This window comes from Sphingomonas sp. R86520 (assembly GCF_042466285.1).
GTDB lineage: Bacteria > Pseudomonadota > Alphaproteobacteria > Sphingomonadales > Sphingomonadaceae > Sphingomonas.
The window spans coordinates 2,558,687-2,615,569 of the sequence record NZ_JAXHBZ010000001.1; the positions used below are offsets into that span (position 1 = coordinate 2,558,687).

A 56,883-nucleotide genomic window follows, 5' to 3' on the forward strand; every position below is an offset into this window, starting at 1 on the left:
CCTGAACGCGACCGCTATTCCGAGGAACAGCAACACGATCAGCCCCCAAGGGCCAGTGCCGAACCAGCGGTCTATCAACCAGCCGATCAGCGCACTGCCGACGAGACTCCCGATAAGAGCGGAAATGACGCGATTGCCTTGCGAGTAACCCCGCTCGGCATCCGCCCCCTTCTGCCCCTTTTTCAGTGTTTCCCGAGCCTTGACCTCTCTCAATCGCTCATCGAGCGCGGAAAGTCGCGGATCTTCAACACCCTGGGGGTCCTGTCCGGGTTCGATCTCCGCCACGCACATTCCTCCACCTGATTTCGCATCGGGGAGGAAGCAAGCAGCGACGAGCGATCCCGCCAAGGCGCGGTCCGTTTAGAAAAGGGGGGGGTGCAAGTCAACCGGTGTGACAGGTCCGTCATCATGGACCTTGGGATGAGGCCGGATCATCGCGGCGGCGGGGCGACCTGACTCTGGATCGTCACCCGCCCCTCCATTCGTCACCCCAGCGAAAGCTGGGGTATCCCGGTAATGCAACGCGCGCCCGCCGCACGAGACCGCGGCTTTCGCTGAGGTGACGGGTAGAGCGCTGGAAATGCCCTGCCCTGCTCGTACCCCCGCCTAACATCCGTCACCCCAGCGGAAGCTGGGGTATCCCTGTAACGGAGCGTTCCCTTGCCGCGCGAGATCCCAGCTTTCGCTGGGATGAGGGGGAAGGGCCGGGTTGCCCGGGAAGGGCCGGGTTGCGCGGGCAGGGCCGGGTGACGTGGGAAGGATAGAAGACGGTGGAAGACTCAGACGCAGCGCGAATCGCGGTCCGGGGCGCCGCCGGTGCGGGTTTTCCAAACCCCATCCGGCGTCTTGTACTTCTCACCGGGATTGGTCTGCAGGATCAGGTTGCAGCCGCTGGTGAACGCCAGCTGCTCGACCGTCGCGCCGCTCGCCTGCGCCTTCTGCGTGTACGCCGACTTGCGCTGGATATTGATGTTGTTGACCAGCGCGCGCAGGTCGCCGCTTGCCGCACCAACGAGGCCGAGATAGCCGTCGGGCTGTTCGCCGACCTCGCCGCCCGCACGCGCCGCGGCGTACGCTGGATCACGCTGTGCCGACGCCGCCACCGAAAGGCCGCCGAGAACCGCGGCTGCGGCAATCATGACAATGACCTTCTTCATTTTAGAATATCCCCGGATTCTGCTGGATCAACGATTTCGCCTCGCCATCGAGACGATAGACCACTTCCTGCGTGACGTTGATGTTGAGGTTGATCTCGATCGGCTTGTCGGGCGCCGACACGTTGATGCAGCCCGGCAAGGCCGCCGTCAGCCCGATTAGTGCGATCGTCCTCGTCATCATCTGCAAGATCGGCCTTTGCTCCAGCTTCTTCAATCCTGTTTCGGTCATGGCACGATCCTGCTTGCGGGAGGCTGAATGGTTGGGGGTTTCGGAGGAGGCGGCGCCGACTGCTGCTGGAGCAGCGCCGGCAGGTTGCGCTGGATCAGCCGTTTCGGATCATAGAAGCTCTGCGCCGAATCGAGCAGCCCGCGGAACGGCGCCTTGATCCGGATATTGAAGATGAACGGCAGTTTCTGGAGCCGCCGGACGATGAAGTTCGACTTCGCCCCCTCGCCCTGGCTGATCCCGGCGAACCGCACGTCGGTGACCATCTCACCCGCCAGCGGCCCGTTCATGCCGACCCGCAACGACTGATACCGCAGCGACTTCAGCGCCTGGAACGCGATGTTGGCCCAGATGCCGAGGTCCTTCTGGCTGAGATCGCCGACATAGGCGAGCGTGCCGCCCCCCGGCCGCACGCGCAGATCGCCACCCTCGATTCGCCCGCCGGTTTCGTCGAAGATCATCGGCAGCACGCCATCGAAGATTCCGGTTGCGTCGAGATTCTTGAAATCGAACTGCTGGAGGAACTGGTCGGCTGCCATGTTGGCGACGTGGAACGTCATCCGCCGCTCCTTGGGTGCCGAGAAGTCGAGCAGCGTGGGGTCGAGCGCTAGCGATCCGCCCGCGAACGGCCACGCGCCGCCTTCGACCTGAACGCGCGCGCCCGGGAGAGTCTGATAGCGGATCGTGCCGTCGCTGACCGGAATGCCGGGGTTGAGCGTGCGGATCGTCGCCACCTGCCCCGGCGCGCTCTGGAGATTGAGCAGGTCGGTGAAGCGGATCTCGGTGGCGATGCCGGTGACGGGCCCGAATGCGGCGGCGAGATCGGTGCCGGCGGTGCGGAACACGCCCGTGCTCGTCACGCCGGCTACGTTCCAGGCGATATGCCCCTCGCCGCTGACCGATCCGTTGACGTCGGCGATCACGCCAAACGTCAATGGGGTGAGCGCATCGGGTTGCAGTCTGTCCTTGGCGAACGCGATCGCGGGGACGTTGAGGTCCGCCTTCCCGGCGCCCGCGCCGAGTGCGTGGGTCAGCGTGACGTCGGCGACCCTTGTGTTCGTGGTCGGCTCGAACAGCGTGCCCGCGGCCGTGATCGTGCCGTTCACGAGCGCCAGCGTCATCGCGCGCGCGGCGAGCGGCTTGAAGCGCGGGCTCGGCGCGGCATCGGACACGTCCATCGTGCCGGTGAGGTTGAGCGCCCCGCCGACCAGCGTCCAGTCGCCGGCCGCATTGCCGAGCAACAGCGGAACGTTGGCGATCTGGCCCGAGCCGCCGGTGAACGCGCCCGCCACGCCCTGCCCGGTCATGCGACCGGTGACGGTGCCGAAATCGAGTCGCGTGACGCGCTCGGGCGCGCCGATGCGGGTCTGCACCCCGTCGATCGCGAAGCCGCGCTCCGCTAGCCGCAAGGTCGATCCGGCGGCGGCCAGGCTGATTGGCGTGGTACCGAGCCGGCCCTTCAGCATTGCCGCAGCGATCGTCGCGCCGCCGCCGATCCGCGCGCCCTCCACGCGGACGAGCGCACCGTCGACGGGACACAAGGTCAGCCGCGCCGGATCGAGCACCAGTCCGGATACCGCAAGGCGCTGCACGGCGAGCGGCGCACACCCGGTATTGACGACCAACCGCCCCCGCCCGTCCCAAAGCGCCGCGACCGGCATCGACAGGCCGTCCACTCGCCCGTTCGCGACCGGTCCGTCGAGCGTGACCCGCGTCGTGATCGACGTCGCGCCGCCGGGCGTCGCGCTGAACGTCACGGGAGTCAGTGCCAGGCGCGCATCCCCTGCCGCATAAGGCGCGATCCGCGCGACGCCGCGAATCGCCGCGCCGGGTTTCGCCTGCGCCAGCGCCACGCGCGCATCCGGCAGGCCGCCGCCTTGTAGTGCCAGGGTCGTGTCGAGCCGCACGCCACCATTCGGCCAACCGAACGCGATCCCGCTCCCGCCGCCGAGCGCGACACGCGCGCCGCTCGCCGAGGCCAGTGCCAGCTTGGACAGGACCGCCCTGCCACGCGCGCCATCGATCCGCGCCGACAGGGTGCCGTCGGCGAGGAAACCACGGCCGGCGCGCTCGACGGCTTGTGCGACGGCCGCGGCCAGCGGCGCGACCGGCGTCCCAGCCGCCGCAGCACTGATTCCGGCGAGCCCCGCAAGTCGCCGTTTGGCCACGGCCGCACCACGCGCCTGTACGCGCCCGTCGAACGCGATCTGCGAGCCGATCCGGTATGCCCCCGTGATCAACACCCGGCGCGCGTCGCCTTCGACGGTATGGACGGTGTCGGCCGTGATGGCGGCACTACCGCCGGTCGCCGCGGTGCTTCCGCTGAAGTCGACCGTTCCGCCAGCGCTAGCCAGTGTCGCGCCAGGCGTACGCGCCGCGCCCGTCTTGATTGTGGCTCGCCCCTGCCAGCGATCGAGCGCGGCAGAGAGCCCGACGTCGAGGTCCGCCGCGATCCGGTCCATGCGGGTCGTCCCGCACGCGAGACGCGACACGCGCACCGGTCCGGTGATCGTCGGCCTGGCCGCGTCGATCCGGAGCTTTACCGTCGCCGCCAGCCGGTCGATCACGCAGCCGCCAAGCTCCAGTCGCTCGCTGATCGCCGCCAGCGTGCCCCGGAAACCGTCGTCGAGCTTGCCCGACCCGGCCAGTTTCAACCCGACGATTCCCTGCGGCGTTTCCAGCCGCATCCGCCCATCGGCAACCGACAAGTCGAGCGCGGGCAACGCAAACGGCTTGCCCGAGGGCGTCGGCAGCAACCGATCGATCGCGCCGAGCGAGACCTTCCCGTCGACCAGCCGGCCACGCAGCCGCACCTTCCCCGCCCGCACGCCTTCCAGATACGGCCCGGACAGCCCGACGCCTGTCCGCGTCTCGACCCAATCGGCCACCAGATCGGGATGCGTCGGATCGCCCAGCACGACGTTGGTCAGGCGTTGCCCGCCCAGCGCGAGGTCGGCGATGTCGTAGCGCGCTGGCACGCCGGCCTTCGCCAGTTCGCGGTCGATGAAGCCCTCGGCGATCGGCTTCCGCACCAGCCACAATGCGACCAGCGCAGCGAGCAGAATCAGCGCAATCGCCAGGATCACGCGGCGGACGGTCGTCGGACGGCGCGGGCGGGCCCCGGGGTCGGCCCCCATCTCGCTCGTCTCGGTCACCCAGTCACTCCGCCACTCTCCGGTCCCCTGCATAGGCGGGAGAGCGGCCGTCATGCAATTGCACGCGGATGTGCTAGCATCGCGCCATGGCGGATGCAGACGACGAGATCGACGATCTGAAAGGCCATCGCGGACGCCTGCGCAAACGCCTGTTCGAAGGGGGTGGCGACGCACTGCTCGACCACGAACTGATCGAATATCTGCTCGCCATCGCCATTCCCCGTGTTGACACCAAGGCGCTCGCCAAGACGCTGATGCGCGAGTTCGGTGGGATCGGCGGGGTGCTTACCGCGGATGCCGAGGCGCTTGGCCGGGTAAAAGGCATGGGCGAAATCTCGACCGCCGCGATCAAGATCGCGCATGCCGCCGCAATCCGACTGCTACAATCGCAGGTCAGCGATCGCCCCGTGCTCGCCAACTGGCAGGCGTTGCTCGATTACCTCCGTGCCGACATGGCGCATCACGCGATCGAGCGTTTTCGCGTACTGCATCTCAATACAAAGAACATGCTGATCCGCGACGAGGTGATGAGCAAGGGTTCGATCGACCAGGCGGCCGTGTACGTCCGTGAAGTGATCCGGCGCGCGATCGACCTCGGCTCCGCGTCGATCATCCTGGTCCATAATCATCCGAGCGGAGACCCCTCCCCCAGCCGGGCCGACATCGAGATCACCCGAACCATCGCCGAGGCCGGCAAGCGGTTGGGCATCACCGTCCACGACCATATCGTGATGGGAACCGGCGGCCATGTCAGCCTGCGCGCTCAAGGGTTGATCTAGCGCAACGGGATAAGCCGATCTGCATCGATCAAACCATGCGCCCTTTCGCGCTCGGCTTCGTTATCGTCACGAAGGAGTGTTCGAGTTGGACAACAAGTTGCACGACGAAGCGTCAAACGTGACGGCTGAAGCCGGCCAGGTTCTGGTCGACGGACCCGACGGCGTGGCGGTCTCGCTGACCCCGGAGGCTGCCGCGGAAACATCCGATCGCCTTCTCGACAGCGCGGCCGAAGCGCAAGGCCAGATCCTAGCAGAAACCCGCGCCGCAAAAGACCGGGCAACGCGCAGAGACAATTGATCCACGGCAAGTCAGCGTCCCACGCGCCAGGGTACATCTTGGCTGGTAGGACGCTGGAATGCGACGCTCCAACTCTTTACATGCGGTCAAGCGCTGTCTGCGGGCACAAGGCCGTGTAGTCCGGACGATCGAGACGCCCCCCGCAGAACTCAGCCTTGCGACAGGAAGCTGGTCAGTTCGGCCTTTGACAGCGACTTGTTTTTGTCGGCGTCGGCTTGCGCGAACGCCGCGTCGACCCACTTCCGCGTGTCCGGCGCCGTGGCCTTGGTCGTCGGATCGGTCTTGCTCTTCAGCGCGACCATCCACGCGCCGAACTCGGCCGGGTTGAGCTTGCCGTCCGCGTTCTTGTCGTAATTCGGAAACTCTGCGTCGATGACCTGCGCCACCTGGCTACTGGTGGCGGGCTGCTCCCGCGCTGCCGGCTGCATCGGTACTGCGTCGGTCGGCGCACCTTGCTGCGTCGAAGCATCCGGTTGAGACGCTTGAGGAATTGCGCCGCTCTGCGAAGATGTCTGAGGAGCACCTGCGACAATACGCGCCTCCACCGGCACAGAAAACGTCGCCAGTCCGATCAACACGGTATATCTCAACATTACGCTTCTCCGGTACTGTTGTACGAGCACACTGAACACCACTACCATTTATAAGCATGAAGATGACCGGCAACGGGCAGCGTGCTGTATCTATACGGTAGATTCTGCGGTGTTAGAATGCCGCCCGGCTGATTTGAACCTTCTCCTGCGTCCTGCTACCGCGTTTTCGCACGCCGGGAGCGGCCCTCGAAACAGGGTACGCTCCCGCCCCATGTTCATGTTGCCCTTCACAAGCTCCGAGGAAACCCGATGGTCCCCCGCTATTCCCGCCCCGACATGGTCGCGATCTGGACGCCCGAAGCGCGCTTCAAGATCTGGTTCGAGATCGAGGCGCACGCCACCGACGCGCTCGCCGAGCTGGGCGTAGTTCCCAAGGAAGCCGCTGCCGCGATCTGGGAAAAGGGCGCGTTCGAAGTCGACCGGATCGACGAGATCGAGCGCGAGACCAAGCACGACGTCATCGCCTTCCTGACCAACGTCGCCGAGCATGTCGGCCCCGAAGCGCGCTTCATGCACCAGGGCATGACCTCGTCGGACGTGCTCGACACGTGCTTGGCCGTCCAGCTGGCGAAGGCTAGCGACATCCTGATCGCCGATCTCGATGCGCTGCTGGTGGTGCTCGAACGCCGTGCACGCGAGCACAAGATGACGCCGACGATCGGCCGCAGCCACGGCATCCACGCAGAACCCGTAACGTTCGGGCTGAAGCTCGCGCAGGCGCATGCCGAGTTCGCGCGCAACCGCGCGCGGCTGGTGGCGGCGCGCGACGACGTCGCGACCTGCGCGATCTCGGGCGCAGTGGGGACGTTCGCGAACATCGACCCGTTCGTCGAGGAATATGTCGCGGGCAAGCTGGGGCTGTCGGTCGAGCCGGTTTCGACGCAGGTCATCCCGCGCGACCGGCATGCGATGTTCTTCGCGACCTTGGGCGTCATCGCCAGCTCGATCGAGCGGCTCGCGACCGAGGTCCGCCACCTGCAGCGCACCGAAGTGCTGGAAGTCGAAGAGTTCTTCTCGCCCGGCCAGAAGGGCTCGTCGGCGATGCCGCACAAGCGCAACCCGGTGCTGACCGAGAACCTGACCGGCCTCGCGCGGATGGTCCGTGGCTACGTCACGCCGGCGATGGAGAACGTCGCATTGTGGCATGAGCGCGATATCTCGCACTCGTCGGTCGAGCGCTATATCGGACCCGACGCGACGATCACGCTCGACTTCGCACTCGGGCGGCTGACCGGCGTGATGGACAAGCTGGTCGTCTATCCCGAGCGCATGTTGAAGAACCTCAACAAGATGGGTGGCCTCGTCCATTCGCAGCGGGTGCTGCTGGCGTTGACGCAGGCCGGCGTGAGCCGCGAGGACGCGTATCGGCTGGTGCAGCGCAACGCGATGAAGGTTTGGGATTCGGACGGCGCGCTGTCGCTGCTGGAGTTGCTGAAGGCGGACCCGGAAGTCACGCTGAGCGATGCCGAACTCGAGGACAAGTTCGACCTCGGCTATCACCTGAAGCACGTCGACACGATCTTCGCGCGGGTCTTCGGCGCGGCCTGAGCCACCCTCCGTCCACCCCGGACTCGTTCCGGGGTGAACGGACTGACGAAGCGGTTATTAAAGCGCACCTGGCGCTACGTGTCCCATACTCGTTGCAAGTGCACGTAACGCAATTGCGATTACGTGTTACAAAATTGCGACAACGCGCAACTATACCTACATCGCCCTTGCCGGATATTGTTCCGGCATCGGAGACCTACCCATGCGCATGTTCGAAACCGTGACCAGCACCATGCTGGCGATCGCGGCCCAAGCGCTGGTGGTCGGGGTGGTTATTACCTCCTTCTGACCCATCGGCCCGCCCGCCCCTCCCACGAGGGGCGCGGCTAGGCCGGCAGTTTCAAGACGATCCGTGAGCGCGGATCACCGCACGCGTGGATAGCGCGCGGCAAACTCCTCGTCCGACATGACCAGATAGCGGATCATGTCGATAAAGGCCCAGGGCACGGTCAGTGCGAGGCCGATCACCGTGATGCTCAGCACCAGCATGATAATCCCCGACCCCGTACGCCCGAGATAGAAACGGTGAATGCCGAGCGTGCCGATCACGAACGCCAGCGTGGCCGCGACGTACTTGTTGCGATCGTTCACGGGAGCGGACGGCGCGGCGGAGTACGCGACCGGCGGTGCCGCTGCCGGCATCGGGAAGACACTCAGTGCGCGATCGTTGGCAGCCTCGAAATCGACCTCGACGCCGATAGCCGGCTCGCCGCGATGCGCCCAGTCCTCGCGCGCGAACCGGTAGCGCTGCCCGTCCTGACCCGCGACGACGCCTTCGCCCGTACGTGCATCGACCCCTAAAACCTGTCCGCGCATATAATCCCCCGGTATGCGTCGGCTATCTTGGCGGATGACACGGAACAGGCAAGTCCGAACTCGCGCGCGCAATCAGGCCGCAAGCTCGATCGCCCTTCGACGCGGGCTGCGGTTAGGCCAGAATATTGCGGAGACGTTTATCGGGGCGTTCCGGACGGCTGGATATTCAGGGAAAACAGCGCCGAGCGCGCGGCATCGTGATGCGTCATGACGCTATAGACTTCGCCGTGCGCCTTTGCCGTTGCGAAGGCGGCCCGGTCGAGGCCGGCGGGATCCCGCCACGTTCCATTCTTTCGTACCGCAAGGAAGGTCGCTGCGCCGGTGCCCTGAAATGCGGGCCGCATTCCCAGAGCAGCCGTCGTTGCCGTATCGATATCCGTCAGGTCGCCATCGGTTTCGATGCCGCATCCGACGAAGCGCTCGCCGGACACGTCGCTCTCGGTCACGCGCAAGGTCATGGCACCGGACGGATCATGGACGAGTTGGCCGTGCCCCGCGACGTCGGCGTCCGCGGACCAGCCATCGCGTCTTGCATGCGCCACGACGTCGGCCGGGGCACGGTCCGCGCCTGCGCACCTGAGTGAATAAGCGGCTTCCACCATCGACGTCGTCGCGTGAGACACCACCGGCGCGGCGGCATGGAGAACTGGAACAGTTGCCAACATTGCCCTGTCTTCCTTTCGACCGACTAAGTCCGCTGGCGACTATTTTACGCCAATCACTCGCCTGCGAACACACCCTTCAGCTTGGCGAAAAAGCCCTGGCTTGCCGGGCATTCGTCGCCAGTCTCGGTCTCGCGGAACATCTCGAGCAGTTCCTTCTGCCGATTGCTGAGACGCGTAGGCGTTTCGACGTCGATCTGGACGACGAGATCACCGTGGCCGCGGCCTTGCAGGACGGGCATGCCGGCGCCGCGCTGGCGGAGCTGCTTGCCCGACTGGATGCCCGCCGGGATCTTCACTTCGTGCGTGCGACCGTCGAGTCCGGGGATCGACAGCGATCCGCCGAGCGACGCGACCGTGAAGCTGATCGGCGCGCGCGCGAACAACGTCGTGCCTTCGCGTTCGAACAGATTGTGCTTGGTCACGTGGAGGAAGATGTAGAGGTCGCCGGACGGCGCGCCGCGTGCGCCCGCCTCGCCCTCGCCCGACATGCGGATCCGCGTGCCTTCGTCGACACCGGGGGGGACGTTGATCGACAGCGTCTTGGTCTTCTCGACGCGACCTTCGCCGCGGCAATCCGGGCATGGGTCGGCGATGACTTCGCCTGCGCCGTTACACACCGGGCAGGCACGCTCGACCACGAAGAAGCCCTGCTGCGCGCGGACTTTCCCGTGGCCGCCGCAATGCTGGCAGGTCTTCGCGCGCGTCCCGGCCTTGGCGCCCGACCCGTCGCAGGTATCGCAAAGCGCGGAGACGTCGATCGTGATCTCGGTCGTCTTGCCGTGGAAGGCTTCCTCCAGGGTGACTTCCATGTCGTAACGGAGGTCCGCGCCGCGCTGCGCCGCCGAGCGACCGCCGCCGCGCTGCGCGCCGCCCATGAATTCGCCGAAGACGCTTTCGAAGATATCGCTGAATCCGCCGAAATCCTGCGCACCGCCGCCGTTGCCGGGGCCGCCGTTCTGGAACGCGGCGTGACCGAAGCGGTCATAGGCCGCGCGCTTCTGCGGGTCCTTGAGGCACTCGTATGCCTCGCTGACCGCCTTGAACTGCGCCTCGGAATCCTTGCATCCCGAATTCTTGTCCGGGTGATATTTCATCGCGAGCTTGCGGTAGGACGACTTGATCGTCCCCGCATCCGCGGTCCGCTCGCATTCGAGCAGTTCGTAATAGTCGATCTGGGTACTCATACTTCGCCCCTCCGGCCCCGCCCGTCATGCCAGCGAAAGCTGGCATCTCGTTCCACCAGAGCGAACCCTCGTGGAAGGAGACCCCAGCTTTCGCTGGGGTGACGGAGGGCGGTCATGGTTTACGCCTTCGGGTTGTCGTCGACTTCCGAGAACTCGGCGTCGACGACATCGTCGTCCTTCTTCGCGCCGTCGCCATCAGCCGACGGCGATGCGTCCGCCTGGGCCTGCTTCTCGTAGATCGCCTGGCCGAGCTTCATCGCGACCTGGGCGAGCGCAGTGCTCTTCTCGGTCATCGCGTCCGCATCGCCACTCTCGACCGCAGCCTTGGTCGCGTCGATCGCAGCCTGGATCTCGGTCTTGAGCGATTCGTCGACCTTGTCGCCGTTATCCGCCAGCTGACGCTCGGTGGTGTGGACCAGCGACTCGGCGTTGTTCTTCGCCTCGGCGCCCGCACGACGCTTCTTGTCCTCCTCGGCGAAGGTCTCGGCATCGCGGACCATCTGGTCGATGTCGTTGTCCGAAAGACCACCCGATGCCTGGATGCGGATCTGCTGCTCCTTGCCGGTGCCCTTGTCCTTGGCCGAAACGCTGACGAGGCCGTTGGCATCGATGTCGAACGTAACCTCGATCTGCGGCACGCCGCGCGGTGCGGGCGGGATGCCGACGAGATCGAAATTGCCGAGCATCTTGTTGTCGGCCGCCATCTCGCGCTCGCCCTGGAACACGCGGATCGTCACCGCACCCTGGTTGTCGTCCGCGGTCGAATAGGTCTGCGACTTCTTGGTCGGGATCGTCGTGTTGCGATCGATCATCCGGGTGAACACGCCACCCAGCGTCTCGATGCCGAGCGACAGCGGCGTCACGTCGAGCAGCAGCACGTCCTTGACGTCGCCCTGCAGCACGCCGGCCTGGATCGCGGCGCCCATCGCGACGACCTCGTCCGGGTTGACGCCGGTGTGCGGCTCCTTGCCGAAGAACTGCTTCACGACTTCACGGACGCGCGGCATGCGCGTCATGCCGCCGACCAGCACGACTTCCGAAATGTCCTCGGGCTTCAGGCCGCCGTCTGCGAGCGCCTTGCGGCAAGGCTCGAGCGTCCGCTTGACCAGGTCCTCGACCATCCGCTCCAGGTCGGCGCGGGTGATCGACTTCACCAGATGCTTCGGGCCGTTCTGGTCCGCGGTGATGAAGGGCAGGTTGACCTCGGTCGTCTGTGCCGACGACAACTCGATCTTCGCCTTCTCGGCCGCTTCCTTCAGGCGCTGCAGCGCCAGCTTGTCCTTGGCGAGGTCGATACCCTCGGCCTTCTTGAACTCGTCGGCGAGATACTGGACGATCTTGTTGTCGAAATCCTCACCGCCGAGGAACGTGTCGCCGTTGGTGGCCTTCACCTCGAACACGCCGTCGCCGATTTCCAGCACCGAGATGTCGAACGTGCCGCCGCCGAGATCGTAGACCGCGATCGTCTTGCCGTCCTGCTTGTCGAGGCCGTAAGCCAGCGCCGCCGCGGTCGGCTCGTTGATGATGCGCAGCACTTCGAGGCCGGCGATCTGGCCGGCGTCCTTGGTCGCCTGGCGCTGCGCGTCGTTGAAGTAGGCCGGCACGGTGATGACCGCCTGCGTGACCGTCTCGCCGAGATACGACTCCGCGGTTTCCTTCATCTTCTGCAGCGTGAACGCCGAGATCTGCGACGGCGAGTAATCCTTGCCGCCCGCCGAGACCCATGCGTCGCCGTTCGGCCCGCGCGAGATCTTGTACGGGACCAGCTCGGTGTCCTTCTTGGTGATCGGGTCGTCGAAGCGACGGCCGATCAGGCGCTTCACCGCGAAGATGGTGTTGTCGCCGTTCGTCACTGCCTGGCGCTTGGCCGGCTGGCCGACCAGTCGCTCGCCGTCCTTGGCGAACGCGACGATCGACGGCGTGGTGCGCGCGCCCTCGGAATTCTCGATGACCTTGGGCTTGCCGCCTTCCATGACGGAAACGCAGCTGTTGGTCGTGCCGAGATCGATACCGATTACTTTAGCCATGAGTTCTGATTAGCCCCTCACTTGAAACGAAAATACGAAATCCGCTCCACCCCGTTTCGGGGGCGGAACCTTTCTGATGATGGGCGCGATATAGGTGGCCTCGCGCTTGCCGCAAGATTGTACCGGTCATAGGATGCGCAAGAGGCAGGGCCCGGGGAAAAGTAACCTATGCGTATCGTTTTCGGACTGGGTGTTGCCGCGATGGCACTGGCATCGTGCTCGCAGCCCAAGGAGCTGGCCGTGGACGGGGCCTGGGTGCGGCTTGGCGCGGTCACCGGACGGCCTGCGGCGGCGTATTTCAAGGTCCATGGGGGCCCTGCGCCGGCGACGCTGATTTCGGTCACCACCGACGTGGCGATCAAGGCGGAGATGCACGAGACGATGGACAAGGGCGGCATGTCGACGATGGCGCCGCTCGCGAAGGTCGAGATTCCGGCGAATACGGACGTGGCATTCGCGCCCGGTGGGCGGCACGTGATGCTGTTCGACATGAACTCGGGGATCAAGCCCGCTGATCGCGTGACGCTCACGTTCGCGTTTGCCGATGGGACGCGGATCATCAACAACGCGACCGTGGTCGCGGCGGGAACCCCGGTAGGGAAGTGACCGGAGCAGGCTCAAGGCGCGGGCTTACCGAGGGAGAGACGGCGCTCGCCGCATCGGTGTTCGGGGGCGCGATCGATTACTCTCGAGTGAGCCTGTCGCGCAGCAAATGGGCGTTCTTCCAGCCGCGTGATACGGTGATGGCACCCCGCGGGTGCATCCACTTTCACCCCAAGGGCGACCTGTGGTGCGACGACTTCGCGCACGCCAACCTGACGTTGCAGGGGCTGTTCGTCCACGAGATGACGCACATCTGGCAACACCAGCGCGGCGTGTTCCTGCCGCTGGCGCGGCATCCCTGGTGTCGGTACGACTATGCGTTCCGGCCGGGCGTGGCGCTGCATCGCTACGGCATCGAGCAGCAGGGCGAGATCGTGCGGCATGCCTTCCTGCTGCGTGCAGGCGCGAAAGTGGCGGGCGCACCCCCGCTCGCGCAATACGAGACGGTGCTGCCGTTCACGCCTTCAGCATCGGTCTGATGTCCACTGCGGAGCCCCATCCGCGCCCCCGCCGCCCGCCCCCGCCGTCATCCCAGCGAAAGCTGGGATCTCATGCAGCAAAGGCGCGCGCTATCACCGGGAGATCCCAGCTTTCCCCGGGATGACGGACGTTATGCGATGACCGGGTTAACCGGCGACGGCGGCGGCGTTACATCCAGCTACGCCCATCCGCCCCGGCACACCCATAAGGCGGCAACTGGCCTGGGAACCGCGCCTGCATCTCGTGGCAACCCCAGGTGCGCATCGGCCCCGGCGCATAGCCGTTCAGCGCGATGCCGACCTCGTCATAAGGGCTCTCGCCGCGCGCGACGTACATGTACCAACGCCCGCCGAACATCACGGCTGCCGCGATGAGCACGACGCAAACGACCTGAACGATTTTCTGCATTGAGGACCCTGTTCGTAAAGAAGGGCGCCCCGATGCAGACAACATGGATCAGTTTCAACCGCGGATCTGGTAGATCGCAGCCGGCAACATCGGCAGAAATCAGCCGTTTACAGCGCGTCAAAATCGATAGGTCGTGTTCTATCAAGCGCTTGCGGCGCCTCGGGCATCGGATATTTCAGTCCGGTGGCGCAGTTGAAAAGAACGACCTTGTCGTCCTCGTCGACCAACCCGGTGTTCAGCGCCTGATGATACGCCGCCAGCGTCGCACCGCCCTCGGGGCACAGCAGCAACCCGTCCTGCTTCGCCGCCGCATCGACCGCCTTCAGGATCGCCGGATCGCCGACCGCGAGCGCCTGCCCGCTGCTCTCGCGAACCGCGCGCAGGATCAGGAAGTCGCCGACCGCTTTCGGCACACGGATGCCCGCCGCGACGGTGCTGGCGTCATCCCAACGCTCGGCATGCTCCTCGCCGGCCTCGAACGCGCGTACGATCGGCGCACAGCCGCTCGCCTGCACCGCGAACATCTTCGGGCGCTCCGACCCGATCCAGCCAAGCTTCTCCAGTTCGTCGAACGCCTTCCACATCCCGATCAGCCCGGTGCCGCCACCGGTCGGGTAGAAGATCGCGTCCGGCAGTTTCCAGCCGAACTGCGCAGCGAGTTCGAGCCCCATCGTCTTCTTGCCCTCGATCCGGTAGGGCTCCTTCAACGTCGAGAAATCGAACCAGCGGCCCTCCGCGGCGCCTTTCCCCACGATCGCACCGCAATCGTCGATCAGGCCATTGACCCGCCAGACCCGCGCGCCCTGCATCGCGATCTCGCGGACGTTGATCTCGGGGGTATCGTCGGGGCAGAACACGATCGTCTCGATCCCGCAGCGCGTCGCATACGCCGCCAGTGCCGCGCCCGCATTGCCGTTGGTCGGCATCGCGATCTTGGTGACACCCAGTTCCTTCGCCATCGCGACGGCCATGACGAGCCCGCGCGCTTTGAACGAGCCGGTCGGAAGGCGGCCTTCGTCCTTCACGAGCACGTTGGGGCCGCCGGACTTGGTCAGCGGCACCAGCGGCGTCTCGATCTCGCCAAGGCTGACGATGTTGGATGTATGCCGCACGGGGAGCAGCTCACGCCACCGCCACAGGTCGGTCGGCCGCGCCTCGATCGTGTCGCGCGAAACCGTCGAACGCACCGCGTCGAGGTCGTAGCGGACGAGCAACGGACGCCCCGCACGCGACAGCCCATGAAGCTGGTCTGCCTCATACCGCTCGCCGGTAATCGAGCATTCGAGGTGCGTGACGAAGGTCTGGCGATCGGTCGTGAGGTTCTGGTTCAAGTCGTCATCCTACCAAGAAATCCCCGGTCACCCCGGACCTGTTCCGGGGTCCACCGTTCCGCAAACCAACCGGTCGCGAATATGCGGCACGGTGGATGCCGGAATGAGCCCGGCATGACGGGTGGGGTTAGCGGAACGCGAAAAAGAGGCCGATCAGCACCGCGACCACCGTCAGCCAGATGAAAAACTGCTTCCACGTATCGGGAATAGCGGCGCCCAGTCCCTCGATCAGCGCTCCGACCAGATCGTGCACGCCGTTTTCCCCATATCGTTAGCCAGCCTTGGCAACACCGACCATGGCCGGACGCAGCAGGCGGTCCTTGATCATGTAGCCCGCCTGCATTTCCTGGACGATCGTGCCTGGCGGCTGGTCGCTCGGCATTTCCAGCATCGCCTGGTGCTTGTTCGGATCGAGCATCTGGCCCTCGGCCGCGATCTTGGTGATGCCGTGGCGCTGGAACACGCTCTCCAGCTCGCGACCGGTCGCCTCGAGGCCAGTCACGAGCCCCTTCATCTTGTCGTCAGCCCGCAGGTCCGCCGGGATCGCCGACAGCCCACGCGAGAGGTTGTCGGCGACCGACAGCACGTCGCGCGCAAACGCCGTCGCGGCATAGGCACGCGCGTCCTGCGCTTCCTTCTCGGCGCGGCGGCGGACGTTCTGGATTTCGGCCTGCGCGTAGAGGACGTTCTGCTTGGCTTCGGCGAGCTGGTTCTCGAGCTCGGCGACGCGGTCGTTCGAGGCCACCTCAGGCGCGGCGTCGGCGGTCTCTTCGCGCAGGTCTGCAGGCGTGTTCTGGTCGATGTCGGACATGGTTTTCCCTATAAATTGGGCCGGCTCAACCCATCAACCGGGCGAGCGTTGCAGCCGTGAAATCCACCATGGGCACGACGCGCGCATAGTTCAACCGCGTCGGGCCTATGACACCGACCACGCCGACCACCCGGCCGTCCAATCCACGGAACGGTCGCGCAATCACCGAAGACCCTGACAACGCGAACAATTTGGTCTCCGCGCCGATGAAAATTCGCGTCGAATCACCGGCCCGCGCACTGTCCAGAAGCGATGCGACTTCCTGCTTTCCCTCGAGATCGTCGAGCAGGTCGCGGACCCGATCGAGATCGGCGGCGGCGGCGGCATCGATCAACCGCCCCTGCCCTCGCACGATCAGCACCGGGCGGCGATCCGCGTCCTCGCTCCACACCGCGATCCCGCGCTCGACCAAAGTCCGCGCCGCACCGTCGAGCGCCGCCTGCCCGTCCGCCAGCTCGCGCTCGATCCGGGTCCGCGCATCGGCGAGCGTCAGCCCGCCGAGCGTCGCCGACATGTAATTGCCCGCCTCGACCAGCGCGGACGGCGACATGCCCTTGGGCAGTGCGATCACCCGATTCTCGACCGAGCCATCCTCGCTGACCAGCACCGCCAGCGCCTGCTCGGGCGACAGCGCGACGAACGCGATCTGGCGCAGTTTCAGTTCGCGCTTGGGCACCATCACCAGCCCCGCGCAGGCCGACAGCCCGGACAGCGCGAGCGTGGTTGCGGCGAGCGCCTCCTCGACCGGACCGCCGACACCGGCACGCGCCTCGATCGTCTGGCGCTCCTCGAACGACGGCTCCATCGCCTGCATCATACCGTCGACGAACAGCCGCAGGCCGCGGTCGGTCGGCATCCGACCGGCGCTGGTATGCGGACTGGCGAGCAGGCCAAGGCCTTCGAGTTCGCCCATCACGCCGCGAATCGAGGCGGGCGAGAGGCTCAAGCCAGTCAGTTGCGCGATCGTCTTCGACCCGACCGGCACGCCGCTGGCCAGATAGCTGTCGACGACCGCACGAAAAATGTCGCGTGCGCGATCGGTCAGTTCGGTGACGGGGAGTGCGACCATATCCCTGATCTAGGCTGGCGAGCGACCAAACGAAAGGCTAGGCAGCGCACAACCACTCACTCCCGTTTTAGGAATACATCATGCGCCCATCCGGCCGCGCCCCAGACCAGATGCGTGCGATCACGATCGAGCCGCGCTTCACCAAGCATGCCGAGGGCTCCGTCCTGATCGGCTTCGGCGACACGAAAGTTCTCGTCACCGCCAGCGTCGAGGAGAAGGTGCCGCCGTTCATGCGCGGCAAGGGCGAAGGCTGGGTGACCGCCGAATACGGCATGCTCCCGCGCGCCACCAACACGCGCAACAACCGCGAGGCCGCCAAGGGCAAGCAGTCGGGCCGCACACAGGAAATCCAGCGGTTGATCGGCCGTAGCCTTCGCGCGGTGGTCGACCTGAAGCTGCTCGGCGAGCGCCAGATCGTGATCGACTGCGACGTGATCCAGGCGGATGGCGGCACGCGCACCGCGTCGATCTCGGGCGGCTGGGTCGCACTCCGGCTCGCGATCGACGGCTTGCTCGCGAGCGGCAAGCTGACCGCCGACCCGCTGACGCAGAAGGTCGCGGCGATCAGCTGCGGCATCTACCAGGGCAATCCGGTGCTCGACCTCGACTATATCGAGGATTCAGGCGCGGACGCGGATGCGAACTTCGTGCTGCTCGAAAACGGCAACATCGCCGAGGCACAGGCGACCGCCGAGGGCGCAACCTATGACGAGGAAGCGCTGCTCCGCCTGCTCCGTCTCGCGCGGATCGGCTGCACCGACATCTTCGCCGCGCAGGCGAAGGCCGTCGCCAAGTGAGCGGCGAAGGCAAGGAACCGCAGGCGATCCGCAAGCTCGCGCCGGGCAAGCTGGTCATCGCCAGCCACAACAAGGGCAAGGTGCGCGAGATCGCGGCATTGCTCGAAGGGCGGGGGCTCGAAGTGGTCTCCGCCGCCGACCTAGACCTGCCGAAGCCGATCGAGACGGGGACGACCTTCTTCGCAAACGCCGAACTGAAGGCCCGCTCGGCGGCCGACCTGTCGGGTTACCCCGCACTCGCGGACGATAGCGGACTGTGCGTCGATGCGCTGAACGGCGATCCGGGCGTCTACACCGCCGACTGGGCAGAAACGCCGACCGGCCGCGACTGGAACATGGCGATGCAGAAGGTCGAGGACGCGCTCAACGCCAAGGGTCCGGAAGCAACACGGGGCGCGCACTTCGTCAGCGTACTCGCGCTCGCCTGGCCCGATGGTCACGTCGAATGGTTCGAAGGCCGGGCGGAAGGGACGCTGACCTGGCCGCCGCGGGGCGCGGTCGGCTTCGGGTATGATCCTGTGTTCGTGCCGCTGGGCTACGACCAGACCTACGCCGAACTGCCGCACGAAACCAAGAACGCGATCAGCCACCGCAACGAGGCGTTCAAGCTCCTCGAAGCTGCGGTGTTCTGAGGGGGCGGTGTTCTGAGGCCGGCACCATACAAACTTCCGTCACCCCAGCGAAAGCTGGGGTATCCCGGTTGGGAAACACGCGGCTCGAACGGGGATACCCCAGCTCTCGCTGGGGTGACGAAGTTTGGCTGGGTGACGAATTTTGGCGCGATGTCGGACGCTGGTGACGGACGCTAGCGGGGTGACGAGGGCGAGGGAGATATGAAGGGGCTACCCGCCCGTTCGGTTCCCAATCAGACCGCAGTCAGAACGCCCGCTGCCCGATCACATTCCCCGGTGGCGAATAGCGGCACACCAGATAATCGTCGGTCTTGTTGCTCGCGATCGCACACCCGACCGCGGTCGAGTTCCGCCAGACGATCTGCGTATAATGGCCGACGTCCTCGAACTTGCCGGTGCGGCTGAAATTCGGCGTCACGCCGTTGATGAAATCACGCTTCTCCGCGACCCAGTGCCCGATCATCTCGGTATAGGTGTAGGCATAGCGCGTACCGGTCCACAGGTTCTCGCCCTCGCGCGTATTGTCCTGCGGCTGGCGCGCATGGGCGAACTTGCCCGTCCGTGCCATCTCGTCGGCATAAGCGCGCGCGGTCGTCGCCAGTGTATCGCTCCAGGCGATCCGCGGCACGCCGACCGCGGCGCGCGCAGCGTTGTGGCCCTGCAGCATCGCGGTCTTGAGCAGCGCGGCACCACGCGACGCGGGCGCCTCCGTCTCGCGACGCTCCACGACCCGTTCGGGACCCTGCGCACACCCCATCACAAACATAGCTGCGGCGACCGCCAAACCCAACCGAACCGTCATCGCACTTCCTTCTGCCGCGCCGTGCGACCATATGCGCCAGATAATGCTCGTCCCCAAAACACCAAGCGCTACTTCGGACCTCGCACTCTACGTCCATTGGCCGTTCTGCGTGTCGAAATGCCCGTATTGCGACTTCAACAGCCATGTCCGCGAGGAGGTTGATCAAGCCGCGTGGCGGTCCGCGCTGATCACCGACCTGGAGCATGAGGCACGCGTGCTGCCCGGGCGGAAATTGCAGTCGATCTTCTTCGGGGGCGGTACGCCTTCGCTGATGCCGCCGGCGACCGTCGCGGCGGTGCTGAATGCGGCCGAAAAGGCCTGGGGGTTCGCGGACGGCATCGAAATCACGCTGGAGGCCAACCCGTCCTCGGTCGAGGCAGCGCGGTTTGCCGACCTGGCCAGCGCGGGCGTGAACCGGGTGTCGCTCGGCCTGCAATCGCTCGACGACAAGGCTCTCAAATTCCTGGGTCGAGCGCATGACGTGAACGAGGGGCAAGCGGCGCTCGCGACAGCGCAGAGTGTGTTTCCCCGCGTCAGTTTCGACCTGATCTATGCGTTGCCCGGCCAGCGGCTCGAGGATTGGCGGGTGGAACTGGCGCGCGCGCTGAGCCTTGGGACGGAACATCTGTCTCTGTACCAGCTGACGATCGAAGCCGGCACGCGGTTCGCGACCGAGGCGCTGGCGGGGCGGATCGTGATCCCGGATGGCGACTCGGCGGCCGACCTGTTCGAGGCGACGCGCGCCGATACCGCCGCGGCGGGGCTGCCGGCGTACGAGACGTCGAACCACGCGCGGCCGGGATCGGAGAGCCGCCACAATCTCGCTTACTGGCGGTACCAGGATTATGCCGGGATCGGGCCGGGCGCGCATGGTCGTCGCGGTGGTCTGGCGACGGTGCGGCGGAAGAAGCCGGAGAACTGGCTCGCCGCGATCGAGCGCAATGGCCACGGCATGGAGGTCGAGGATCCACTGACGCCGTCGACGCGGGCGACCGAGGCTCTGCTGATGGGCTTGCGGCTGGCGGAAGGCGTGGACCTCGACCGGATCACCGCGTTGAACGCAGGCGTGGTGCCGGTCGATCTGGCGGCGGTGGCGCGGCTGGAGGCGTTGGGGCTGATCATACACTCGCCGGGCCGGCTGCGAGTTACCGAGGCAGGGGCGCTCCTGCTCGACGCGATCCTGCCGGAGATCGTGACGGCGTAAGGCGCGCCCACCCCGTCATTCCCGCGAAGGCGGGGACCCATACTGGCTAGCCGTGCGATTGAATCGCGACCGGCTGAGGATATGGGTCCCCGCCTCCGCGGGGATGACGGAAGGGGTTACAGCCTTACTTCCCGAAACCTGCCGGCGCCGGCGACACTACCGTCGTCGTGCCGCCGCGGATCTCCTTCACCTCCAGCGCGCGCTCGGCGACATTGTCGCGACCGAAGCGGAACGCACCATCGATTCCCGCAAACCCATCGCCATCACGCAGGCGAGCGACCGGAAACGGCACGCCGGGCTTCCAGTCGCGCGCGATGCGAACGGTCAACAGCACCGAATCATAGCCGAGGCTCGACAGGCGGTACGGGCCTGCGCCGAAACGGGCGCGGTATTTGGCGGCGAACTGGCGGTACAGCGTGTCCGAGACGCTCGCATACCAGGCGCCGTTGAGCGCCGGCTTGGCAGCGATCCCGGCGTCCGAATTCCAGAGTTCCGTGCCGAGGATCCGCGTCGACGCGCCGCCGCCACGCTTGACCAACGCCGCTGCCGAAGCCGCGTTCGCGCCGCCATCGGCGATCAGGACGGCGTCATAGGGCGCCTTGGCCGCAAGCCGCGTGACGGCGCCCGAAAGATTGCCGGGGCCGCGTGCATAGGTCTGGAGCGACACGACCTGCCCGCCTGCGCCTTCGACTGCGCGGAGGAACGCGGTCGAGGCGCGTTCGCCGTACAGGCCATTGGGCACCAGCCCGGCGAAATTGCTGACGCCGCGCTCCTTGGCGAAGTCGACGACGCGACCGACCGACTGGGTCGGCACATAGCCCATCAGGTAGGTGCCGTTGCCCGCCACGCCGAGATCGTTCGAGAAGCTCAGCACCGGGATATTCGCGGCGCGGGCGATCGGCGCGACCGCGCGGACGTCGTCGGCGAGCAGCGGCCCGAGGATCAGCTGCGCACCCTCCGCGATCGCACGCTGCGCGGCAGCCGCGGCCCCGGTCGCGGTGTCGTAGTTGGTGATCCGCACGCGCTGGTTCTGCGTGTCGAGCAAGGCCAGCATGGTCGCGTTGGCGATCGAGGTGCCGACACCGGCGTTGCTGCCCGACAATGGCACGAGCAGCGCGACGCGGTTGCGTTCGGCATCGCGCGGGATGCCGGTTTCCACGCCGATCGTCGGGCGTTCTACCGGTCGCGAGGTCGGGCGCTGCTGCGACGGCTCGACGGGACCACGCGGCACGATCGTCTGGCACGCGCCGAGCAGGCACGCTGCGGCAAGCGCGACCCACCGTCCGAATACGCGTGCCGGTTGCCGTGTCGTCGCTGCGTCTGCCATGACAATCCCCATGAACCCTGAACCTCTTCTCGATCCCGGCCTCTACATCGTCGCGACCCCGATCGGCAATCTCGGCGATCTGTCGCCACGCGCCGCCGACATCCTGCGCAGGGCCGACGTTATCGCGGTCGAGGACAGCCGCGTGACCGCCGGGTTGCTCCGCCATGTCGGCACCAAGACGCCGATGGTGCCCTATCACGATCACAGCGCCGAAGGAGTCAGGCCAGCGCTGATCGCCCGCATGGCGACGCAGGCGGTGGCGCTGGTATCGGACGCCGGAACGCCGCTCATTTCCGATCCCGGTTTCAAGCTGGTTCGCGACGCGCGGGCGGCGGGACATCTGGTGGTGACGATCCCGGGGCCATGCGCGGCGGTGGCGGCGCTGACGCTGGCCGGCCTGCCGACCGACCGCTTCCTGTTCGTCGGCTTCCTCCCCTCGAAGATGCACGCGCGCGCCGAGGCGATTGCGGAAGTGGCGACGATCCGCGCAACGCTCGTGATGTATGAATCGGGACCGCGCCTCGGCGCGTGCCTGGCGGCGCTGGCCGAGGGACTCGGCGACCGTGAGGCGGCGGTGACGCGCGAGATCAGCAAGAAGTTCGAGGAGGCGGTGACCGGCACGCTCTCTACGCTCGCCGCGCGCTATGCGGACGCGCCGCCGCGGGGGGAGATCGTGATCGTCGTCGCACCACCGGGTGAGGCACCGCCGGCCAGCCAGGAGGACGGCGACACCGCGCTGGCCGAGGCACTCACCCGGCTGTCCACCGGACAGGCGGCGAGCGAAGTCGCCAAGAAACTCGGCCTCGACCGCAAGGCGCTCTACGCGAGAGCGCTGGAATTGAAGCCGAAGCCCTGATCTCCCCTCCCGCTTGCGGGAGGGGTCGGGGGAGGGCATGCCAGGACCGTGCCGCCCCCACCCTCCCCTAGCCCTTCCCGCAAGCGGAACGGAAACACGCAGGACCGACAGGTCGCGGAGGCCACCGGCCGGCGCGGCGAGCGGCTGGCAGGGTGGTGGCTGCGGTTGAAGGGCTGGTCCATCCTCGACCGCCGCGTCCGCACGCCGGCCGGCGAAGTCGATCTCGTTGCTCGCAAAGGCAATCTGATCGCGTTCGTCGAGGTAAAGACGCGCGCCACCGCCGCCGAACTCGACTTCGCGATCGACGAACGCCGCCTCGCCCGCGTCGCGGCGGCGGCGGAATATCTGATGCCGCGCTATGCCGGGCCGGGCGACGATATCCGCGTCGACGTCATCCTGCTCGCACCCGGTACGCGACCTCGGCATATCGAGAATGCCTGGATCGGGTGAGTGGGTTGGATGACAAACTCCTTCAGCCGCCCTAATTGCCGATCCGAACCACCCCCCACCCGTCACCCCAGCGGAAGCTGGGGTCTCCCAATTATGGAGATACCCCAGCTTCCGCTGGGGTGACGGGCAAGGAAGGGGTGCATGGAAGGAATGCGAGAATGAGTCTCACCGTCGCCGTCCAGATGGACCCGCTCGACAGCATCAACATCGCCGGCGATTCGACCTTCGCGCTGATGCTCTCCGCACAAGACCGCGGGCACAAGCTCTTCCATTATTCCGCCGAGGACCTGAACTACCGCGACGGCCATGTCTGGGCGAAGGCACATCCGGTCACCGTGCAGCGCGTCGTCGGCGATCACTTCAGCGTCGGTGAACCCGTCAACCTCGATCTCGGCGACGAGGCTGACGTCGTGCTGATGCGGCAGGATCCCCCGTTCGATCTCGGCTACATCACGGCGACTCACCTGCTCGAGCGGATCGCCGACAAGACGCTTGTCGTGAACGACCCCGCGCAGGTCAGGAACGCGCCCGAAAAGGTGTTCGTGCTCGATTACCCGCAGTTCATGCCGCCGACGCTTGTCACCCGCTCGCTCGACGAGGCACGGAAGTTCCTCGCGGAGCACGGCGCGATCGTGATCAAGCCGCTGCACGGCAATGGCGGCAAGGCGATCTTCAAGGTCGAATCGGACGGCGCCAACCTGTCGGCGCTGATGGAGGTCTTCAACATGACGTGGCGCGAGCCGCACATGGTGCAGGCGTTCCTCCCCGACGTCGCGAAGGGCGACAAGCGCATCGTGCTGGTCGACGGCGAAGTCGCGGGCGCGATCAACCGCCTGCCAGGCGAAGGCGAGATCCGCTCGAACCTCGCCGTCGGCGGCTCGGCGGAAAAGACCGAACTGACCGACAAGGAGCGCGAGATCTGCGCGGTGCTCGGGCCGGAGCTGAAGCGGCGCGGGCTGTTGTTCGTCGGGATCGACGTGATCGGCGGCACGTGGCTGACCGAGATCAACGTGACGTCACCAACCGGCATCGTCGCGATCGAGAAGTTCGACGGGACCGATGTTTCGGCGATGATCTGGGACGCGATCGAAGCGAAGGTGGCCGCGCGCTAGGCACCGAACACCACCCCGGCGAAGGCCGGGGCCCAATTGGAAGGTCGCAGTGACGGAGCGCCGTCCTCCGCATAACCATCCCCCAATTGGGCCCCGGCCTCCGCCGGGGTGGTGCATTGGTGGAACGCCTGGCGGAACACATCCGCCCCTCCGGCAGTATCTGATACCCATGACCGAATTCATCCTCGATCTCATCGCCTGGGGCGGGTATTTCGGCATCTTCCTGCTGATGGCGCTCGAGAACATCGTGCCGCCCGTGCCGTCCGAAGTCATCATGGGCCTCGGCGGCATGGCGGTTGCGCGCGGCGACATGAGCGTCGTGCCGCTGATCGCCTGGGGCACCGCGGGCTCGGTCGTCGGCAATTACTTCTGGTATTATATCGGCCGCAACATCGGCTACGAGCGCCTCCGCCCGTTCGTCGAGCGGCAGGGCCGCTGGCTGACGATGGAATGGTCCGACGTCGAGAAGCTCCACCATTTCTTCGTCAAGCGCGGCGGCTGGGTGGTGTTCGTGTTCCGTTTCATGCCGACCTTCCGCACCATCATCTCGCTCCCGGCGGGCATGACCTACATGCCGATCTGGAAGTTTTTGATCTGGACGGCGGCGGGCAGCGCGATCTGGAATACCGTGCTTACCTATGCGGGTATCCTGCTCGGCTCGCACTTCGCGGAGCTCGATCGCTATGTCGGGCCGGTCGCCGTGGCGACGTTCGTCGTCATCATCATCGGGTACGGCTGGCGTGTGCTGACCTGGAAACCGAAGGGCTAAGCCCTCGGATGCGCGTTGCGGTACACGTCCATCAGATGCGCCGCATCGACCTGCGTATAGACCTGCGTCGAACTGAGGCTCGCATGCCCGAGCAACTCCTGCAATGCGCGCAGGTCCGCCCCCCGCCCCAGCAGGTGCGTCGCAAAACTATGGCGCAGCGCATGCGGCGTCGTCCGATCGCCCAGCCCGAGCCGCGAGCGCGCGCCGCGCACCGATCGCCGCACCACCACCGCCGATAACGGGCCTCCCTTCGCACCGCGAAACAGCGGTTCGTCGCGGCCGATCGACCACGGTGCCTGCGCGACATACGCTTCGATCGCATCGCGCACCTGCGGCAACAGCGGCACGACGCGCGCCTTCGCACGTTTGCCGATGACGACGATCGTCTCGCCAAGAGGCAGGATGCCGCCCGGCAGCGCCATCGCTTCACCGATGCGCAACCCGGCGCCGTAGAGCAGGAGCAAAACCGCCCAGTCGCGCGCACCGATCCACGGCTCGGCGGCGTCGTCGGCGACTTCCTCGGCCAAGGCGATGGCTTCTGCCGGGGAGATCGGCCGCGGCACGCCACGCTTGACCCGAGGTCCGCGCATCCGCGGCTGTTCGGCATCGGCGTTCGCCCAGGCGAGAAACCCCCGCACCGCCGACAATTCTCGCGCTGCCGATGCGTTGCTCAGCCCGTATTCTCGACGATGCGCCAGAAACCCCCGCAGGTCGGCCGCCGCGACGCGCGCCAGCGCGGCACGATCGATCGACTCCCCCCAATGGTCGTTCAGGAAAGCGGTCAGCCGTTCCGCGGCGGCACGATAAGCGCGAACGGTGTGGATCGATCGCCGACGGTCCCGTTCGAGATGCTCTGCCCAGAGCACCGAAGGCGGCAACTTTTCCACCTTATCGTCCTTATCAGCGTGCATCGGTGGACAGTAACGTATCGAACAGGCAAAGAAAATTAACCCTGCCGCTATATTCGAGTCTCATGTCGCCTGTCGATCTCATCACCGATATCTTTTCAGAAGAAGGACGACGGGTCGCGGCGCTCCGTGCGCTTTCTCTGCTCGACAGCGCGCCCGAACGCGAATTCGACGCGCTGGTCGCGCTTGCCGCCGATATGTTGGACTGTCCTACCGCGTTATTGACGCTCGTCGATACCGATCGCGTGTGGATAAAGGCGGCGAGTGCCGGCGAACGGGGCCAAGTCTGCCGCGACGTCGGCATGTGCGAAGTGACGATTCGCGGTAAGGAGCCGCTGATCATCAACGATCTGAGCGGTGATCCACGATTTGCCGCCAATCCCCTCGTCATGCCGGCCGATGGCGCTCGTTTCTACGCGGGAATGCCTGTCCATGCCGTGACAAGCGGCGGTGAACGCCATGCGATCGGCGCGATCTGCGTTCTCGACACGAAGCCGCGCTGTCTGAACGAGTCGGGCCGCACCGCGCTCGCCCACCTCGCCACGCTCGCCGAGGCGATGATCGCTGCACGGGCGGCGGCAAAGCAGGCGATCGAGATCGCGACCACGGCCGATCGCCACGCCGCCGCTCTCGCACGCCAGGATCGCATCTTCCGTCAGGCGGAGCGGATGGCGGCGATCGGATCCTGGCGCGTGTCGCTCGCCGACGACAAGTTGCAATGGTCCGACGGCGTCTACCATATCCACGGCCTGCCGGTCGGCGACGTGCCCGAAATGCCGACGGCCATGCAATACTACCCCCCGCACGCGCGCGACATGATAACCGCCGCGCTCGGGGAAACGATTGCAACCGGGGCGCCCTTCGACATCGAAGTCGACTTCACGACCGCGCAGGGCAAGCTGCGCAGGGTCCGCGTATTGGGCGAGCGCGAGACCGTCGAGGGCACGACCGTCGCTCTGGTCGGCGTATTCCAGGACGTGACCGAACGCCACGCACTCGAAGTGACGTTGCGACGATCGGCGGATACCGATTCGCTCACGGGCATCGCCAACCGCGCGGCGTTCGATCGCGCGCTCGAGGAGGCCATGACGCGGTCTCATGCCCAGGGCACGCCGCTATTACTGGCGTTGGTCGACCTCGACGGGTTCAAGGCGATCAACGACACGCTCGGCCATACCGCGGGCGACGATGTCCTGCGCGGCGTCGGCCGGGTATTGCAGTCGCCATGGTTGAAGAACAGTTTTGCCGCGCGGCTCGGTGGTGACGAATTCGGGATCCTCGTCGACGACCCCGCGATGGTAGCGAATCCCGGTCAAATCCGCACGCGCCTGGAGGACGCATTGCGCTTCCCGATCGCGCTGAATGGCTTGGCGATGGTCAGCGCGGGAACGGTCGGCATCGCGAAACTTGAGGCCGATTGCCATTCGATCCGCGACTTCATCCACCGCGCCGATACGATCCTCTATATGGCCAAACGAGAGCGCGTGGGCGAACGCCGGCGTGAGAATCGAAGCGCCGCCTAGGATCGCTTCGACCGGTCTTGCTTAAAGCGGTTCACGCAGACTCGATGTATCCCCATATGGGTGCCTGATGTCGTCCCGCGCCCGTGTCCTGATCCTCAACGCAGCCCTCGGGCCGCTCGACTACCGTGTGCCTGCCGGCATGAGTGTCGAGCCCGGCTCGGTTGTGGTGGCGCCGCTTGGACCACGCCAGTTGCTCGGCGTCGTGTGGGAGGCGGAACGGATGCCGTCGGATGCCGAGGTCGGCGACAACCGCTTGCGCAACCTGCTCGCAGTCGCCGATGTCCCGCCGCTCGGGGCGCCGCTTCGTCGACTGGTGGAGTGGACCGCCGACTATTACCTCGCGCCACCAGCGTCGGTATTGCGGATGACGCTGGCCTCGACCTCGGCGCTGGAGGGCGCGCGGACGGCCGTCGAATACCGCGCGACCGGTACCGTTCCGCCCCGCCTCACGCCGCAACGCGAACAGGCGCTGGAGCGGATCGGCGACCGTCAGGGGCTGATCCGCGAACTCGCGACACTGGCCGAAGTCAGCGACGCGGTGATCCGCGGCCTCGTGAAGGTCGGCGCGATCGAGGCGATCGAGGTCAGTATCGACAGCCCCTACCCCGTTCCCGATCCGCTGCACCATGAGCCGACCCTGTCGGACGACCAGCGCGCAGCGGCGGATGTTCTGGTGGCGGGTGTGGCGGAGCACGCTTTCCATCCGACTCTGCTGGACGGCGTTACCGGATCGGGCAAGACCGAGGTCTATTTCGAGGCGGTGGCACAGGCGATCCGCGACGGCCGCCAGACGCTCGTCCTGCTCCCCGAGATCGCGCTCACCGAACCGTTCCTGAAGCGCTTCCACGACCGGTTCGGGTGCGAGCCGATCGCATGGCATTCGGGCCTTCGCTCCACGCAGCGGCGCCGCGCTTGGCGTGCGATCGCGAGCGGCGAGGCGCTGGTGACGGTCGGCGCGCGCTCGGCGCTGTTCCTGCCCTACCGCGACCTCGGCCTGATCGTCGTCGACGAGGCGCACGAAACCAGCTTCAAGCAGGAAGAAGGCGTGCACTACCACGCCCGCGACGTCGCGGTGATGCGCGGCAAGTTCGAGGGATGTCCGGTCATCCTTGCTTCGGCGACACCCGCGATCGAGACCCGCCAGCAGGTCGTGACCGGCCGCTATGCGGAACTGAAGCTACCCGGCCGGTTCGGCGTGGCAGAGATGCCGACGATCGAGCCGATCGACCTCATCAAGGAACCGCCGGAACGCGGCCGCTGGCTGGCGCCGCGGCTGGTGAAGGCGATGCAGGCGACGCTGGAGCGGGGGGAACAGTCGCTGCTGTTCCTCAACCGGCGCGGCTACGCACCGCTGACGTTGTGCCGGACCTGCGGCCACCGGTTCCAGTGTCCGAACTGCACGGCCTGGATGGTCGAGCACCGCCTGACCCGCCGCCTCGCCTGTCATCATTGCGGCCATGCGGAACCAACGCCGCGGGTGTGCCCGGAGTGCAAGGGCGAAGATACGCTGGTTGCCTGCGGACCCGGCGTGGAGCGGATCGCCGACGAGGTGACGGCGCTGTTCCCCGAGGCGAAGACGGCGGTGGTCACGTCCGACACGATCTGGTCCCCGGCCAAGGCGGCGGAATTCGTCGGCCGCATGGAGGCGGGGGACATCGACATCGTCGTCGGCACGCAGCTGGTGACGAAGGGCTATCACTTTCCCAACCTCACGCTGGTCGGCGTGGTCGACGCGGATCTAGGGCTCGACGGCGGCGACCTTCGCGCAGCCGAACGCACCTTCCAGCAGATCCGCCAGGTTTCCGGTCGCGCGGGTCGCGGCGAGAAACCCGGCCACGTCTTCATCCAGACTCACAGCCCCGGCGCACAAGTGATGCAGGCGCTGATCACCGGCGACGCGGATGCGTTCTACGCGGCGGAGACGGACGCGCGGAAGGACGCCGGCGCCCCGCCCTTCGGGCGCTACGCAGCAATCGTGGTATCGTCCGAGGACCAGTCCTGCGCGCACGAGACGGCCAAGCTCGTCGGCCGCAGCGCGCCCGAGGTCGACGGCATGCACGTCTACGGCCCCGCCCCCGCCCCGCTGGCGATGCTACGCGGGCGACACCGCTACCGGCTTCTCGTTCACGCGCGACGAGCGCTGGACGTGCAGGACGTCATCCGTGAGTGGCTGGGGAAGCTCGAATGGTCGCCGAAGGCCCGCGTGACGGTGGACGTCAACCCGTATAACTTCCTGTGACGCTGTAAGGCAACGCCGCCTTAACGGCTCTGCGGATATCCATTCGTTATGTCGTCCGGCCGAATTGCTCCCATCCAGTGGCTTCGTGCACTCGCGGCGACGCTGGTGCTGATGATCCACGCATCGGACCTGATCGATTCGGGTCCGGTTGCCCTGACCGGCAAGTTCGCGCCATCGGTTCCCAACCTCGCCGTGTTCGGGGCGAGCGGGGTAGACCTGTTCTTCATCATCAGCGGCTTCGTCATGGCGCAGTGGCTATCGACGGCGGACCGCGATCCGTGGCGATTTCTGGCAAAGCGTTGGCTTCGCATCGTGCCGTTGTTCGCCTGCGTCAGTGCTGTCTACATGACGATAATGCACGACCCGCTGACCGTCCCGGCCGCGCTGATGTCGATCACTGTACTGCCGGTTTTCGATGGCGCTGGCTACCACGCGCCTGCGCTCTACCCCGGCTGGACGCTGGCGTTCGAGTTCGCCTTCTATGCTGTGGTCGCGGTCGCGATGCGTGCCTCGCGCCACCGTATCGAAACGCTGCTCGCACTGACCGTCGTCGTCGCCTTGGTAGGCACTGCGGTGGACCCGCAATGGGCCCCTGCGCGCGTCTTGCTCAATCCGCTCCAACTCGAATTCGCATTGGGCGTCGCCGTCTGGATGGCGTGGCGCCGCGGGATCACCGCTCGTTTTGCGGCGCCTGCGCTGGTCGCCGGAGTCGCGCTGTTGGCGACGGGCATTGCCTTCGGACTGGGTATTCCGCTGACACTACAGATTGATGTCGCAGTTTCCGGTGCCTCGGGCCTTGCCCGGACCTGGACCTGGGGTCTTCCCTGGACGCTGGTCGTGATCGGCGTGATCGACACGGTTCCGAACGGGCGGTTCGAACGGATGCTGGCGCGGGTTGGCGATGCGTCCTACTCGACCTACCTCACGCACCCTTGCCTGATCGCGCTGCTGTGGATGGTGGGCCAGTATCTTCCGACGCTTTCGCCATACGCGTTCGCGGCGGCGTTCGTCTGTGTCGCGACGATGCTCGGGCTGGCCGTCCATCGCTGGATTGAAAGGCCGCTTCTATCCCGCTTGATGCGCAGGCCGCAGAGGCAAGCCCGGCAAGCGCCGGTGCTGGCCTAGACCGGTATTATTCGCCGGCGTGCTCGGCGAGGACGGTCAGGCCCTTGGCGTTGACCTCGGCGAAGCCGCCCTTGATCGCAATGATTTCGGGGGTGCCGTTCTGCGTACGGTATACCTGCACGCCGCCGTCGCGGACCGTCGACATGAAGGGCGCGTGGCCTTCGAGGACGCCGAAATCGCCTTCGGTGCCGGGGACGACGACCATGTACACCTCCTCCGAGCGGACGAGCTTTTCTGGCGTGACGAGTTCGAAATGCAGCATGTCTGGGACCTTCTCCCTCTCCCCTGCGGGGAGAGGGTCGGGGTGAGGGGCAGTACCGGGGTGTGGCGCTTGTGGCAGCCCCTCACCCCAACCCTCTCCCCGGAGGGGAGAGGGAGCTAGAAAGGCTTAAGCTTCCGCGGCCATCTTCTCGGCCTTGGCGACGGCTTCGTCGATGCCGCCGACCATGTAGAACGCGCTCTCGGGCAGGTGATCATACTCGCCCTCGACGACCGCCTTGAACGACCGGACCGTATCCTCGAGCTGGACGAACTTGCCGCTGATGCCGGTGAAGACCTCGGCGACGTGGAACGGCTGGCTCAGGAACTTCTGGATCTTCCGCGCACGCTGCACGGTGAGCTTATCCTCTTCGGACAGCTCGTCCATGCCGAGGATCGCGATGATGTCCTGCAGCGACTTGTACTTCTGCAACGTCGACTGCACCGCGCGAGCCGTATCGTAATGCTCCTGACCCACCACACGTGGCTCGAGCAGACGCGAAGTCGAGTCGAGCGGATCGACCGCAGGGTAGATGCCCAGCTCCGAGATCGCACGGTTGAGGTTGGTGGTCGCATCGAGATGCGCGAACGACGTCGCCGGTGCCGGATCGGTGAGATCGTCTGCGGGAACGTACACGGCCTGCACCGAGGTGATCGAGCCCTTGTTGGTCGACGTGATGCGCTCCTGCAGCGCACCCATGTCGGTCGACAGCGTCGGCTGATAGCCCACGGCCGACGGAATACGGCCGAGCAATGCCGAAACCTCTGCGCCCGCCTGCGTGAAGCGGAAGATGTTGTCGACGAAGAACAGCACGTCCTGGCCTTCGACGTCGCGGAAATACTCGGCGATCGTCAGGCCCGACAGTGCGACGCGGGCGCGGGCGCCTGGCGGCTCGTTCATCTGGCCGAACACCAGCGCGACCTTCGAGCCCTCCGACTGCGGATTGCCGTCGGCATCCTTGGCGATGACGCCCGCGTCGAGGAACTCGTGGTACAGATCGTTACCCTCGCGGGTACGCTCGCCGACGCCCGCGAACACCGAGGTGCCACCATGCCCCTTGGCGATGTTGTTGATCAGTTCCTGGATCAGCACGGTCTTGCCGACGCCCGCGCCGCCGAACAGGCCGATCTTGCCGCCCTTCGCATAGGGTGCGAGCAGATCGATGACCTTGATGCCGGTGACCAGGATCGCGCTCTCGGTCGACTGGTCGACGAACAGCGGCGCCGAGGCATGGATCGGGGCGGTCGTCTCTGCGCCGACCGGGCCACGCTCGTCGATCGGCTCGCCGATGACGTTGAGGATGCGGCCGAGCGTCTTCGGGCCGACCGGCACGCGGATCTGCGAGCCGGTGTCGGTGACGGTCTGGCCGCGGGTCAGCCCCTCGGTGGCGTCCATCGCGATCGTGCGGACGGTGTTCTCGCCGAGATGCTGCGCGACTTCGAGCACGAGCCGGTTGCCATTATTGTCGGTTTCGAGCGCCGACAGAATGGCGGGCAGGTTATCGGGGAAATGCACGTCGACGACCGCACCGATGACCTGCGAAATGCGGCCGGTGTTGTTCGTGGCCTTGGGGGCGAGCGTGGTTCCGAGGGTCTCTGGGGCGGTTGCCATTGTCTGCTTCCTTGGACTTACTTGAGCGCTTCGGCGCCCGAGATGATTTCGACCAGCTCGGTCGTGATCGCGGCTTGGCGGGTACGGTTATACTGGATCGAGAGGCGCGTGATCATGTCGCCGGCATTGCGCGTGGCGTTGTCCATCGCGTTCATGCGCGAACCCTGCTCCGACGCCGCGTTTTCAAGCAGCGCGCGGAAAATCTGGATCGCGACGTTGCGCGGCAGGAGATCGGCGAGGATCGCTTCCTCGTCGGGCTCATACTCGACCACGGCCTCTGCGGGCGCACCCGACTTCGCTTCCGCACCGGGAATAGCCGATAGCGGGATCGGAATGATCTGGATGCCGGTCGGAACCTGCACCAAGGCCGATACGAACTTCGCGTAGAACAGGTGCGCGACGTCGAACTGGCCTTCGCCGAAGCGCTTGATCAGGTCCTCGGACACGGCCTGCGCGTCGCTGAACGCGAGCTTCTTGATCTGCCCCATCTCGTGATCGGCGATGATGTCGTTCGGATAGAAGCGTTTGATCACGCGCCCCTTCTTGCCGGCGACGTAGAACTTCACGGTCTTGCCGGCCGCGATCAGTTCCTCGGCCTTGCGACGCGCCGCGCGGACGATGTTGGTGTTGAACGCGCCCGCGAGGCCACGCTCGGACGTCGCGATGACGATCAGGTGGACCTGGTCCTTGCCCGTACCCGCGAGCAGCGGCGAGGCGCCCGGCGCGATGCCGACGCGCCCCGCGAGGCTCGCCATCACCGCTTCGAGACGCTCGGCATACGGACGCCCGGCAACCGCCGCGTCCTGCGCACGGCGCAGCTTCGCAGCGGCGACCATCTTCATCGCCTTGGTGATCTTCTGCGTCGACTTCACCGAGCCGATGCGGATCTTGAGGGCTTTCAACGACGCCATTTAGTTTCCTACCTCGTCATCCCAGCGAAAGCTGGGATCTCGTGCCACAAGCCGCTCACTGGCGGCCTGAGACCCCAGCTTTCGCTGGGGTGACGGTCAATTACGCTGATTATGCAAACGTCTTCGCGAACGCTTCGAGCGCTGCCTTCAGCTTGTCCTTCGCCTCGTTACCCAGGTCGCGGGTATCGCGGATCAGCTTCAGCACGTCGGCATGGTTCGCACGCATGTCGGCCAGCAGGGCCTGCTCGTAGCGGGTCACGTCGTTGACCGGCACCTTGTCGAGATAGCCGCTGGTGCCGGCGAAGATCGACACGGTCTGCTCCTCGAACGGCAGCGGCGAGAACTGCGCCTGCTTCAGCAGCTCGGTCAAACGAGCACCACGATTCAGCAGCTTCTGCGTCGACGCATCGAGATCCGACCCGAACTGCGCAAACGCCGCCATCTCGCGGTACTGCGCCAGCTCGAGCTTGATCGAGCCCGACACCTTCTTCATCGCCTTGGTCTGAGCGGCCGAACCGACGCGGCTCACCGACAGGCCGACGTTGATCGCCGGACGCACGCCCGAGAAGAACAGGTCGGTCTCGAGGAAAATCTGGCCGTCGGTGATCGAGATCACGTTGGTCGGGATGTACGCCGAAACGTCGCCCGCCTGCGTCTCGATGATCGGCAGCGCGGTCAGCGAGCCGCCGCCATTCGCGTCCGACATCTTCGCCGCACGCTCGAGCAGACGGCTGTGGAGATAGAACACGTCGCCCGGATATGCTTCACGGCCCGGAGGACGACGCAGCAGCAGCGACATCTGGCGATACGCGACCGCCTGCTTCGACAGATCGTCGTAGCAGATCAGCGCGTGCATGCCGCGATCGCGGAAATACTCGCCCATCGCGACGCCGGTGTAGGGTGCGAGATACTGGAGCGGTGCGGGGTCCGACGCGGTCGCGGCGATGACGATGGTGTATTCCATCGCGCCATTCTCTTCGAGCGTCTTGACGAGCTGTGCAACGGTCGAGCGCTTCTGGCCGATCGCGACATAGACGCAATACAGCTTCTTCGACTCGTCATCGCCGGCGTTGGCGATCTTCTGGTTGATGAACGCGTCGATCGCGACGGCGGACTTGCCGGTCTGGCGATCGCCGATGATCAGCTCGCGCTGGCCGCGGCCGACCGGGACGAGTGCGTCGATCGCCTTGAGCCCGGTCTGGACCGGCTCGCTGACCGACTGGCGCGGGATGATGCCCGGTGCCTTCACTTCAACGCGGCTGCGCTCGGTGGTGTTGATCGGACCCTTGCCGTCGATCGGGTTGCCGAGGCCATCGACCACGCGGCCGAGCAGCTCCTTGCCGATCGGCACGTCGACGATCGTGCCGGTGCGCTTGACGATGTCGCCTTCCTTGATCTCGGAATCGCTCCCGAAGATCACGACGCCGACGTTATCGGCCTCGAGGTTGAGCGCCATGCCCTGCACGCCGTTCGAGAATTCGACCATCTCGCCGGCCTGGACGTTGTCGAGGCCGAAGATGCGCGCGATGCCGTCGCCGACGCTCAACACCTGGCCGGTCTCGCTGACCTGAGCCTCGGTGCCGAAATTGGCGATCTGATCCTTGATGATCTTCGAGATTTCTGCGGCGCGGATATCCATTAGCTTAGCCCTTCATCGCGTGCGCGAGAGTGTTGAGACGCGTCTTGATCGACGAATCGATCATCTGGCTGCCGACGCGGACGACGAGTCCACCCAGCAACGATGGGTCGACGCTGAGGTCGACGGAAACTTCACGGCCGACCCGCTGGCGGAGCTGATGCTTCAGCTCGATCACCTGCTCGTCGGTTAGCGGATGCGCGGACGTCACCTCGGCCGCGATCTCGCCGCGATGCTGCGCGGCAAGTGTCCGGAATGCCTTGATGATCTTCGGCAGCGCGCCCAGCCGGTGGTTCTCGGCGAGGACGCCGAGGAAGCTCTTGGTGGTCGCATCGACGCCGAGTTCGTCGGCCACTGCCGACACTGCCTTTACGGCCGCGCCACGCGACACCATCGGGCTGGACGTCAGCGTACGGAAGTCCTCCGACTGCGCGAGCGCGTCGCGCACGTTCGCCAGGCTCGACTCGACCGTGTCGATCGTCTTGGCGTCACGCGCCAGTTCGAACAGGGCGAGCGCATACCGCCCACCTAAGCTCGCCTGAATAGCGCCGCCGACGTTACCGGGAATTGTCTCCACGGACCTTTGAATCCTCGCCTGAAACCGAAAATAGTGCCGCCCCACGGGGGAAGAGGGCGCGAAAGCACCTCTCATGGGACGCGGCGCGGGTAGCATCGGGTTCGCGGATTGGCAACCCGGCCGGACGCCCCCGGCGGTCGGTTTGTGACTGTTTTGTCATCCCTTCGGACTAGTCCTCGCTGCGCGGCCATGCGTAAGGAAGCGGTGTTGTGGGGTTTGCCGTTCGGTGGACCACCCCGGCCTGTCGCCTGCGCGACGCGTATTTCTGATAAGGATTCGAGAATGACCGGCACGATGGAAACGATGACGATGTCCGACGGCGCGACCGTTGCAGTCTATCATGCGCAGCCAACCGGGGATCGCCGCGGCGGTGTCGTGCTGGTGCAGGAGATCTTCGGGATCACCGATCACATTCGCGATCTGTGCAACGAATATGCCGCCAACGGTTACGAGGTGCTTGCGCCTGCGCTGTTCGACCGCGAGCATCCCGGTTTCGAGGCCGACTATTCGGGCGAAGGCCTCGCGCGCGGCGTCGAACTGGCGCGGCAGCTCCACCCGTTCGACCTGTCGCTGAAGGACGTCCAGACCTGCATCGACACGCTGGCGCCGGCCGGCCCGGTGTTCGTGGTCGGCTATTGCTATGGCGGTTCGGTCGCCTGGTTCGCCTCGACCAAGCTGACCGGCGTCGCGGCAGCGAGCGGCTATTACGGCAGCATGATCCCGGCCGCGGCGGACGAGGAACCGAAGGTGCCAGTGATCCTGCACTTCGGCCGCCACGACCACGGCATCCCCATGGAGGGCGTCGAGCAGGTCATCGCCAAGGATTGGCCCAACGCAACGGTGTATGTCTACGAGGCGGGCCACGGCTTCAATTCGGATCGGCGCAAGGATTTTCACGAGCCAAGTGCGAACCTCGCGAAGCAGCGCACGCTAGAGTTGTTCCACGCCAACGGCGGCTGAGCTTCCAGCTGCCCCACACGACCAACACCACCCCGGCGAAGGCCGGGGCCCAATTGGAAAGGTGGCAGTAATTGAGGGGCGCGCTCAGTTAGCGACGTTCCCCCAATTGGACCCCGGCCTTCGCCGGGGTGGTGGCTTTGGTTAGATGGTGGCTCTGATAAAGGGCCAGGAGAGAGCAAAGGTCCTAGGCCCAGGCTAGCACTAAAGACGTGAAGGCAGCCCCTGCCTCCTTGTTCTCCCGCGAAGGCGGGAGCCCAGTCTGGATCCCCGCCTTCGCGGGGAGACAACTCCCTGTAGCTCCGCCGAAATTACTTCCCCGGGTAATCCGCCCCAAGGCTGTCGGCCTTGTGCGCCTCGATCTCCTTCAGCCGCTCCGCCATCTTCTTCGTCACCGCATCATACCCCCAGGCCCCCAGCACCAGATGCCGCGGCGGCTTCGCATCCTCGGTCAGCGCGATCATCGCCTCGCCGGCGCGCACCGGATCGCCCGCCTGCGTCCCGCTAACCTCGCGCGTGCCGTCGAGCCGCTTGCCCGCCGTCTCCGCATAATCGGCGATCTTCACCGGCGTCTGCTTCAGCGAACGCCCGGCCCAGTCCGTCCGGAACGGCCCCGGCTCGACGCACGTGACATTGATGCCAAGCGGCTGAACTTCGGCGAGCAGCGCGTCCGACCACCCCTCCACCGCATGCTTCGACGCGGCGTAGTAGCCCGAGCCCGGGAACCCGACCAACCCGGCAACCGACGTGATGTTGATCACATGCCCGCTCTTCTGCGCCCGCATGACCGGCAGCACAGCGCGAGTCAGCGCAAACAGCCCGAACACGTTCGCATCGAATTGCGCCCGGATCTGCGAGTCCTCACCTTCCTCGACCGACGCCTGATAGCCATAGCCTGCATTGTTCACGAGTACGTCGATCCGTCCGAACTTCGCCTTGGCCTGCGCCACGGCATCGTCGATCTGCGCCTGCTCCGTCACGTCGAGCGACAACGCGAGCGCACGATCCTCCGCGCCCTCCGCCAGATCGGCGACCCGGTCGGCATCCCGCGCCGTGACCACCGCACGCCAACCGCGCGCGAGCACGAGCTTAGCGAGTTCGCGACCGAAACCGGTCGAGCAGCCGGAAATGAACCAGACGGGCGTGTCGGAGGCCATGAGACGTCTTTCGTTATGGGGTATGCCCAAGAGAACGGCCGGGCCTAAGATTGGCTCCCACTTTGAGCGCAAGCCACGGGATGCACCAGCGCCACGAACGCTTATACCCCCCTTATGACCAGCGCTCCCCGCCCCGATGACGACACCGCCTGGAGCGCGTTCGACGCCCGCGACCGCGCATGGGACGGCCGGTTCGTCGTGGCTGTGAAGACCACCGGCATCTACTGCAAGCCGAGCTGTCCCGCCCGTCATCCCAAGCGCGAGAACGTCACTTTCCACCCGGACCCGCCGAGCGCCCGCGCCGCCGGCTTCCGCGCCTGCCTGCGCTGCACTCCGGACGAAGTCGGCCGCGACCGCATCGCCGTCGCCGCCGCGGTCGCGCTGCTCGAAGCCGCCGAAGACCGCCTTTCGCTGGACGAGGTCGCCGCGAAAGTCGGCTACGCGCCGCATCATTTCCACCGCCTGTTCAAGCGCGCCACCGGCGTCACCCCCGCCGCCTACGCGCGTGCCTTGCGCACCGGCCGCGCGGCCAACGCCCTATCGGAGGATTCGACCGTGACCGAAGCGATCTACGACGCCGGCTATTCCGCCCCCAGCCGCTTCTACGAAGCCGACGCCAAACGGCTCGGCATGGCGCCCAGCGCCTGGGTGCGCGGCGGTGAGGGCGTCACGATCCGCTGGACGGTCGCCGACACGAGTCTCGGCGCCCTGTTCGTCGCCGCCACCGACAAGGGCCTCTGCCGCGTCTCGTTCGACGAAGACGCCGTTGAACTCCACCACCGCTTCCCCAACGCCAAAATCGAACCGGGCGACGCAGCCCTATCCGACTTAGCCGCGCAAGTCGTTGCGGCAGTGGAGTCCCCCGAACGCGACCACGACCTCCCGCTCGACGTCCGAGGCACCGCATTCCAGGAAGCCATCTGGCAGGCCTTGCGCACGATCCCGCTCGGCGAGACCCGGACCTACAGCGAACTCGCAGCGCTAGCCGGTCGCCCCGCTGCGGTCCGCGCCGCCGGCACCGCGTGCGGCCAGAATCCCGTATCGATCGTCATCCCCTGCCACCGCGCCCAGCGCATCGGCGGTGCGCTTGGCGGTTATGCCTACGGACTAGACCGCAAACGCGCATTGCTAGCTTCGGAAGCTCAGCGCGCAGACTTGCAGGAATAGACGAGCTTTTCGTTCGGCAATGGCGGCAACGTCGCACGAACCGCCGCCTGCTGCCCCGCAAGCCGGCCGAGCGCAGCATCGTCCATGTTGCACACGTTCGGCACGACACCACGCGCTGTCCGCGCCGCGGTCATCCCCGCCGCCGACATCAGATAGCGCGTATTGGAATACACCCGCGTCGCCGGATCGAACGACAGCACGGACACGGTCTGCTCGGTGTCCGGCACCAGCACACGGTCCCACCGTCCATTCGCACCGACATATTGCGTCTTGCCGTTCATGCAGCCCTTCGCACCCCAGTCGATCGGCACGTCCTCGCTGGACGAGATCGTGATCCGGCTGCGCTCCGGGATCAGCGTGCACATCAGCTTGCCGAGCGCCGCATCGGGCGTCGATATCTGCGTCTTGGGCAACGCCGACAACGGCACATCTACCTCGCCGGACGGCCGCAACACGAACACCACGATTGCGACCAGGATACCGGCGCTGCCGACCCCGAGAGCCCAGACCGCCCGCCGCCGCTCGCCGCGCGATTCGAGCAGACCTGCGCTCCCGATCACCAGCGCGCCCGCCACCAGCAGCAGCCCGGCGATCGCCATGACGTTCTCGCGCGCACGCCCGGCCTCGGTCCGCGCCTTCTCCAGCGCAACCTCGCGCGCCATCGCATCCTGGGTAGCCGCATCACGCTTGGCCGACGCCGCATCGGCGGTGGTGCGCGCATCCGCGTCGCTGTCCTGCCGCAACCGATCCTCGATCGACGTACAGCCCGTGCCGATCGACGCATAAGGCTGCTTCGCATCGCGCAGGAATCCTGACAGTTCGGTATCAGCAATCGCAAAGCCGAACGTCGAATCCCCCTCTTCGCCGCGGGTGATGGCCGAATTTACTCCGATCACCCGCCCACAGCGATCGAGCAGAGGGCCACCCGAATTACCCCGCGCGATACTCGCCGTATGCAGCAGCACTTCGACATTGCTCAGCACGCGCCGCCCCGAAAGCACGCCCTCCGATCGCACCGGCGTCATCGGCCGAATATAATCCGCCGCCGATCGCGCCGTCGCCAGGTCTACGTTGCCGGGGAAGCCGAGCGACACCACCGGATCGCCCTCGCTCATCGGCCCGGTATACAGCGCACTGGGCGGCAGACGCGCGCCAGTGAACTCGATCAGCGCCAGGTCGCGCTGCGAATCATAGGCGATCACCTTGCCCTGATAGGATTTGGTGCCCTCTGTGGGCACGATGCCGACGACGACGTTGTCGGGATAGCGCTCCGCGAGGTCGACGACGTGCGCGTTGGTGACGATCCGGTTGGGCGCGATCGCAAAGCCGCTACCGTGGCCGAAACCCACCACCTGATCGTCGACCACCGCGATCGTCACGACACGCACCACACCGCGGCCGGTTGCAGCGATGTCGTCGGCCGAGGCGGAACTGGCCAACCCAAAGGTCAGTGCGAGAAGGAGCAACAGGCGGATCATGCGCCAGCCTTCGTAGAGTTCGCGACGGCGATCAACCCTCGGCACGGACGTGGAAAACACGGTCTGCACCACCTGCCTGATTTGGTTAGTCAATTATCAAGCCTTCGCGGTTAACCCGATGCGTAATCATCCAGGGATTCGGGTATGAGTGCATTCGGTCGTCGCAGTGGCATAAGCGGAGGGCAGTCGGCCCGGCCAGCATTCGGCGTCGCGCGACCGATGCAAGGCGGCGGCGCCGCGCCGCGCGCCGATACCGAAGGCGGCGCCCAGTTTCCGCCGATCGACGCGTTCCCCATGCCCGGCGAATCGGACGGGTTTGGGCCCGGCACGATGCCCGGCACGCAGATGGACGCGATGCAGCGCCTATCCGATCGCCAGAACGCCAGCGGCGAAGCGGGCAACAGTCGCGTCGAGGGCTTCGAACAGTCGATCCACAAGATCAAGGAACAGGTCCTTCCGCGCCTGCTCGAACGCGTCGATCCGGAGGCGGCGGCGACGCTCGGCAAGGACGAGCTGGCCGAGGAATTCCGGCCGATCATCGGCGAGGTGCTTGCCGAACTGAAGCTGACGCTCAACCGCCGCGAACAGTTCGCGCTGGAAAAGGTGCTGGTCGACGAACTGCTCGGGCTCGGACCGTTGGAAGAGCTGCTGGCGGATCCGAACATCACCGACATCATGGTGAACGGCCCCGAGCAGACGTACGTCGAGCGCAAGGGCAAGCTCGAACTCGCGCCGATCCAGTTTCGCGACGAGGAACACCTGTTCCAGATCGCGCAACGGATCGTAAACTCGGTCGGTCGCCGCGTCGACCAGACCTCTCCGCTGGCCGATGCGCGCCTCAAGGACGGCTCCCGCGTCAACGTGATCGTGCCGCCGCTGTCACTTCGTGGCACCGCGATCTCGATTCGTAAGTTCTCGGCGAAACCGATCACGCTGGATATGATGGCGGGCTTCGGCTCGATGTCGCCGAAGATGGCGACCGCGCTCAAGATCGCCGGCGCCTCGCGCTTCAACGTCGTGATCTCGGGCGGTACCGGTTCGGGCAAGACGACGATGCTCAATGCGTTGTCGAAGATGATCGATCCCGGCGAGCGCGTGCTGACGATCGAGGATGCTGCCGAGCTTCGCCTGCAACAGCCACACTGGCTCCCGCTTGAAACGCGCCCCGCCAACCTTGAAGGCCAAGGCGAGATCAGCATCCGCGATCTCGTCAAGAACGCGCTGCGTATGCGACCTGACCGTATCATCCTCGGCGAAATTCGTGGCTCCGAGTGTTTCGACATGCTTGCGGCCATGAACACGGGTCACGACGGCTCGATGTGTACGCTTCACGCCAACTCTCCCCGCGAAGCACTCGCGCGTATGGAGAACATGGTGATGATGTCCGACATCAAGGTGCCGAAGGAAGCCATTTCGCGCCAGATCGCCGATTCGGTTGAACTGATCATCCAGGTGAAGCGCCTCCGCGACGGCTCGCGCCGGGTGACCAACATCACCGAGGTGATCGGCATGGAGGGCCCGGTGATCGTCACGCAGGAGCTGTTCAAGTTCGAATATCTCGACGAGAGCGCCGACGGGAAGATTCTGGGCGAGTACCGGTCGATGGGCTTGCGGCCCTACACGCTGGAGAAGGCGAAGCAGTTCGGCTTCGATCAGGCGTATCTCGAGGCATGCCTGTAGCGCCGCCATCCCCCTGAGTACTGCCCCCCGGCGGAGGCCGGGGCCCAGTTGGAAAGGTTAGAATAACGGCGCGCCGTCCGCCGTCATCACCGTCCCCGGCTAGACCCCGGCCTCCGTCGCGGTAGTAGATATTCGCTCGTGCTTGTTGATGCACGACTTCGAGCCCCAGCGAACGCGGCCCCCCAAGGATCGCCAACGCCACCGTGGGCGACCCTGGACACCCGCAATCGCGGGAGAACGACGTTAGTCCGAGCGGCTATAGCGGCTGGAAGTTCGCCCCCGCTTGTACGGAACCGCCGACACGCTAGGGACCATCCCAGATGCGCCGCGCCCTCTTTGCCCTCGTCCCGCTGCTCGCGGTCCTGATCGTCTCGGCACGCGAGCCCGCCAAACCCGCCCCCGCCGCCATTTCGCCCGCAGCACGCGACCGCGGGGTCTACCATCTCGCCGACGATGCCGAGGCCCGCTGGGTGCCGTTCGATCTCACCCCCGGCAACCAGATCCGCTTCACGATGCAGATCGACGGCCGCAACGTCACCGCGATCCTGGATACCGGCGTCAGCTACACGTTGCTGGCCAAGGCCTCTCCGGCCGTCGACACCGCCAAACTGGTCGCAGGCGGGAGTGCACGTGCCATCGGCGGGTCCGTCGAGCTTGGCTGGATGCCGACGCGGACGCTGGCGATCGGCGGCCTCGCCAGAACAGGCGGCGGCGTCACCGTCACCGATCTCCCCGCGATCGCCACCGGCAGCGTCGCGGCCGTAGACCTGCTGGTCGGCGCGGACCTGCTCGCCGGTCACGCGCTCGACATCGATTACGCCGCGCGAAAATTCCGGCTGCTGCCTTCGGGACGTCTTCCGTTCAAAGGCGAAACCGCGCCGCTCCGCGTGTCTGCGGCGCGCAGTGTCTATGAGAGCACGGCGAAGCTCGGCAATCGCCGGTTGGCGCCGATGATCGTCGATACCGGCGATGGCTCTGCGGTCACGGTGACAGCCGCAGGTTGGAAGGCGGCGGCGCTGACCGTGCCATCGACGACCGCGATCTCGTTCGGGCTTGCGGGCGCCGCCGTCAGCGGGCTTGCGATCGTCCCCGATCTGCGCGTCGGCGACATGCTCGCCCGCTCGGTCGAGGTCCGTGTCGAGCCCGCCAACGGCTTTTCGCAATCGGTCGGCGCCGCCGGTCGAATCGGATCGGGGTTTCTCCAGAATTACCGCGTCCTGCTCGATCCCGGCGCGCGCCGCATGGTGCTCAGTCGCGGGCCCAAGGCCGACACCGTCCCGCTTCGCTCCACCAGTGGATTGCTGCTCGGGGTCGAGAAAGACCGCCTGAAAGTGCTTCACGTGATGCGCGGCGGACCAGCGGCGGCGTCCGGCTGGAAAGACGGTGACCTGATCTGTGCGATCGACGGCACGCCGATCGCCGCCGACTATGCCGCCAAGCCTATCGCAACCTGGTCGATCGGCGCGCCGGGTCGAGTCGTCGAACTCGGCCTGTGCGACGGGTCCTCACGCGCGCTGACGCTCAGCCGTTTTTACTGAGACTGAAGAACCGGCGCGCTCGGACTAAAACGCCCGGCTATTCGAAGACGCTCTCTTTTAGCATGCGCCCGGCATCAGTTTTTGAACGCCAGTCCGATCGTCACCGCGAGCGCGATCAACGCCAGCATCTGTACTGTCGGCCAGTCGACCCAGCCGACCGAGTCCGGATCGCGACGCAGCCGCCGGCGCCGCTCGCCGAGCCCCGCGACGATCGCCAGTGCCAGCAGTCCGCCACTCGCACTCCACAACATCGGCGTCATCGGCAAAACCAGTCGCTCAGCCGAGTTTCTCGACCTTTTCCTGCAACTTGGACAGCTCGTCGCGCAGAGCCGCGATCTCGTCGTCCTTGCTGGCAGCGGGTGCTGGCGCGACTGGCTTCAGCGCTTGGGCTGCGACATCGAACATCGCCATGTTGCGCTTGGCGATATCGGCGAACGGCGAGTTCGCAAACGCCCCCTCGACCGCCGACTTGAACTGGTCGTGGTTGCGGCGGAAGCTGTCCATCGACGCCTCCAGATACCCCGGTACCATCGTCTGCATCGAGTCGCCGTACATCGAGATCAACTGGCGAAGGAAATTGACCGGCAGCATCGTTTCGCCGCGGCTTTCCTCCTCCATTATGATCTGTGTTAAGACGTTGTGCGTGATGTCCTCGTCCGTCTTCGCATCGACGACCTTGAAGTCGCGACCCTCGCGGGTCATCGTCGCAAGGTGATCGAGCGTGATGTACGATGAAGACTCGGTATTATAGAGGCGCCGATTGGCGTATTTCTTGATAATGACGATTCCGTCGGCAGCCGGTTGCTTCTTCATGGATCCCCCGTCTTATGTTTGAAACGGAGGCTACAGTCTTTGATGACGCACCGCAACACGGTGTGCAGCATGGCCCCAGACCATTGCCGTTGTTCCTCGGCGTGCTGCGCAGCGAAACCGCCGCATCACCCGAACGGATGGCGCGTGCGCTTGCAGGTTTGCGCGCGTATCAGGCGGCTCCACGAGAGAAACGCGCGGCGCCGAAGCCTGCGGTCTACCAGTCGGGCCGGGTCGCGTTGCGGGATTACGGGGGCGAAGGCCGCCCCGTGGTGTTCGTCCCGTCGCTGATAAACCCGCCCGACATCCTCGATCATTCGCCCGGGTCTTCGCTGGTGCAATGGACCGCCGCGCAGGGGTTTCATGCGTGGCTGGTCGACTGGGGATCGCCGGGTAGCGAGGACCGCGACCTCGATCTGGCGGCGCATGTCGAACGCTTGCTGGTCCCGCTGCTTCAGGCACTGCCCGAGCCACCGGTACTCGTCGGCTACTGCCTCGGGGGGACGCTCGCGCTTGGCGCTGCCGCGGTCACCCCCGCCGCCGGAGTCGCGACGATCGCAGCACCCTGGCACTTCGATGGCTATGGCGAAGGGCGCCCTGCGCTTGCTGCGACCTGGGCTACGGTTAAATCCGCCGCGGCACTGCTCGGCCTTCTGCCGATGGAAGTACTTCAGGCGGGCTTCTGGCAACTCGACCCGGCACGGACCATCGCCAAATACGAGACGTTCGCCGACATGCCCCTCGACAGCGACGCGGCGCGAGCATTCGTCCGGCTCGAGGACTGGGCGAACTCGGGCGCTCCTCTGCCCTATGCCGCTGCGGCCTCGCTGTTCGAGGCCTGCATCGCCGACGATCTTCCTGGCAAAGGCGGCTGGCTCATCGGCGGTACCCCGGTCGATCCGCTCGCCCTACCCTGCCCCGCCGTCGAGTTCGTGTCACTGAGCGACCGCATCGTTCCCGCTGCGACCGCGATCGGTTTCGCAGACCGCCGCGATCTGGGCGCGGGCCATGTCGGCATGATCGTCGGCCGTTCCGCGCGCCCGCGCCTCTGGGAACCGCTCGCGAACTGGATCGCCGCGCTCGACTGACCTACATGGGATCCAGACAAAGAGGATTCCGACATGACTGACCCACGCTCCACCGACGTCGTCATCACCGCCGCCAAGCGCACGCCGGTAGGCAGCTTCCTCGGCGCGTTCGCTTCCACCCCAGCGCATGAACTCGGCCGCATCGCGATCGAAGCCGCGCTCGAACAGGCCGGCGTCGCCGGTGAAGACGTTTCGGAAGTGATCCTCGGACAGGTCCTGACCGCCGCACAGGGCCAGAACCCCGCGCGCCAGGCGTCGATGGCGGCCGGCGTGCCCAAGGAAATCCCCGCCTGGGGTGTCAATCAGGTCTGCGGCTCGGGCCTTCGTGCCGTCGCGCTAGCCGCCCAGGCGATCCAGACCGGCGACGCGACCATCGTCGTCGCCGGTGGTCAGGAGTCGATGTCGCTCTCCGCGCACGCGCAGTCGATCCGCGGTGGCCAGAAGATGGGCAATCTCAGCCTCGTCGACACGATGGTCAGCGACGGCCTGACCGACGTCTTCAACGGGTATCACATGGGTATCACCGCCGAGAACCTTGCCGAGCAATATCAGGTCACGCGCGGCGAACAGGACGCCTTCTCGGTCGCCTCGCAGAACAAGGCGGAGGCCGCGCGCGGCTCAGGGAGGTTCAAGGACGAGATCGCCCCCGTCACGATCAAGGGCCGCAAGGGCGACACCATCGTCGCCGACGACGAATATATCCGCGCCGGCGCGACGATCGAGAGCGTCTCGGGCGTGAAGCCCGCCTTCAAGAAGGACGGCACGGTAACGGCTGCGAACGCCAGCGGCCTCAACGACGGCGCCGCTGCGTTGGTTATGATGAGCCGAGAAGAAGCCGAACGTCGCGGCTCGACCATCCTCGCGACGATCAAGAGCTGGGCATCGGCCGGCGTCGACCCGTCGGTGATGGGCATCGGCCCCGTTCCAGCCACCAAACGCGCGCTAGAGAAGGCCGGCTGGACGCTTGCCGACCTCGATCTGATCGAGGCGAACGAAGCCTTCGCCGCGCAGGCGCTGTCGGTCGGCAAGGAACTCGGCTGGGACGCATCGAAGGTCAACGTCAACGGCGGCGCGATCGCCATCGGCCACCCGATCGGGGCAAGCGGCGCCCGCGTCCTGACGACACTGATCTACGAAATGCAGAAGCGCGACGCGAAGAAAGGCCTGGCCACGTTGTGCATCGGCGGCGGCATGGGCATCGCTATGTGCTTGGAACGGTAGGACGTTTCGAATGTTGCATCTTTGTAACACGACAGTACGAAAAGCACCGTTCTGTTCATGAAAGCGTAATATTCCGTTGCACGAGCGCCCCCGTCTCGTCAGCTTGAAAACGTCAGGCATATATGCCGAAACGGGGGCTTTTTCATGATGTTATCTCGCTTTTTGGGTGCAACTGCACTTGTCGGTGCGCTTGCGGGGATACCGAGTATCGCATTCGCGCAGACCGCGACTGATCCGGTCACCGTGCCGACGCAAGACGTCGCTCAGGACCAGGCTGCGCCGCAGAACGACGAAATTCTGGTAACCGGTTCGCGCATCGCGAGCCCGAACGGTCAGTCCGCCGTTCCGGTCACGAGCGTCAGTGCCGTAGAGCTCACCACGACGGCCAAGACATCCATCGGCGACGTCCTGAACGACCTGCCGCAGTTGCAGAGCACGTTCAGCCAGGCGAACTCGACTCGCTTCCTTGGCACCGCGGGCCTCAACCTTCTCGATCTGCGCGGCCTCGGCACACAGCGTACGCTGGTTCTCGTCAATGGCCGCCGCCATGTCGGTTCGGACATCCTGAACAACGCGGTCTCGGTCGACACCAACACCATCCCGACCGACCTGCTCGAGCGCGTCGACCTCACCACCGGCGGCAACTCGGGCGTCTATGGTTCGGATGCACTGGCCGGTGTCGTCAACTTCATCCTGAAGGACCATTACGACGGCCTGCAGATCCGCAGCCAGGGTGCAATCAGTCAGCGCGGTGACGCGGGTTCCTATTTCGGTAGCGTTCTTGCCGGCAAGAACTTCGCAGACGGTCGCGGCAACATCGCCGTCGATCTCGAATATTCGCGTCAGAACGCGCTGTACGCGTCGGACCGCAAGAATCTGCGCCATGCAGACGGGTTTGTGTCCACCGACTCCGATGCTGCCGGCGTCGCTGCGGGTCAGACCAACCTCAACTCCGACGGCATCCCCGATGCGGTTTTCTTCCGCGATATCCGCTCGGCAACCATCTCGGCTGGTGGCCTCGTCGCTTTCGCGAGCCCCACAGGCGCGTGCGGACGTGACAACACCCCGACCGCGGCCTTCAACAATGCGGGTCGTCCGTTCTCGTGCAACTACCTGTTCCAGTCCTCGGGCGGCCTGTCTCAGGAAACCGGCTCACGCGTCGGCCTCGCCGCCACCGCGGGCACCGGCACCGCCGCCAGCCCGCTTCGTGCCAGCGCGGTTCCAGCCGGCTCGTATCTCGGCGGTAACGGCGACACCCGCCGCGAAGGCCAGCTGATCCAGATCCTGCCGGAACTCAACCGCTACTCGGCGAACCTGATCGGCCATTTCGAAGTTTCGGACGCGTTCGTCCCCTTCATCGAAGCCAAATACTCGCGCACCGATTCGGTCGGTCAGGGCAGCTCGGGCCCGGCGTTCTACACCGGCAGCACGTTGGACGCGCTGTACGAGCGTCCACGTCTGGACAACCCGTATCTTTCGGCGGACGCGCGCAACACGATCGCCGCACAGATCATCGCGAGCGGCATCAACCCGACGACCAACGCGCCACTGACCGCAGCGAACATCACGGCAATCAACAACGGTTCGTTCCGCTTCATCCTGCGCAAGAACCTGACCGATCTCGGCGTTCGTACCGAAGAAGCACGGCGTGAAACCTACCGCATTGTCGGCGGCGTCCGCGGTGACTTCAACGATGACTGGCACTACGAGCTTTCGGGGAACTACGGCGAGTTCCACGAGAAGACCAAGGTGCTGGGCAACCTGAACACGCAGCGCGCATTGCTCGCACTCGACGCGGTCACTGGTCCAAACGGGCAGATCGTCTGCGGTTCGCAGACGTCCGCCGCCCGTGCGGCTTCGATCTCGCAGGCCGTGGGTGCAAACCTCGACGGGGACGGCAACCTGAACTCTGCCGGTCAGGCGATCCTGAACGCCGACATCGCCGCCTGTAAGCCGCTCAATCCGTTCGGCACGGGCAACATCTCGCAGGCTGCCAAGAACTACGTCCTGCAGGACACCGTCTCGAGCGGCAAGATTACGCAGCTCGATATCAACGGCTTTGTTTCGGGCGACCTGAGCCAGCTGTTCACGCTGCCCGGTGGCGACATCGGCTTCTCGCTCGGCGGTGAGTATCGTCGTGAGACCGCCTATTACGAGCAGGACCCGTTGGTTTCGGCCGGCTACACGTTCTACAACGCGATCGGCAAGTTCGACCCGACCTCGTTCGCGGTGAAGGAAGCTTACGGCGAAATCCGCGTTCCTCTGCTCAAGGATATCACGCTTATCCGCGAGTTGACGCTGAGCGGTTCGGGGCGCGTATCCGATTACAAGGGCTCGGCTGGCACCGTGTACGCCTATAGCGGCAACGCCACCTACACACCGGTCGACGGCATTCGCTTCCGGGCGAACTACTCGCGGTCCGTCCGCGCGCCAAACCTCTCGGATCTGTACTCGCCGCAGTCGCAGAACTTCGCGACGGTCGCCGATCCGTGCTCCGCTCGCAACCTCGCGGGTGGGACGCAGTTCCGCGCCGCAAATTGCGCAGCAGCGGGCATCCCGAGCACGTATGACTATGTCTATGCTCAGACGCTCGAGATCGTCAGCGGCGGCAACCCGGATCTGGATGTCGAGAAGTCGGACTCCTACACCTATGGTGTGGTCATCCAGCCGACCTTCACGCCAGGCCTGACGCTGTCGGTCGATTACTACAACATCAAGGTCAACAACGTGATCACCGCGCCGTCGGCACAGGGGATCATCAACAGCTGCTACGATTCGCCGACGACGGCCAACCAGTTCTGCTCGCTGTTCCAGCGCGTCGCTGCTGGCCAGACCGGACCTGCCGGCGAAGAAGCTTACCGCGTCGTCGAGGGCAGCCTTCAGCAGACCCTGCTGAACTACGCTAAGCTGCAGGTTCGCGGCATCGACGTCGACCTGAACTACAGCCACACCTTCGGCAACGTGCGTCTGAACAGCCACATCGTCTACACCCACGTGTTGACGAACAGCTCGTTCACCGATCCGACGCAGCCGGGCTTCGCAGACACCGTCGTCGGCGAGATCGGTTCGCCCAAGGATCAGGTCAACTGGAACCTAGGTGCGGACTTCGGGACGATCTTTGGCAACCTGCAGATGCGCTACATCACTAAGCAGTCGGTTGGCGCCATCGAGAACCATGAGAGCTTCCAGGGCCGCGTTCCCCAGAACCTCGACGATTATGACATCCCTTACTACCCGGATGTGTTCTACATGGACGTCAAGCTCGGCGTTAACATCACGCGCGATACCAACTTCTACTTCGGTATCGACAACCTGACCGACCGTCTTCCGCCGCTCGGCTCGACCGGTATCGGTGCAGGTACGGCGATCTTCGAACCACTGGGCCGCAAATTCTATGCAGGGTTCCAGGCCAAGTTCTGATCGTCCGATCGAACATGGCGTGACGCGGGGGTCGGTGGTTTCCACCGGCCCCCGTTTCGTTTTGAGGGACTGGACGTGTCGGCGATCGGCGGGTTGCGCGCGGGCCGACGACTACCGCCAATGGCGTGCGAAACGGCCGCCCAGCGCCGTCAGCAGTTCATATTGTGACATGCCGGATACCGCCGCCGCCTGTGGCAAATCGGTATCGAAACCGATCCAGTCGCCTTCCGTCAGAGACGGCATTGCGTCGACGGACACTGCCACCAGATCCATCGAGACCCGGCCGATGACGCCAAGCCGCTGCCCGTCCGCCCATGCTGTTCCGCGATCGGAATAGCCGCGGAAATAGCCGTCCGCATAGCCAAGGTTGACGATCGCCACGGCGGTGTCCGCTTGCGCAGTCCAGGTCGCATTATAGCCCACCGTTTTCCCTGCCTCGACACGGCGGCGCTGGAGGATCTGGGCTTCGATCGTCACGACCGGTCGGATCGCAGCATTCAGATCGGCGCGAGGCACGCCCCCATAGAGCGCCAGCCCCGGCCGGGTCAGGTCGAACGCATAGCCGTCGAGCGCGATACCCGCGGAATTGGCCAGGCTCATCCGCTTGGCCGTTGTCGTGCCTGCCAGTGCCGCGAACCGGTCGCGTTGCACCGCGTTCATCGGAACGTCTTCGTCCGCGCACGCGAGATGGCTCATCAGCGTTTCGATCGAGAGACCGTCGAGAAGACCCTCCGCGATATCGTCCGCCGACACTCCGAGGCGGTTCATTCCGGTGTCGACCATAACGTCGCATGCCCCCCCGCCGGCTGCTTTCCAGCGCGCGACCTGGGTAGCGGTGTTGAGGACCGGGCGGGCGAAGCCGGCAGCCGCGGCGGGCATATCTTCCTCGCGGACACCGTGGAGGACGGACACGGTCAAGCCCAGCGGTGCTAATTCGGCCGCTTCCTGCCAGTTCGAGACGAAGAAGTCGCGGCAGCCTCCATTCGCCAACTGCCGTGCGACTTCGACCGCCCCCAGGCCGTAGCCGTTAGCCTTGACCGCAGCGCCGCACGCCGCGGTGCCGCTCATGCGGTCGAGCGTACGCCAGTTCTGGACGAGGGCGTCGCCGTCGAGGCGGAGGCGGAGGGGGGCAGGAATGTCGATCACCCGGCGCGGGATAGTGCCCCGGACCCTGCGCGTCGACCGTCTATGCCGCTTCGATGCGTCCGACCGGCACGAGCAGGCGGCGGTCTCCGTCGTCGAGCGCCGCAACGCGAACGCCGAACACGCGACCGAGCGTGTCCGCGGTCATCACGTCGGCGACCGGACCAGACGCTACGATCCGACCGTCCGAGATCAGCAGCGCGTCGTCGGCGGCACGCTGCGCCTGGACGAGATCGTGCAGGACGATTGCCACCCCCGCCCCGACGGCCGCATATTTTCGCAGCCGCGCGAGCAAGTCGATCTGGTGCGAGGGATCGAGGCTGGCGAGCGGTTCGTCGGCGAGCAGCCAGTCGGGTTCGCCCGCCAGCACGCGCGCCAGCAGCACGCGCGCGCGCTCGCCGCCGGAGAGTTCGCCGACCGGGCGATCGGCAAGGTGCGTGGTCTCGGTGTCGTGCATCGCCCGCACAACGGCTGCATGATCGACTGACGACGGCGCGGCATGCGCGCCAAGGTGTGGCAGGCGGCCGAGCGCCACGACATCGCGCGCGACGATGTTCCAGTGGACCGTCGCGTCCTGCGGCAGGTAGCCGATCGCGCGGGCACGGGCACGGGGGTCCATTGTCGCCACGTCCTGCGTATCGAGCCGGACGCTTCCCCCGCTACGACCGACCAGCGCCGCGGCAGCTTTGACCAGCGTGCTCTTGCCGGCGCCGTTGGGGCCGAGGATCGCGGTGACGCGGCCGGGGCGAAGGTGCGCGGACACATCGTGCAGGACAGTGCGCTTGCCGAGCTTCACGCTCAGCGCGTCGACGATCAAATCCATGCGCGGCCCCGTTCCTTGACCAGCAACCCGAGGAAGAACGGCGCCCCGATCAACGCCATCGCGACGCCGAGCCGGACTTCGCCGGCGCCGGGCGCAAGCCGCACGAGGCTGTCCGCCGCGAGCACCAAAGCTGCGCCACCAAGCGCGGAGGGCAGCAACAGCGCGCCCGGTCGGTGGCCAAAGAGGGGCCGCAAGAGATGCGGCACGACCAGCCCGACGAAACCGATCACGCCGGTGACCGCGACGCCCGCGCCGATGACGAGGCCGGTACCGAGCACCACTAGCAACCGCACCCGCCCCATCCGCACGCCGAGCGACCGCGCCGCCGCCTCGCCCAGCGACAGCGCGTCGAGCGACCGCCCGGTGAACATCAGCAAGACCGCGCCGAGCAGCATCGGTGGCAAGGCGAGCTTGATATCGTCCCAACCGCGATCGGTCAGCGCGCCCATGATCCAGTCGATCACCTCGGCGACCGCATAGGGGTTCGGCGCGATAGAGATCAGAAATGCGGTCAGCGCACCGGCAAGGCTGGCGAGCACCGTGCCGACTAGGATGAAGGTGATCGCACTCGGTGACCGCCATGTCAGCGCGGCGAGCAACGCCACCGCGCCCCCTGCCCCGACCATCGCGGCGGCGAAGATCGCCGGCCCGGAGCCGACCCCGAAGATGATCGCAGCCACGGCGCCGAGGGCTGCCACCGACGACACGCCGACCACCGCCGGGTCGGCGAGCGGATTGCGGAGATAGCCTTGCAGGACAGCCCCCGACAGCCCGAGCGTGGCGCCTAGCGCGAGTCCGAGCACGGCGCGCGGCAACCGTAGCTCCAGAATGATCCACCACCGCGGGTCGCTCGAGAACCACGCTTCAAGAGGCACCCACACCTTGCCGCAGCCGAGCGACAGCCCGAACAGCACGACCACCAGCAGGCAGAGCGCCACAAGCTTGAGCGCGCGATTCACGACACGCTCGCGCGGATCGCGGCGAGGCGTTCGAGTGCCGGCGGAATGGTCGACCCGCCACAGTTGATCAGCACACGCGGAAAGACGGCTTGCGGCGTGTTCGGCAGCAGCCGGTGGCGCAGTGCCGTCCCCCGACCGACGCGTTCCGACGCGATCACCACGGCAGGCGGACGCGTCACGATCGTTTCGGCGGAGACCGTCCCGGTATGCGTCAGCCCATAGCTCGCGGCGGCGTTGCGGAAGCCGACGCGTGTCATCATCTCGTTCAGCAACGTGCTCCCCCCGGTCGCGAGATCTCCGCTGATATAGAGCAAGGCGCTCTGCGACGGTCCATCCTTGCGGCTCCAGCGCGCCACTGCATGATCGATATCTGCATTGATCCGCGCGCCGCCCGCAGGCGCACCGACGGCGTCGGCAATCTGCGTGACCTGCGCCTGGCTCTCCGCGATCGAGTCGGGAATGCCAAGCAGCAGCGTCTTCAACCCGGCCCGCGCGTACGCCGCCTGGGTAGCAGGCGGCGTATAGGTGCTGGCGATGACGAGGTCGGGGTGCAGCGCAATCACCTCCTCGGCGGTCCCCGCGGTCGCACGATAACGCCGCGCGACGTCGAGCGGGATCGAGGTCGCGGACGGATCCTGCGAATACCGGCTGATCGCGGCGATCCGCGCGGGCGGCAGGATCCGGACCAGCACCGAATCCACGCACGGGTTGGTCGAGACGATCCCCCCGCCCCCGCTCGGCGGTGCTGCACAGCCCCCGAGCAGCAGGGCGGCAAGGATCGGCCCCAGCCTCACTTCAGGCGCAACCGCACGCCGCCATACGCCGCCCGGCCATAGGTGCCGTAGCCGGTGACTGTCTGATAGCTCGCGTCGGTGACGTTATCGACGCGACCGTAGATCGCGAACCGCTCACCGATCGGAAACTCCGCGCGGACGCCGCCGATCGCATACCCATCGATCCGCGTCGTATTGGCGGCGTCGTTGAAGCTGTCGTCGACCATCGTCACGGTGCCGCCGATCGAGAGCCCGAACGGGAACCGGTAATCGGCGTTGACGCTGGCGGTCTGCTGCGGACGGCGCGCAAGTTCGTTGCCGTAATTCGCGCCGATCGAGCGGTTCTCGGTGTGGATGTAGCTGTAGTTGGCGGTGAGCGTCAGCGCATCGACCGGACGCAGCGCCAGCGTGAATTCGACCCCGTCCGCCTCGGCGCGCGCGACGTTGTTGTACACACCGAACGGGCGATCGACGCAGATCGAGCCAATTGTCGCCTGCTCCGCCGGACTGCAGTCGCGGAAGTCGATCTGGTTGCGCGTGCGGCGATTGAAGTACGTCACGCCGACGCGGGCGCGGTTATCCAGAAACGCCTGTTCGACGCCGACATCGAAGTTGCGCGCGGTCTCCGGATCGAGGTCGCGGTTCCCGTAATCCGAGAAGAGCTGGTACAGCGTCGGCGCCTTGAACCCTTCGCCATAGCTCGCGCGGACGGTGGTACCGGTGCGCAGCGCCAGTGCCGCATTCGCACCGAACGTGGTGTGGTTGCCGAAATCCTCGTGATCGTCGTTGCGGACGCCGCCGGTCAGCGTGAGGATGTCGAGCGGCTTAACGATCAGTTGGCCGTAAACGCTGGTGATCCCGGTATCGGCATAGGTGAAACCGTCGTTGAAGCGGCTGTTCTCGCGCTCGACGCCGGCGACGACGCGGACTTGGTCGAGCGGACGGAAGTCGCCCTGATATTCGTAGCGCTCGCTGCGGCCGCGGCCGATGAACGACGGGTCCGCGCCGAACGCCGGTTCGTAATTGTCGCGGTTGATGTCGGCGATCGTGAACGCGACCCGGTTGTTGAACCGTCCGTCGGCGAAGTTCGCGTGAAGGCCCGCATAGCCGTAAAGCTCCTGCGTCTTGCTGTAGTCGGCGGTGTCGGCGAACTCATATGTCGGCGCCGGGAAGCCATCCAATTCGACCCGGCTGTCCGCGAAATACCCGCGCAGGTCGAGGCCGATCCCAGGCGTGAACTCGACGCCCAGCCGCCCGGTCGCGCCATATTGACGGTACCCGTCCCGCTCCGTGCCGTCGGCCGCCGACGAGATGCCGTCGGTCTTCAGATAGCCGCCGGTCAGCGATCCCGACACCGGCCCCTTCGCGCCCGACACGCCCGCACTCGCGAACACGCTGTCGGCATAGCCATATTCCGCATTGGCGCGTGCCTGAACGCCTTCGGTCGGCGCGGCGGTGATGATATTGACGACACCGCCGATCGCCTGGCTGCCCCATGGCACCGAGTTCGGCCCGCGCAACACTTCGATCCGCTCGACCGAACTGGACAGAAGATTGCCGAAATCGAAGCCGCCGCCGGTCGACGAGGGATCGTTGACGCGCACGCCGTCGATCACGACCAGAGTCTGGTCGGATTCGGCGCCGCGGATCCGCACGCCGGTCAGCGCACCCAGCGTGCCGTTGCGCGTGACTGTGACACCCGGCGTGGTCGCGAGCAGATCGGACACGACGACGGTCTGGCGACGCTCGATCTCGGCGCGGTCGATCACGGTCACCGCCTGACCGACTTCGCTCGCGGGCTGCGCGACGCGGGTCGCGGTCACGACGAGTTCGGGCGCGTCACTGTCGGGAATGTCCTGCGCATAGGCCGGCGATGCGATCAGCGCCGCGCTCAGGAGAAGGAAGAATTTCGTCATGGGGTACGTCCTGCAAAACCACCCGCGACCATTCGCGGAGCGGCAGACGTCTCTCGCTCGAGGGAACCCCGTTTGATCGGGACACTCGTCCGCGCCGGAGCACCCGCCCGCGCAGTGGATCGACCGTGAACGGCAGGTCTCCTGGCTTCCGGGTCATCGTGACCACCCCGCCTTCCCGGATCGAAACCCAGTGGCCTAATCGGGGTGGCCGCTATCCGGTCACAGTTGCGGGGACAGCGCCGGTCTTGCGGACTTGGGTCCTGAAGACCTTTCCGCGCACCGGCTTCCCTTTTGATCCCGTCACCGGGAACCCTTCACGCCGTTGCCATTAGTCGCGGCCCGGACACGGGTCAACGCGCACCGGTTCAACGGATGCCGTAGCGCAACCCGACCCAGATCGTCCGCGGCGTTGCGCGCTCGACGATGTTCGCGCCGCTGATCCCCGCCTCGACCCGCTCGTTGAACACATTCTCGCCGCGCAGTTCGGCGACCAGCGAGCGCATGATCGGCACCGCCGCATACGCATCCAGCGTCGTCGCTGGATCGAGCACCCGCGTATTCTGGTCGTCGTCATATTGCTGGCCGATATGCCGCACGGTCAGCGACAGCGCCGCCGCATCGTGCCGCCAGTCGATCGTCCCCGACACCTGGTCGCGCGGTGTCTGCGCCGGTCGCAAGCCATCGAGCGCGGCGGTAATGCCGGAGCCCTCGACCGTCGAGTTGGTATGCGACCACGATGCCTGCACGCCGAACGGCCCCGGTCGATACGACGCATCCAGCTCGAACCCATGCGCGCGGATCGCATCGAGGTTCTGGCGGATGCGGTAGGTCGTCACGCCCGGTAAGACCTGCGTCGGAGTGGTCG

54 protein-coding genes and 1 riboswitch (2 of these 55 only partly in view) are annotated in these 56,883 nt (G+C 66.0%); of the genes, 22 read left to right on the plus strand and 32 right to left on the minus strand.

Annotation, left to right across the window (positions count from 1 at the left end):
• The 4 genes from SJY41_RS11635 to SJY41_RS11650 all read right to left on the minus strand — a co-directional run.
• A protein-coding gene (locus SJY41_RS11635) for an AtpZ/AtpI family protein (RefSeq protein ID WP_380784129.1) crosses the window boundary here: on the minus strand, positions 1-291 show its 5' portion. Its footprint begins 36 nt before the window's first position; only the first 291 of its 327 coding nucleotides appear in the window; its start codon is at positions 289-291; its stop codon lies beyond the left edge, outside the window.
• 488 nt (positions 292-779) lie between these two features.
• On the minus strand, positions 780-1,157 hold the full coding sequence (locus SJY41_RS11640; RefSeq protein ID WP_380781853.1) for a YdbL family protein: 378 nt from the start codon (positions 1,155-1,157) through the stop codon (positions 780-782).
• Position 1,158: 1 nt separating this feature from the next.
• Complete coding sequence (locus SJY41_RS11645; protein WP_056065123.1) at positions 1,159-1,386, minus strand: YnbE family lipoprotein; 228 nt, start codon at positions 1,384-1,386, stop codon at positions 1,159-1,161.
• Positions 1,383-4,538: a YdbH domain-containing protein gene (locus tag SJY41_RS11650; RefSeq protein ID WP_380781855.1), complete on the minus strand. Its 3,156-nt coding sequence runs from the start codon at positions 4,536-4,538 to the stop codon at positions 1,383-1,385. Before SJY41_RS11650 ends, SJY41_RS11645 begins: the two co-directional genes overlap by 4 nt.
• 86 nt (positions 4,539-4,624) lie before the next feature.
• On the opposite strand from SJY41_RS11650, the gene radC reads away from it, so the two are divergent.
• Together radC and SJY41_RS11660 are read left to right on the plus strand one after the other, a co-directional pair.
• On the plus strand, positions 4,625-5,317 hold the full coding sequence (gene radC, locus SJY41_RS11655) for a DNA repair protein RadC (RefSeq protein WP_380781857.1): 693 nt from the start codon (positions 4,625-4,627) through the stop codon (positions 5,315-5,317).
• An 85-nt stretch (positions 5,318-5,402) separates the two neighbouring features.
• Positions 5,403-5,615 (plus strand): hypothetical protein, encoded by a 213-nt coding sequence (locus SJY41_RS11660; RefSeq protein WP_380781859.1) that lies wholly within the window; start codon positions 5,403-5,405, stop codon positions 5,613-5,615.
• A gap of 149 nt (positions 5,616-5,764) precedes the next feature.
• On the opposite strand, the gene SJY41_RS11665 is transcribed toward SJY41_RS11660, so the two are convergent.
• Positions 5,765-6,208: an EF-hand domain-containing protein gene (locus SJY41_RS11665; RefSeq protein WP_380781861.1), complete on the minus strand. Its 444-nt coding sequence runs from the start codon at positions 6,206-6,208 to the stop codon at positions 5,765-5,767.
• Between the two features lie 249 nt (positions 6,209-6,457).
• On the opposite strand from SJY41_RS11665, the gene purB reads away from it, so the two are divergent.
• The gene (gene purB / locus SJY41_RS11670; protein WP_380781863.1) at positions 6,458-7,756 is read left to right on the plus strand and encodes an adenylosuccinate lyase; all 1,299 of its coding nucleotides are present in this window, start codon (positions 6,458-6,460) and stop codon (positions 7,754-7,756) included.
• Positions 7,757-8,119: 363 nt separating this feature from the next.
• Here purB and SJY41_RS11675 read toward each other — a convergent pair whose 3' ends face one another.
• From SJY41_RS11675 to dnaK, 4 genes are all read right to left on the minus strand, one after another.
• Positions 8,120-8,572, minus strand: a complete 453-nt coding sequence (locus SJY41_RS11675; RefSeq protein ID WP_380781864.1) for a TM2 domain-containing protein — start codon at positions 8,570-8,572, stop codon at positions 8,120-8,122.
• A gap of 137 nt (positions 8,573-8,709) precedes the next feature.
• On the minus strand, positions 8,710-9,237 hold the full coding sequence (locus SJY41_RS11680; RefSeq protein ID WP_380781866.1) for a hypothetical protein: 528 nt from the start codon (positions 9,235-9,237) through the stop codon (positions 8,710-8,712).
• 53 nt (positions 9,238-9,290) lie between these two features.
• Positions 9,291-10,421, minus strand: coding sequence for a molecular chaperone DnaJ (gene dnaJ / locus SJY41_RS11685; protein ID WP_380781868.1), 1,131 nt, complete (start codon positions 10,419-10,421; stop codon positions 9,291-9,293).
• A 119-nt stretch (positions 10,422-10,540) separates the two neighbouring features.
• Positions 10,541-12,448 carry a molecular chaperone DnaK gene (dnaK, locus tag SJY41_RS11690; protein ID WP_380781870.1) on the minus strand — a complete coding sequence of 636 codons (1,908 nt, stop codon included), beginning with the start codon at positions 12,446-12,448 and terminating at the stop codon, positions 10,541-10,543.
• A 168-nt stretch (positions 12,449-12,616) separates the two neighbouring features.
• On the opposite strand from dnaK, the gene SJY41_RS11695 reads away from it, so the two are divergent.
• On the plus strand, positions 12,617-13,054 hold the full coding sequence (locus tag SJY41_RS11695; protein ID WP_380781872.1) for a copper chaperone PCu(A)C: 438 nt from the start codon (positions 12,617-12,619) through the stop codon (positions 13,052-13,054).
• A complete protein-coding gene (locus tag SJY41_RS11700; protein WP_380781874.1) occupies positions 13,051-13,530 on the plus strand; it encodes a vgr related protein in 480 nt (159 codons plus the stop codon). The genes SJY41_RS11695 and SJY41_RS11700 overlap by 4 nt, the downstream gene beginning before the upstream one ends.
• Before the next feature lie 169 nt (positions 13,531-13,699).
• Here SJY41_RS11700 and SJY41_RS11705 read toward each other — a convergent pair whose 3' ends face one another.
• The 5 genes from SJY41_RS11705 to hrcA all read right to left on the minus strand — a co-directional run bounded on the left by SJY41_RS11705 (position 13,700) and on the right by hrcA (position 17,150).
• Positions 13,700-13,939 carry a hypothetical protein gene (locus SJY41_RS11705; RefSeq protein WP_380781876.1) on the minus strand — a complete coding sequence of 80 codons (240 nt, stop codon included), beginning with the start codon at positions 13,937-13,939 and terminating at the stop codon, positions 13,700-13,702.
• Positions 13,940-14,046: 107 nt separating this feature from the next.
• Positions 14,047-15,270, minus strand: coding sequence for a threonine synthase (locus SJY41_RS11710; protein ID WP_380781878.1), 1,224 nt, complete (start codon positions 15,268-15,270; stop codon positions 14,047-14,049).
• Positions 15,271-15,397: 127 nt separating this feature from the next.
• A complete protein-coding gene (locus SJY41_RS11715; RefSeq protein WP_380781880.1) occupies positions 15,398-15,523 on the minus strand; it encodes a hypothetical protein in 126 nt (41 codons plus the stop codon).
• Between the two features lie 18 nt (positions 15,524-15,541).
• On the minus strand, positions 15,542-16,081 hold the full coding sequence (gene grpE / locus SJY41_RS11720; protein ID WP_380781882.1) for a nucleotide exchange factor GrpE: 540 nt from the start codon (positions 16,079-16,081) through the stop codon (positions 15,542-15,544).
• Positions 16,082-16,106: 25 nt separating this feature from the next.
• Positions 16,107-17,150, minus strand: a complete 1,044-nt coding sequence (gene hrcA, locus SJY41_RS11725) for a heat-inducible transcriptional repressor HrcA (protein ID WP_380781884.1) — start codon at positions 17,148-17,150, stop codon at positions 16,107-16,109.
• Between the two features lie 80 nt (positions 17,151-17,230).
• On the opposite strand from hrcA, the gene rph reads away from it, so the two are divergent.
• Positions 17,231-17,947: a ribonuclease PH gene (gene rph / locus SJY41_RS11730; protein WP_056055360.1), complete on the plus strand. Its 717-nt coding sequence runs from the start codon at positions 17,231-17,233 to the stop codon at positions 17,945-17,947.
• Positions 17,944-18,579, plus strand: a complete 636-nt coding sequence (rdgB, locus tag SJY41_RS11735; RefSeq protein WP_380781886.1) for an RdgB/HAM1 family non-canonical purine NTP pyrophosphatase — start codon at positions 17,944-17,946, stop codon at positions 18,577-18,579. Before rph ends, rdgB begins: the two co-directional genes overlap by 4 nt.
• 244 nt (positions 18,580-18,823) lie before the next feature.
• On the opposite strand, the gene SJY41_RS11740 is transcribed toward rdgB, so the two are convergent.
• On the minus strand, positions 18,824-19,381 hold the full coding sequence (locus SJY41_RS11740) for a CAP domain-containing protein (RefSeq protein ID WP_380781888.1): 558 nt from the start codon (positions 19,379-19,381) through the stop codon (positions 18,824-18,826).
• A 43-nt stretch (positions 19,382-19,424) separates the two neighbouring features.
• On the opposite strand from SJY41_RS11740, the gene hemW reads away from it, so the two are divergent.
• Complete coding sequence (hemW, locus tag SJY41_RS11745; RefSeq protein WP_380781890.1) at positions 19,425-20,585, plus strand: radical SAM family heme chaperone HemW; 1,161 nt, start codon at positions 19,425-19,427, stop codon at positions 20,583-20,585.
• A 124-nt stretch (positions 20,586-20,709) separates the two neighbouring features.
• Here hemW and SJY41_RS11750 read toward each other — a convergent pair whose 3' ends face one another.
• Positions 20,710-21,912 carry a penicillin-binding protein activator gene (locus SJY41_RS11750; protein WP_380781892.1) on the minus strand — a complete coding sequence of 401 codons (1,203 nt, stop codon included), beginning with the start codon at positions 21,910-21,912 and terminating at the stop codon, positions 20,710-20,712.
• Positions 21,913-21,922: 10 nt separating this feature from the next.
• Between SJY41_RS11750 and rsmI the strand changes: the two genes are divergently transcribed.
• The 4 genes from rsmI to SJY41_RS11770 all read left to right on the plus strand — a co-directional run bounded on the left by rsmI (position 21,923) and on the right by SJY41_RS11770 (position 25,099).
• Positions 21,923-22,768, plus strand: a complete 846-nt coding sequence (gene rsmI / locus SJY41_RS11755) for a 16S rRNA (cytidine(1402)-2'-O)-methyltransferase (RefSeq protein WP_380781894.1) — start codon at positions 21,923-21,925, stop codon at positions 22,766-22,768.
• 48 nt (positions 22,769-22,816) lie between these two features.
• On the plus strand, positions 22,817-23,218 hold the full coding sequence (locus SJY41_RS11760; RefSeq protein WP_380781896.1) for a YraN family protein: 402 nt from the start codon (positions 22,817-22,819) through the stop codon (positions 23,216-23,218).
• Between the two features lie 158 nt (positions 23,219-23,376).
• A complete protein-coding gene (gshB, locus tag SJY41_RS11765) occupies positions 23,377-24,330 on the plus strand; it encodes a glutathione synthase (protein WP_380781898.1) in 954 nt (317 codons plus the stop codon).
• Positions 24,331-24,499: 169 nt separating this feature from the next.
• The gene (locus SJY41_RS11770) at positions 24,500-25,099 is read left to right on the plus strand and encodes a DedA family protein (protein WP_380781900.1); all 600 of its coding nucleotides are present in this window, start codon (positions 24,500-24,502) and stop codon (positions 25,097-25,099) included.
• On the opposite strand, the gene SJY41_RS11775 is transcribed toward SJY41_RS11770, so the two are convergent.
• Positions 25,096-26,010 carry a tyrosine recombinase XerC gene (locus tag SJY41_RS11775; RefSeq protein WP_380781902.1) on the minus strand — a complete coding sequence of 305 codons (915 nt, stop codon included), beginning with the start codon at positions 26,008-26,010 and terminating at the stop codon, positions 25,096-25,098. The two genes, SJY41_RS11770 and SJY41_RS11775, sit on opposite strands and share 4 nt — an antisense overlap.
• Positions 26,011-26,072: 62 nt before the next feature.
• Here SJY41_RS11775 and SJY41_RS11780 point away from each other — a divergent pair, with 62 nt between their 5' ends.
• The 3 genes from SJY41_RS11780 to SJY41_RS11790 all read left to right on the plus strand — a co-directional run bounded on the left by SJY41_RS11780 (position 26,073) and on the right by SJY41_RS11790 (position 30,894).
• Positions 26,073-27,530, plus strand: a complete 1,458-nt coding sequence (locus SJY41_RS11780; protein ID WP_380781904.1) for a diguanylate cyclase domain-containing protein — start codon at positions 26,073-26,075, stop codon at positions 27,528-27,530.
• 67 nt (positions 27,531-27,597) lie between these two features.
• Positions 27,598-29,769 carry a primosomal protein N' gene (locus SJY41_RS11785; RefSeq protein WP_380781906.1) on the plus strand — a complete coding sequence of 724 codons (2,172 nt, stop codon included), beginning with the start codon at positions 27,598-27,600 and terminating at the stop codon, positions 29,767-29,769.
• Positions 29,770-29,817: 48 nt separating this feature from the next.
• On the plus strand, positions 29,818-30,894 hold the full coding sequence (locus tag SJY41_RS11790) for an acyltransferase family protein (protein ID WP_380781908.1): 1,077 nt from the start codon (positions 29,818-29,820) through the stop codon (positions 30,892-30,894).
• 7 nt (positions 30,895-30,901) lie between these two features.
• Here SJY41_RS11790 and SJY41_RS11795 read toward each other — a convergent pair whose 3' ends face one another.
• From SJY41_RS11795 to SJY41_RS11815, 5 genes are all read right to left on the minus strand, one after another.
• On the minus strand, positions 30,902-31,156 hold the full coding sequence (locus SJY41_RS11795) for an ATP synthase F1 subunit epsilon (RefSeq protein WP_093399766.1): 255 nt from the start codon (positions 31,154-31,156) through the stop codon (positions 30,902-30,904).
• A gap of 126 nt (positions 31,157-31,282) precedes the next feature.
• Positions 31,283-32,764: a F0F1 ATP synthase subunit beta gene (gene atpD, locus SJY41_RS11800; RefSeq protein ID WP_380781910.1), complete on the minus strand. Its 1,482-nt coding sequence runs from the start codon at positions 32,762-32,764 to the stop codon at positions 31,283-31,285.
• A 17-nt stretch (positions 32,765-32,781) separates the two neighbouring features.
• On the minus strand, positions 32,782-33,675 hold the full coding sequence (locus SJY41_RS11805; RefSeq protein ID WP_380781912.1) for a F0F1 ATP synthase subunit gamma: 894 nt from the start codon (positions 33,673-33,675) through the stop codon (positions 32,782-32,784).
• A gap of 109 nt (positions 33,676-33,784) precedes the next feature.
• A complete protein-coding gene (gene atpA, locus SJY41_RS11810) occupies positions 33,785-35,314 on the minus strand; it encodes a F0F1 ATP synthase subunit alpha (protein WP_380781914.1) in 1,530 nt (509 codons plus the stop codon).
• A gap of 4 nt (positions 35,315-35,318) precedes the next feature.
• Positions 35,319-35,888, minus strand: coding sequence for a F0F1 ATP synthase subunit delta (locus SJY41_RS11815; protein ID WP_380781916.1), 570 nt, complete (start codon positions 35,886-35,888; stop codon positions 35,319-35,321).
• Between the two features lie 282 nt (positions 35,889-36,170).
• Between SJY41_RS11815 and SJY41_RS11820 the strand changes: the two genes are divergently transcribed.
• A complete protein-coding gene (locus tag SJY41_RS11820) occupies positions 36,171-36,848 on the plus strand; it encodes a dienelactone hydrolase family protein (RefSeq protein WP_380781918.1) in 678 nt (225 codons plus the stop codon).
• 308 nt (positions 36,849-37,156) lie between these two features.
• On the opposite strand, the gene SJY41_RS11825 is transcribed toward SJY41_RS11820, so the two are convergent.
• On the minus strand, positions 37,157-38,002 hold the full coding sequence (locus tag SJY41_RS11825) for an oxidoreductase (RefSeq protein WP_380781920.1): 846 nt from the start codon (positions 38,000-38,002) through the stop codon (positions 37,157-37,159).
• 114 nt (positions 38,003-38,116) lie between these two features.
• Between SJY41_RS11825 and ada the strand changes: the two genes are divergently transcribed.
• On the plus strand, positions 38,117-39,169 hold the full coding sequence (gene ada, locus SJY41_RS11830; protein ID WP_380781922.1) for a bifunctional DNA-binding transcriptional regulator/O6-methylguanine-DNA methyltransferase Ada: 1,053 nt from the start codon (positions 38,117-38,119) through the stop codon (positions 39,167-39,169).
• Here ada and SJY41_RS11835 read toward each other — a convergent pair.
• Positions 39,145-40,740: a S1C family serine protease gene (locus SJY41_RS11835; RefSeq protein ID WP_380781924.1), complete on the minus strand. Its 1,596-nt coding sequence runs from the start codon at positions 40,738-40,740 to the stop codon at positions 39,145-39,147. The genes ada and SJY41_RS11835 overlap by 25 nt on opposite strands.
• Before the next feature lie 51 nt (positions 40,741-40,791).
• Here SJY41_RS11835 and SJY41_RS11840 point away from each other — a divergent pair, with 51 nt between their 5' ends.
• Both SJY41_RS11840 and SJY41_RS11845 read left to right on the plus strand, forming a co-directional pair.
• Positions 40,792-42,327, plus strand: coding sequence for a CpaF family protein (locus tag SJY41_RS11840; protein WP_380781926.1), 1,536 nt, complete (start codon positions 40,792-40,794; stop codon positions 42,325-42,327).
• A 320-nt stretch (positions 42,328-42,647) separates the two neighbouring features.
• A complete protein-coding gene (locus tag SJY41_RS11845) occupies positions 42,648-43,865 on the plus strand; it encodes a hypothetical protein (protein WP_380781927.1) in 1,218 nt (405 codons plus the stop codon).
• 74 nt (positions 43,866-43,939) lie between these two features.
• Here SJY41_RS11845 and SJY41_RS11850 read toward each other — a convergent pair whose 3' ends face one another.
• The gene (locus SJY41_RS11850; protein WP_380781929.1) at positions 43,940-44,125 is read right to left on the minus strand and encodes a hypothetical protein; all 186 of its coding nucleotides are present in this window, start codon (positions 44,123-44,125) and stop codon (positions 43,940-43,942) included.
• Positions 44,126-44,141: 16 nt separating this feature from the next.
• Positions 44,142-44,678 (minus strand): polyhydroxyalkanoate synthesis repressor PhaR, encoded by a 537-nt coding sequence (gene phaR, locus SJY41_RS11855; RefSeq protein ID WP_380781931.1) that lies wholly within the window; start codon positions 44,676-44,678, stop codon positions 44,142-44,144.
• Positions 44,679-44,761: 83 nt separating this feature from the next.
• Between phaR and SJY41_RS11860 the strand changes: the two genes are divergently transcribed.
• From SJY41_RS11860 to SJY41_RS11870, 3 genes are all read left to right on the plus strand, one after another.
• On the plus strand, positions 44,762-45,763 hold the full coding sequence (locus SJY41_RS11860; protein ID WP_380781933.1) for an alpha/beta fold hydrolase: 1,002 nt from the start codon (positions 44,762-44,764) through the stop codon (positions 45,761-45,763).
• A gap of 33 nt (positions 45,764-45,796) precedes the next feature.
• Positions 45,797-46,984 carry an acetyl-CoA C-acetyltransferase gene (locus SJY41_RS11865; protein ID WP_380781935.1) on the plus strand — a complete coding sequence of 396 codons (1,188 nt, stop codon included), beginning with the start codon at positions 45,797-45,799 and terminating at the stop codon, positions 46,982-46,984.
• Positions 46,985-47,128: 144 nt separating this feature from the next.
• Positions 47,129-50,404, plus strand: coding sequence for a TonB-dependent receptor domain-containing protein (locus SJY41_RS11870; protein ID WP_380781937.1), 3,276 nt, complete (start codon positions 47,129-47,131; stop codon positions 50,402-50,404).
• Positions 50,405-50,515: 111 nt separating this feature from the next.
• On the opposite strand, the gene alr is transcribed toward SJY41_RS11870, so the two are convergent.
• The 6 genes from alr to SJY41_RS11900 all read right to left on the minus strand — a co-directional run.
• Positions 50,516-51,541, minus strand: coding sequence for an alanine racemase (gene alr / locus SJY41_RS11875; protein WP_380784130.1), 1,026 nt, complete (start codon positions 51,539-51,541; stop codon positions 50,516-50,518).
• Positions 51,542-51,590: 49 nt separating this feature from the next.
• On the minus strand, positions 51,591-52,370 hold the full coding sequence (locus SJY41_RS11880; RefSeq protein WP_380781939.1) for an ABC transporter ATP-binding protein: 780 nt from the start codon (positions 52,368-52,370) through the stop codon (positions 51,591-51,593).
• Complete coding sequence (locus SJY41_RS11885; protein ID WP_380781941.1) at positions 52,361-53,329, minus strand: FecCD family ABC transporter permease; 969 nt, start codon at positions 53,327-53,329, stop codon at positions 52,361-52,363. Before SJY41_RS11885 ends, SJY41_RS11880 begins: the two co-directional genes overlap by 10 nt.
• Entirely contained in the window at positions 53,326-54,123 is a 798-nt protein-coding gene (locus SJY41_RS11890; RefSeq protein WP_380781943.1) for an ABC transporter substrate-binding protein, read from the minus strand. Before SJY41_RS11890 ends, SJY41_RS11885 begins: the two co-directional genes overlap by 4 nt.
• Complete coding sequence (locus SJY41_RS11895; RefSeq protein WP_380781944.1) at positions 54,120-56,018, minus strand: TonB-dependent receptor plug domain-containing protein; 1,899 nt, start codon at positions 56,016-56,018, stop codon at positions 54,120-54,122. Before SJY41_RS11895 ends, SJY41_RS11890 begins: the two co-directional genes overlap by 4 nt.
• A 113-nt stretch (positions 56,019-56,131) precedes the next feature.
• A riboswitch (cobalamin riboswitch) is annotated at positions 56,132-56,348 on the minus strand.
• Positions 56,349-56,383: 35 nt separating this feature from the next.
• Positions 56,384-56,883, minus strand: partial view of a TonB-dependent receptor gene (locus SJY41_RS11900; RefSeq protein ID WP_380781946.1) — the 3' portion only. It continues 1,564 nt past the right edge of the window; only the last 500 of its 2,064 coding nucleotides appear in the window; the start codon falls outside the window, past its right edge — the gene reads right to left on this strand; its stop codon occupies positions 56,384-56,386.

What these genes read in the sequence shown, in the direction of transcription:
- phaR (WP_380781931.1), bottom strand. Translation starts at nt 44,678, where the DNA reads ATGAAGAAGCAACCGGCTGCCGACGGAATCGTCATTATCAAGAAATAC.
- SJY41_RS11640 (WP_380781853.1), bottom strand. Translation starts at nt 1,157, where the DNA reads ATGAAGAAGGTCATTGTCATGATTGCCGCAGCCGCGGTTCTCGGCGGC.
- SJY41_RS11880 (WP_380781939.1), bottom strand. Translation starts at nt 52,370, where the DNA reads ATGGATTTGATCGTCGACGCGCTGAGCGTGAAGCTCGGCAAGCGCACT.
- SJY41_RS11850 (WP_380781929.1), bottom strand. Translation starts at nt 44,125, where the DNA reads ATGACGCCGATGTTGTGGAGTGCGAGTGGCGGACTGCTGGCACTGGCG.
- SJY41_RS11775 (WP_380781902.1), bottom strand. Translation starts at nt 26,010, where the DNA reads ATGCACGCTGATAAGGACGATAAGGTGGAAAAGTTGCCGCCTTCGGTG.
- SJY41_RS11840 (WP_380781926.1), top strand. Translation starts at nt 40,792, where the DNA reads ATGAGTGCATTCGGTCGTCGCAGTGGCATAAGCGGAGGGCAGTCGGCC.
- hrcA (WP_380781884.1), bottom strand. Translation starts at nt 17,150, where the DNA reads ATGGTCGCACTCCCCGTCACCGAACTGACCGATCGCGCACGCGACATT.
- SJY41_RS11750 (WP_380781892.1), bottom strand. Translation starts at nt 21,912, where the DNA reads ATGGCAGACGCAGCGACGACACGGCAACCGGCACGCGTATTCGGACGG.
- SJY41_RS11785 (WP_380781906.1), top strand. Translation starts at nt 27,598, where the DNA reads ATGTCGTCCCGCGCCCGTGTCCTGATCCTCAACGCAGCCCTCGGGCCG.
- SJY41_RS11865 (WP_380781935.1), top strand. Translation starts at nt 45,797, where the DNA reads ATGACTGACCCACGCTCCACCGACGTCGTCATCACCGCCGCCAAGCGC.
- SJY41_RS11780 (WP_380781904.1), top strand. Translation starts at nt 26,073, where the DNA reads ATGTCGCCTGTCGATCTCATCACCGATATCTTTTCAGAAGAAGGACGA.
- SJY41_RS11695 (WP_380781872.1), top strand. Translation starts at nt 12,617, where the DNA reads ATGCGTATCGTTTTCGGACTGGGTGTTGCCGCGATGGCACTGGCATCG.
- ada (WP_380781922.1), top strand. Translation starts at nt 38,117, where the DNA reads ATGACCAGCGCTCCCCGCCCCGATGACGACACCGCCTGGAGCGCGTTC.
- purB (WP_380781863.1), top strand. Translation starts at nt 6,458, where the DNA reads ATGGTCCCCCGCTATTCCCGCCCCGACATGGTCGCGATCTGGACGCCC.
- SJY41_RS11825 (WP_380781920.1), bottom strand. Translation starts at nt 38,002, where the DNA reads ATGGCCTCCGACACGCCCGTCTGGTTCATTTCCGGCTGCTCGACCGGT.
- SJY41_RS11680 (WP_380781866.1), bottom strand. Translation starts at nt 9,237, where the DNA reads ATGTTGGCAACTGTTCCAGTTCTCCATGCCGCCGCGCCGGTGGTGTCT.
- SJY41_RS11845 (WP_380781927.1), top strand. Translation starts at nt 42,648, where the DNA reads ATGCGCCGCGCCCTCTTTGCCCTCGTCCCGCTGCTCGCGGTCCTGATC.
- dnaK (WP_380781870.1), bottom strand. Translation starts at nt 12,448, where the DNA reads ATGGCTAAAGTAATCGGTATCGATCTCGGCACGACCAACAGCTGCGTT.
- radC (WP_380781857.1), top strand. Translation starts at nt 4,625, where the DNA reads ATGGCGGATGCAGACGACGAGATCGACGATCTGAAAGGCCATCGCGGA.
- SJY41_RS11770 (WP_380781900.1), top strand. Translation starts at nt 24,500, where the DNA reads ATGACCGAATTCATCCTCGATCTCATCGCCTGGGGCGGGTATTTCGGC.
- SJY41_RS11895 (WP_380781944.1), bottom strand. Translation starts at nt 56,018, where the DNA reads ATGACGAAATTCTTCCTTCTCCTGAGCGCGGCGCTGATCGCATCGCCG.
- SJY41_RS11790 (WP_380781908.1), top strand. Translation starts at nt 29,818, where the DNA reads ATGTCGTCCGGCCGAATTGCTCCCATCCAGTGGCTTCGTGCACTCGCG.
- SJY41_RS11665 (WP_380781861.1), bottom strand. Translation starts at nt 6,208, where the DNA reads ATGTTGAGATATACCGTGTTGATCGGACTGGCGACGTTTTCTGTGCCG.
- SJY41_RS11675 (WP_380781864.1), bottom strand. Translation starts at nt 8,572, where the DNA reads ATGCGCGGACAGGTTTTAGGGGTCGATGCACGTACGGGCGAAGGCGTC.
- rsmI (WP_380781894.1), top strand. Translation starts at nt 21,923, where the DNA reads ATGAACCCTGAACCTCTTCTCGATCCCGGCCTCTACATCGTCGCGACC.
- SJY41_RS11870 (WP_380781937.1), top strand. Translation starts at nt 47,129, where the DNA reads ATGATGTTATCTCGCTTTTTGGGTGCAACTGCACTTGTCGGTGCGCTT.
- SJY41_RS11805 (WP_380781912.1), bottom strand. Translation starts at nt 33,675, where the DNA reads ATGGCGTCGTTGAAAGCCCTCAAGATCCGCATCGGCTCGGTGAAGTCG.
- hemW (WP_380781890.1), top strand. Translation starts at nt 19,425, where the DNA reads ATGCTCGTCCCCAAAACACCAAGCGCTACTTCGGACCTCGCACTCTAC.
- dnaJ (WP_380781868.1), bottom strand. Translation starts at nt 10,421, where the DNA reads ATGAGTACCCAGATCGACTATTACGAACTGCTCGAATGCGAGCGGACC.
- atpD (WP_380781910.1), bottom strand. Translation starts at nt 32,764, where the DNA reads ATGGCAACCGCCCCAGAGACCCTCGGAACCACGCTCGCCCCCAAGGCC.
- SJY41_RS11705 (WP_380781876.1), bottom strand. Translation starts at nt 13,939, where the DNA reads ATGCAGAAAATCGTTCAGGTCGTTTGCGTCGTGCTCATCGCGGCAGCC.
- rph (WP_056055360.1), top strand. Translation starts at nt 17,231, where the DNA reads ATGCGCCCATCCGGCCGCGCCCCAGACCAGATGCGTGCGATCACGATC.
- SJY41_RS11795 (WP_093399766.1), bottom strand. Translation starts at nt 31,156, where the DNA reads ATGCTGCATTTCGAACTCGTCACGCCAGAAAAGCTCGTCCGCTCGGAG.
- SJY41_RS11645 (WP_056065123.1), bottom strand. Translation starts at nt 1,386, where the DNA reads ATGACCGAAACAGGATTGAAGAAGCTGGAGCAAAGGCCGATCTTGCAG.
- grpE (WP_380781882.1), bottom strand. Translation starts at nt 16,081, where the DNA reads ATGTCCGACATCGACCAGAACACGCCTGCAGACCTGCGCGAAGAGACC.
- SJY41_RS11820 (WP_380781918.1), top strand. Translation starts at nt 36,171, where the DNA reads ATGACCGGCACGATGGAAACGATGACGATGTCCGACGGCGCGACCGTT.
- SJY41_RS11740 (WP_380781888.1), bottom strand. Translation starts at nt 19,381, where the DNA reads ATGACGGTTCGGTTGGGTTTGGCGGTCGCCGCAGCTATGTTTGTGATG.
- gshB (WP_380781898.1), top strand. Translation starts at nt 23,377, where the DNA reads ATGAGTCTCACCGTCGCCGTCCAGATGGACCCGCTCGACAGCATCAAC.
- atpA (WP_380781914.1), bottom strand. Translation starts at nt 35,314, where the DNA reads ATGGATATCCGCGCCGCAGAAATCTCGAAGATCATCAAGGATCAGATC.